The organism is Streptomyces sp. NPDC001108, assembly GCF_053598535.1.
Map to the genome: position 1 here is coordinate 1 of NZ_JBSFKL010000010.1, position 57,101 is coordinate 57,101.

Annotated in this window: 46 protein-coding genes, 1 tRNA gene and 1 pseudogene (1 of these 48 running past the window's edge); 19 read left to right on the plus strand and 29 right to left on the minus strand. The window is 72.8% G+C overall.

Annotated elements, in window-relative coordinates; genetic code table 11:
- Positions 1 to 110: 110 nt before the first annotated feature.
- A complete protein-coding gene (locus tag ACWC97_RS22120) occupies positions 111 to 326 on the minus strand; it encodes a hypothetical protein (RefSeq protein ID WP_352277069.1) in 216 nt (71 codons plus the stop codon).
- Between the two features lie 194 nt (positions 327 to 520).
- Between ACWC97_RS22120 and ACWC97_RS22125 the strand changes: the two genes are divergently transcribed.
- From ACWC97_RS22125 to ACWC97_RS22135, 3 genes are all read left to right on the plus strand, one after another.
- On the plus strand, positions 521 to 1,360 hold the full coding sequence (locus ACWC97_RS22125; protein ID WP_450651361.1) for a helix-turn-helix domain-containing protein: 840 nt from the start codon (positions 521 to 523) through the stop codon (positions 1,358 to 1,360).
- Entirely contained in the window at positions 1,357 to 1,572 is a 216-nt protein-coding gene (locus ACWC97_RS22130; RefSeq protein ID WP_450651076.1) for a DUF397 domain-containing protein, read from the plus strand. The genes ACWC97_RS22125 and ACWC97_RS22130 overlap by 4 nt, the downstream gene beginning before the upstream one ends.
- A 163-nt stretch (positions 1,573 to 1,735) precedes the next feature.
- Entirely contained in the window at positions 1,736 to 1,945 is a 210-nt protein-coding gene (locus tag ACWC97_RS22135) for a DUF397 domain-containing protein (RefSeq protein WP_385206654.1), read from the plus strand.
- Between the two features lie 26 nt (positions 1,946 to 1,971).
- On the opposite strand, the gene ACWC97_RS22140 is transcribed toward ACWC97_RS22135, so the two are convergent.
- Together ACWC97_RS22140 and ACWC97_RS22145 are read right to left on the minus strand one after the other, a co-directional pair.
- Positions 1,972 to 2,772, minus strand: a complete 801-nt coding sequence (locus tag ACWC97_RS22140; RefSeq protein ID WP_352276927.1) for a phosphotransferase — start codon at positions 2,770 to 2,772, stop codon at positions 1,972 to 1,974.
- Between the two features lie 229 nt (positions 2,773 to 3,001).
- A complete protein-coding gene (locus ACWC97_RS22145; RefSeq protein ID WP_450651079.1) occupies positions 3,002 to 4,261 on the minus strand; it encodes an MFS transporter in 1,260 nt (419 codons plus the stop codon).
- A gap of 88 nt (positions 4,262 to 4,349) precedes the next feature.
- Here ACWC97_RS22145 and ACWC97_RS22150 point away from each other — a divergent pair, with 88 nt between their 5' ends.
- On the plus strand, positions 4,350 to 5,330 hold the full coding sequence (locus tag ACWC97_RS22150) for a winged helix-turn-helix domain-containing protein (RefSeq protein ID WP_450651080.1): 981 nt from the start codon (positions 4,350 to 4,352) through the stop codon (positions 5,328 to 5,330).
- Between the two features lie 80 nt (positions 5,331 to 5,410).
- Here ACWC97_RS22150 and ACWC97_RS22155 read toward each other — a convergent pair whose 3' ends face one another.
- The 3 genes from ACWC97_RS22155 to ACWC97_RS22165 all read right to left on the minus strand — a co-directional run bounded on the left by ACWC97_RS22155 (position 5,411) and on the right by ACWC97_RS22165 (position 7,754).
- On the minus strand, positions 5,411 to 6,214 hold the full coding sequence (locus ACWC97_RS22155; protein WP_450651363.1) for a maleylpyruvate isomerase N-terminal domain-containing protein: 804 nt from the start codon (positions 6,212 to 6,214) through the stop codon (positions 5,411 to 5,413).
- 227 nt (positions 6,215 to 6,441) lie between these two features.
- Positions 6,442 to 7,221: a GntR family transcriptional regulator gene (locus ACWC97_RS22160; RefSeq protein WP_450651082.1), complete on the minus strand. Its 780-nt coding sequence runs from the start codon at positions 7,219 to 7,221 to the stop codon at positions 6,442 to 6,444.
- Positions 7,218 to 7,754: a GntR family transcriptional regulator gene (locus tag ACWC97_RS22165; protein WP_450651084.1), complete on the minus strand. Its 537-nt coding sequence runs from the start codon at positions 7,752 to 7,754 to the stop codon at positions 7,218 to 7,220. The genes ACWC97_RS22160 and ACWC97_RS22165 overlap by 4 nt, the downstream gene beginning before the upstream one ends.
- Before the next feature lie 155 nt (positions 7,755 to 7,909).
- On the opposite strand from ACWC97_RS22165, the pseudogene ACWC97_RS22170 reads away from it, so the two are divergent.
- A pseudogene (locus ACWC97_RS22170) lies at positions 7,910 to 8,310 on the plus strand (ATP-binding protein).
- An 85-nt stretch (positions 8,311 to 8,395) separates the two neighbouring features.
- Here the strand turns inward: ACWC97_RS22170 and mfd are convergent.
- Entirely contained in the window at positions 8,396 to 11,929 is a 3,534-nt protein-coding gene (gene mfd, locus ACWC97_RS22175) for a transcription-repair coupling factor (RefSeq protein ID WP_450651086.1), read from the minus strand.
- Between the two features lie 503 nt (positions 11,930 to 12,432).
- Between mfd and ACWC97_RS22180 the strand changes: the two genes are divergently transcribed.
- Positions 12,433 to 13,419, plus strand: a complete 987-nt coding sequence (locus ACWC97_RS22180) for a helix-turn-helix transcriptional regulator (RefSeq protein WP_450651088.1) — start codon at positions 12,433 to 12,435, stop codon at positions 13,417 to 13,419.
- A gap of 165 nt (positions 13,420 to 13,584) precedes the next feature.
- On the opposite strand, the gene ACWC97_RS22185 is transcribed toward ACWC97_RS22180, so the two are convergent.
- Positions 13,585 to 13,854, minus strand: coding sequence for a hypothetical protein (locus ACWC97_RS22185; protein ID WP_352276920.1), 270 nt, complete (start codon positions 13,852 to 13,854; stop codon positions 13,585 to 13,587).
- Positions 13,851 to 15,101 carry an amidohydrolase gene (locus ACWC97_RS22190; protein WP_450651091.1) on the minus strand — a complete coding sequence of 417 codons (1,251 nt, stop codon included), beginning with the start codon at positions 15,099 to 15,101 and terminating at the stop codon, positions 13,851 to 13,853. The genes ACWC97_RS22185 and ACWC97_RS22190 overlap by 4 nt, the downstream gene beginning before the upstream one ends.
- Positions 15,102 to 15,306: 205 nt before the next feature.
- On the opposite strand from ACWC97_RS22190, the gene ACWC97_RS22195 reads away from it, so the two are divergent.
- The gene (locus ACWC97_RS22195) at positions 15,307 to 15,483 is read left to right on the plus strand and encodes a thiazolylpeptide-type bacteriocin (protein ID WP_352276917.1); all 177 of its coding nucleotides are present in this window, start codon (positions 15,307 to 15,309) and stop codon (positions 15,481 to 15,483) included.
- Positions 15,484 to 15,623: 140 nt separating this feature from the next.
- Here the strand turns inward: ACWC97_RS22195 and ACWC97_RS22200 are convergent, their stop codons facing one another.
- The 13 genes from ACWC97_RS22200 to ACWC97_RS22260 all read right to left on the minus strand — a co-directional run bounded on the left by ACWC97_RS22200 (position 15,624) and on the right by ACWC97_RS22260 (position 36,200).
- Positions 15,624 to 17,633 carry a TOMM precursor leader peptide-binding protein gene (locus ACWC97_RS22200; RefSeq protein WP_450651093.1) on the minus strand — a complete coding sequence of 670 codons (2,010 nt, stop codon included), beginning with the start codon at positions 17,631 to 17,633 and terminating at the stop codon, positions 15,624 to 15,626.
- Complete coding sequence (locus ACWC97_RS22205) at positions 17,630 to 18,385, minus strand: ABC transporter permease (protein ID WP_352276914.1); 756 nt, start codon at positions 18,383 to 18,385, stop codon at positions 17,630 to 17,632. The genes ACWC97_RS22200 and ACWC97_RS22205 overlap by 4 nt, the downstream gene beginning before the upstream one ends.
- A 66-nt stretch (positions 18,386 to 18,451) precedes the next feature.
- Positions 18,452 to 19,417, minus strand: a complete 966-nt coding sequence (locus ACWC97_RS22210; protein ID WP_352276913.1) for an ABC transporter ATP-binding protein — start codon at positions 19,415 to 19,417, stop codon at positions 18,452 to 18,454.
- Positions 19,418 to 19,442: 25 nt separating this feature from the next.
- A complete protein-coding gene (locus tag ACWC97_RS22215; protein ID WP_352276912.1) occupies positions 19,443 to 20,582 on the minus strand; it encodes a M50 family metallopeptidase in 1,140 nt (379 codons plus the stop codon).
- Positions 20,579 to 21,652 (minus strand): lantibiotic dehydratase C-terminal domain-containing protein, encoded by a 1,074-nt coding sequence (locus ACWC97_RS22220; RefSeq protein ID WP_352276911.1) that lies wholly within the window; start codon positions 21,650 to 21,652, stop codon positions 20,579 to 20,581. Before ACWC97_RS22220 ends, ACWC97_RS22215 begins: the two co-directional genes overlap by 4 nt.
- Positions 21,649 to 24,390, minus strand: coding sequence for a lantibiotic dehydratase (locus ACWC97_RS22225; RefSeq protein ID WP_450651096.1), 2,742 nt, complete (start codon positions 24,388 to 24,390; stop codon positions 21,649 to 21,651). Before ACWC97_RS22225 ends, ACWC97_RS22220 begins: the two co-directional genes overlap by 4 nt.
- A gap of 48 nt (positions 24,391 to 24,438) precedes the next feature.
- Positions 24,439 to 26,019, minus strand: a complete 1,581-nt coding sequence (locus ACWC97_RS22230) for a SagB/ThcOx family dehydrogenase (RefSeq protein WP_450651098.1) — start codon at positions 26,017 to 26,019, stop codon at positions 24,439 to 24,441.
- 83 nt (positions 26,020 to 26,102) lie between these two features.
- A complete protein-coding gene (locus ACWC97_RS22235) occupies positions 26,103 to 28,094 on the minus strand; it encodes a TOMM precursor leader peptide-binding protein (protein WP_450651100.1) in 1,992 nt (663 codons plus the stop codon).
- Positions 28,084 to 30,420, minus strand: coding sequence for a TOMM precursor leader peptide-binding protein (locus tag ACWC97_RS22240; RefSeq protein WP_450651102.1), 2,337 nt, complete (start codon positions 30,418 to 30,420; stop codon positions 28,084 to 28,086). Before ACWC97_RS22240 ends, ACWC97_RS22235 begins: the two co-directional genes overlap by 11 nt.
- A 5-nt stretch (positions 30,421 to 30,425) precedes the next feature.
- A complete protein-coding gene (locus tag ACWC97_RS22245) occupies positions 30,426 to 32,315 on the minus strand; it encodes a BTAD domain-containing putative transcriptional regulator (RefSeq protein WP_450651104.1) in 1,890 nt (629 codons plus the stop codon).
- 11 nt (positions 32,316 to 32,326) lie between these two features.
- On the minus strand, positions 32,327 to 32,554 hold the full coding sequence (locus ACWC97_RS22250) for a hypothetical protein (protein ID WP_450651106.1): 228 nt from the start codon (positions 32,552 to 32,554) through the stop codon (positions 32,327 to 32,329).
- 272 nt (positions 32,555 to 32,826) lie between these two features.
- Positions 32,827 to 35,415, minus strand: coding sequence for an ABC transporter permease (locus ACWC97_RS22255; protein ID WP_450651108.1), 2,589 nt, complete (start codon positions 35,413 to 35,415; stop codon positions 32,827 to 32,829).
- Complete coding sequence (locus tag ACWC97_RS22260; RefSeq protein WP_352276899.1) at positions 35,412 to 36,200, minus strand: ABC transporter ATP-binding protein; 789 nt, start codon at positions 36,198 to 36,200, stop codon at positions 35,412 to 35,414. Before ACWC97_RS22260 ends, ACWC97_RS22255 begins: the two co-directional genes overlap by 4 nt.
- A gap of 519 nt (positions 36,201 to 36,719) precedes the next feature.
- On the opposite strand from ACWC97_RS22260, the gene ACWC97_RS22265 reads away from it, so the two are divergent.
- Positions 36,720 to 37,133, plus strand: coding sequence for a DUF485 domain-containing protein (locus ACWC97_RS22265; protein WP_352276898.1), 414 nt, complete (start codon positions 36,720 to 36,722; stop codon positions 37,131 to 37,133).
- Positions 37,130 to 38,755 carry a sodium/solute symporter gene (locus ACWC97_RS22270; RefSeq protein WP_385206711.1) on the plus strand — a complete coding sequence of 542 codons (1,626 nt, stop codon included), beginning with the start codon at positions 37,130 to 37,132 and terminating at the stop codon, positions 38,753 to 38,755. Before ACWC97_RS22265 ends, ACWC97_RS22270 begins: the two co-directional genes overlap by 4 nt.
- Positions 38,756 to 38,876: 121 nt before the next feature.
- On the opposite strand, the gene ACWC97_RS22275 is transcribed toward ACWC97_RS22270, so the two are convergent.
- Positions 38,877 to 39,392, minus strand: coding sequence for a GNAT family N-acetyltransferase (locus ACWC97_RS22275; RefSeq protein WP_385206713.1), 516 nt, complete (start codon positions 39,390 to 39,392; stop codon positions 38,877 to 38,879).
- Between the two features lie 201 nt (positions 39,393 to 39,593).
- Here ACWC97_RS22275 and ACWC97_RS22280 point away from each other — a divergent pair, with 201 nt between their 5' ends.
- Positions 39,594 to 40,142 (plus strand): GNAT family N-acetyltransferase, encoded by a 549-nt coding sequence (locus ACWC97_RS22280; protein ID WP_352276894.1) that lies wholly within the window; start codon positions 39,594 to 39,596, stop codon positions 40,140 to 40,142.
- Positions 40,143 to 40,204: 62 nt separating this feature from the next.
- On the opposite strand, the gene ACWC97_RS22285 is transcribed toward ACWC97_RS22280, so the two are convergent.
- The 4 genes from ACWC97_RS22285 to ACWC97_RS22300 form a co-directional block, all read right to left on the minus strand.
- The gene (locus tag ACWC97_RS22285; protein ID WP_450651110.1) at positions 40,205 to 41,221 is read right to left on the minus strand and encodes a MarR family transcriptional regulator; all 1,017 of its coding nucleotides are present in this window, start codon (positions 41,219 to 41,221) and stop codon (positions 40,205 to 40,207) included.
- A gap of 791 nt (positions 41,222 to 42,012) precedes the next feature.
- On the minus strand, positions 42,013 to 42,924 hold the full coding sequence (locus tag ACWC97_RS22290) for a cellulose-binding protein (RefSeq protein WP_450651112.1): 912 nt from the start codon (positions 42,922 to 42,924) through the stop codon (positions 42,013 to 42,015).
- 215 nt (positions 42,925 to 43,139) lie between these two features.
- On the minus strand, positions 43,140 to 45,722 hold the full coding sequence (locus ACWC97_RS22295; protein ID WP_450651114.1) for an SUKH-4 family immunity protein: 2,583 nt from the start codon (positions 45,720 to 45,722) through the stop codon (positions 43,140 to 43,142).
- Positions 45,723 to 45,727: 5 nt separating this feature from the next.
- Positions 45,728 to 46,705 (minus strand): SMI1/KNR4 family protein, encoded by a 978-nt coding sequence (locus ACWC97_RS22300; protein ID WP_352276889.1) that lies wholly within the window; start codon positions 46,703 to 46,705, stop codon positions 45,728 to 45,730.
- A 361-nt stretch (positions 46,706 to 47,066) separates the two neighbouring features.
- Here ACWC97_RS22300 and ACWC97_RS22305 point away from each other — a divergent pair, with 361 nt between their 5' ends.
- Entirely contained in the window at positions 47,067 to 47,591 is a 525-nt protein-coding gene (locus ACWC97_RS22305) for a YwqJ-related putative deaminase (RefSeq protein WP_450651116.1), read from the plus strand.
- A 10-nt stretch (positions 47,592 to 47,601) separates the two neighbouring features.
- Positions 47,602 to 48,135, plus strand: coding sequence for an SUKH-3 domain-containing protein (locus ACWC97_RS22310; RefSeq protein WP_450651118.1), 534 nt, complete (start codon positions 47,602 to 47,604; stop codon positions 48,133 to 48,135).
- 117 nt (positions 48,136 to 48,252) lie between these two features.
- Here ACWC97_RS22310 and ACWC97_RS22315 read toward each other — a convergent pair whose 3' ends face one another.
- Positions 48,253 to 49,569: a sensor histidine kinase gene (locus tag ACWC97_RS22315; protein ID WP_352276884.1), complete on the minus strand. Its 1,317-nt coding sequence runs from the start codon at positions 49,567 to 49,569 to the stop codon at positions 48,253 to 48,255.
- Positions 49,570 to 49,724: 155 nt separating this feature from the next.
- On the opposite strand from ACWC97_RS22315, the gene ACWC97_RS22320 reads away from it, so the two are divergent.
- The 7 genes from ACWC97_RS22320 to ACWC97_RS22350 all read left to right on the plus strand — a co-directional run bounded on the left by ACWC97_RS22320 (position 49,725) and on the right by ACWC97_RS22350 (position 55,457).
- The gene (locus tag ACWC97_RS22320) at positions 49,725 to 50,597 is read left to right on the plus strand and encodes a hypothetical protein (protein WP_450651120.1); all 873 of its coding nucleotides are present in this window, start codon (positions 49,725 to 49,727) and stop codon (positions 50,595 to 50,597) included.
- Positions 50,598 to 50,608: 11 nt separating this feature from the next.
- A tRNA-Gln gene (locus tag ACWC97_RS22325) sits at positions 50,609 to 50,679 on the plus strand.
- Positions 50,680 to 50,827: 148 nt separating this feature from the next.
- Entirely contained in the window at positions 50,828 to 52,276 is a 1,449-nt protein-coding gene (gene glmU / locus ACWC97_RS22330; RefSeq protein ID WP_352276882.1) for a bifunctional UDP-N-acetylglucosamine diphosphorylase/glucosamine-1-phosphate N-acetyltransferase GlmU, read from the plus strand.
- Positions 52,277 to 52,394: 118 nt separating this feature from the next.
- Entirely contained in the window at positions 52,395 to 53,369 is a 975-nt protein-coding gene (locus tag ACWC97_RS22335; RefSeq protein WP_352276880.1) for a ribose-phosphate diphosphokinase, read from the plus strand.
- A 179-nt stretch (positions 53,370 to 53,548) separates the two neighbouring features.
- The gene (locus tag ACWC97_RS22340) at positions 53,549 to 54,133 is read left to right on the plus strand and encodes a 50S ribosomal protein L25/general stress protein Ctc (protein WP_450651123.1); all 585 of its coding nucleotides are present in this window, start codon (positions 53,549 to 53,551) and stop codon (positions 54,131 to 54,133) included.
- A 127-nt stretch (positions 54,134 to 54,260) separates the two neighbouring features.
- Complete coding sequence (gene pth / locus ACWC97_RS22345; protein ID WP_352276876.1) at positions 54,261 to 54,854, plus strand: aminoacyl-tRNA hydrolase; 594 nt, start codon at positions 54,261 to 54,263, stop codon at positions 54,852 to 54,854.
- Positions 54,855 to 54,983: 129 nt separating this feature from the next.
- Complete coding sequence (locus tag ACWC97_RS22350) at positions 54,984 to 55,457, plus strand: hypothetical protein (RefSeq protein WP_450651125.1); 474 nt, start codon at positions 54,984 to 54,986, stop codon at positions 55,455 to 55,457.
- A gap of 37 nt (positions 55,458 to 55,494) precedes the next feature.
- On the opposite strand, the gene ppc is transcribed toward ACWC97_RS22350, so the two are convergent.
- Positions 55,495 to 57,101, minus strand: partial view of a phosphoenolpyruvate carboxylase gene (ppc, locus tag ACWC97_RS22355; protein ID WP_352276873.1) — the 3' portion only. It continues 1,123 nt past the right edge of the window; only the last 1,607 of its 2,730 coding nucleotides appear in the window; its start codon lies off the right edge, out of view; its stop codon occupies positions 55,495 to 55,497.

The following is a 57,101-nucleotide window of genomic DNA, read 5'->3' on the forward strand; positions in this document are numbered from 1 at the left end:
CGAGATCGTCTCGAACCTCCCCAGCACATACCGCGCCATCCGCCCGGTACCCCCGAAGAACTCCACCGCCAACACCTCACACCGGTAACCCGGCAGCCTCTTCGGCCTGTTCACACGCCACCCCTGCTGCTCCGCAGATTCCGCAACGCGTTCTCCACACTCAACCGCTCCGCCGGAGTCAACGCCCGCACCCACCCCGGCTCCGCCTCCCACTCCACCCCACCCCCCACCGGCCGCAACGACCAGTACGGCCCCACCACCCCACGAAACTCCCCCACCCGACCCCCACGCCCCTCATCCCGGAACAACGCCCCAGGGGACGGCACTTCGGGCTCACCCGAAGGCCCCTCCGAGCGCCCCTCCGAGCGCTCCTCCGAGCACCTCTCCGAGGGCCCCTGACCGTTCGGCACACCTGCGTCCTCGCGCACGTCAACTCCGCTCCGTAGTTGTCCCACTACCAAGTGGGGTCAGCGTGACCTAGAGTCGAAGTGTCAGCAACGTGGCCGAAAGGCAGGGCACGATGGTCAACGTCAAGGAACTCAACCCGGAGGCGAGCCCCGCAGCCGCCTACGGAGCACGTTTGCGCAGGCTGCGCGAGGAGCGCGGTTGGACCCAGGACCACCTCGGTTCGCTGGTCGGGTGCACAGGCAGGCATATCTCGGCGCTGGAAACTGGGAGGAAATCGCCTACTCTGCCGTTTTCTCGACGTGTTGATGTGGCATTAGATACGACGAACACCGCTGATTCTTTCGAGCGCGAATGGCGCGAGATGAAGCACGGCAGCCTGCTGGAGGGCTTCCCGGAGTACGTGGGATACGAGAGCCGGGCGTCGGAGATCAAGCTGTTCGAGTGCGGCATGATTCCCGGACCGCTCCAGACCCGTGCGTACGCGGAGGCCCTGGCCACCAGCGCGGTGGACCGGGGTGTGATCACGCGCGAGCAGGCCGACGAGCGGGTCGCGTTCCTCATGGAACGGCAGGCCGCTCTGGTCCGGCCCCTGCCCCCACTGATCGTCGCGGTGCTGGACGAGAGTTGCGTCCGGCGTCCCATCGGCGGCCCCGCCGTGATGGACGCACAGCTTCAGCATCTGATCGACTTCGCCGCGCAGCCCAACACCATGCTCCAGATCGCCCCGTACAGCGTCGGTGAGCATCGACCGCTCGACCGGCTGGTGAATCTGCTGACTCTGTCGGACCGGTCCGTCTTCGCCTATGTGGAGTCGCAGACGCAGGGGCATCTCGACCGTGAACTGTCGTCCGTACTGCCCCTGGTGAGGGCCTACCATCAGTCGCAGGCCGTATCACTGTCACAGACGGCTTCCGTGGACCTGATCCACCAGCTACGAAAGGGCACCCCGTGACGACCGAAGCCACAACCCCCCACTGGGTCAAATCCTCCTACAGCAACAACGGCGGTTCCTGCGTCGAGTGGGCGCCGGCCCAGGTGCCCACCACCGGCGTCGTCCCCGTACGCGACTCCAAGAATCCGCACGGACCCGTACTGCACACCTCCCCCACCGCCTTCGCCGCCTTCGTCGCAGGCGTCAGGAACGGGGAGTTCGGCGCCGTCTGACCCACGCGCGTCCCACACATCCGATCCGTCAAACCCCACCGCGCCACGCACGGTGGGGTTTCGCGTTCCGCACCCCCCGCCGGTTTGCCGCCCCGACCTGACGGGCACCTCGAACGCGGCACGGTTTCGCTACCAGACAAGGGCAGTTGACGAGAGGGTTCCCATGGCGATCGAGTCCCCCCGCTGGATCAAGTCCTCCTACAGCGACAACGGCGGAACCTGCGTCGAGTGGGCGCCGGCCCAGGTGCCCACCACCGGCGTCGTCCCCGTACGCGACTCCAAGAACCCGCACGGACCCGTACTGCACACCACCCCCACCGCCTTCGCCGCCTTCGTCGCAGGCGTCAGGAACGGGGAGTTCGGCACCGTCTGAACAACGGATTTTGCCCACGGGGCCGGTCAGTTCAGCAGGGCAGCAGTGAACGTCTCGCGCTGGCCCACCAGCCAGTTCTGCATGCGGTCCCAGCGTCCCCATCCGCCGCGCTCGGCCAGTGCCTGGAGATAGACAGGGTCGCCGTCGGCCACGCGGCGGGCGACGAAGGCTCGGCAGACCTCCGTGGCCTGCTCGATGACGGCAGGGAGGTCGGCCCGGTCCCGCGCCGAGAGGCCGTACCCGTCGGCGAGAATCCGGAGGCGCGCGGGCACGTCCAGTCCGGCCGGGTAGGGAGCGGGTGCCGGTCCTGGGTCCCGCATGGGCACCCAGTAGCGGGCGGTCATCGCGACGTCCCAGAGGGGGCGGCCCGGGGCCGCCAGGTCGAAGTCGATCAGGGCCGCGGCCCGGCCGTCACGGAAGACGACGTTCTCCGGGCACACGTCGTTGTGGCACAGCAGCGTTCCGCCCTCCGGATCGGCCAGGTCCCGGGGCCACGCGGTGCGGGTGTCGACCGCGACGCCCGCACCGGCCTCGTGCAGACGCCGCAGCAGGCTCCCCACCGACGCGAGGGCGGCGCTCGTCATCGCCCACTCCGGGAACGGTGGCAGGGGCACGTCGCCGGGGACGAAGGTCAGCCGCTCACGCCCCTCGTCGGTGCGGCCGACCGGGATGGGCGCCGCGTCGAAACCGCGCTCCCTCAGCGCGAGGAGCCAGGCGTGCAGGGCGGGCGCGTGGGGCGGCGCCGGACGCTCGACCAGCGCACCCCGGCGGAAGACCGCCCCCGCGTTCGCCATCCCGCCGACCAGTGCCTCGCCCTCAGCCGTCATGACGGTCACGCTACTGCGGGACTGGCCATCGAGGTCCTGTTGTTGGCCGATGCAACAGGCCGGCCAGGGGATGGATGGGATGGACGTGGGCCCGGAACAGCGGCTGTGGAGACCGGTGCTGCGGAATTCCTCGCCGAGTACCGGTGGCCCGCCCATGGACGTGTCCGGGCTCCGACCCGCCGCATCACAAGGAGACCGTCCGCTCGTCGAGCGGCTCATGGGGCGGATCTCATGGGGCGGAGACCGGGGAGGCGGCGGGCGGGTACCAGGTGAGAATCCAGCCTGCGGCGAACGCCGCCGCGCCTCCGGCCAGGGCGATCGCGCCGCCTGTTCCGATGCCCGCGGCCACCGCGCCGAAGCAGACCGGTCCGATGCCCTGCAGTGTCATGCTGCCGGAGCCGAGCAGGCCGAAGGCCTGGCCCTGGCCCCCCTGCGGCAGGGCTTCCAGGAACGGCCGTTGCAGGCCGAGACCGTAGGCGAATCCGAAGCCGCAGAGCAGCAGCAGGCAGGACGAGGCGCCCACCCCGGGTTCGGCGGCGAAGCCGACCAGCGGCAGTCCCATCAGCGCGGTCAGCGGGACCACCAGTCGCTCACGGGTGGGCGGCCGCAGCAGTCGCCCCACCAACAGGTCGCCGACCAGCATGCCGACCGGCAGGCAGCCCATCAGCACCGCGTACCACCCGGGCGCGAAGTGGCGTCCTCCCGCGTAGGCCACGATCAGGCCTTCCCCGCCCGCCACGAACGCGGGCGGCAGCCACTGGGCCAGCATCAGTCGTCGCACCGTGGGTTCGCGCAGCAGCAGGCCGGCGCCGTGCAGGCTCGCCCGGACGGTGCCGCCGTCGCCCCGGGCGCCGCCGGGTGTGCAGCCGGACTCCCCCCGTTCGAGCCGGGGCAGTCCGATGCGGACAGCGAGCGCGCAGCCGAGGTAGAGGGCGGCGCCGGCCGTGAGCGCCCGGCGCGGACCGAGTACCGCGACGACCGCGCCTCCCAGCGCCAGACCGAACAGTTGCGCGCCGGAGGCCGCGATGTTGTTCAGTGAACGCCCCAGTACATAGGCGTCGCCCTCCAGCGACTGCGCGACCAGCCGACTCGACGCGCCGTGGAACACCGGTGTGGCGAGGGCGACCAGCGCCACGACACCGAGGGCTGCCGCGACCGGCATCCGTACCAGGGCGAGCAGCAGGGCGGAGGCGCACGTCACGGCGTAGCCACCGGTGATGAGCGCACGGGCCGGCAGCCGGTCGGCCAGTGAGCCCAGCAGCAGCGAGCCGAACAGCTGCGGGACGAAGCCGATGCCGAAGGCCAGTGCGCTCAGCGGCGCGGAGCCGGTGGACGAGAAGACCAGGACCGAGAAGGTGGTGATCCGCAGCGCGTCCGCGGTGATCGCGACGGTGCGGGTCGAGAAGAGCAGCCGGAATCGCGGCTCGGCCAGCACCTCCCGGTAGGTGGCACGGTGGTTGCCCTGCGCGGGCTCGGCGGTCGGGTTCATGACGCGCAGCCTCGCCGGGCGCCCACACCCCCACCAATGATTCGTCGCTGGACGAATCGGAGCGGATGCCCCGCAGTAGCATGGCCGGATGCTGCGCTTCGAAGTCTCCGTCGAAGACCTGCTGCGCAGCCGCTTCGCGCTGTCGCCCGCGATGGACCTGTGTTTCCTGCTGCGTGCGCTCGCCGGCCGGGAAAGGCCACTGCCGCGCGCCTGGGCCGCCCGGCTCCTGCCGGAGTTCGAACGGCTTCGCCGCGAGAGCGAACTGGACGCCGTCCTGGCCCTGCACAGCCCACGGGGCGGACCGGACTTCATCGCTCCGCCCCCACGCGGCCTCAGCCAGACCTGGGCGGACGACCTGGCCGTGATCCGGGCCACCCCGTGGGAAGCGGCCCGCCAGGAATGCGCCACCGCCGCGACCGGCCCGTTGGCCCGTGATCCCCGGGTACGCGCGGTGCTGGACTCGCCGAACGCCGTCTCCAGGATCGCCGAGGCGATGGACCGGGCGTGGCACGCGCTGCTCGGCCCCGACTGGCCGCAACTGCGCGCTATCTGTGAGCGCGACATCGTGCACCGGGTGGGCGTGATCGGCGAACGCGGATGGGCCACGACCATCGAGAGCCTGCACCCGAGCATCACGTGGCAGGCCGACCACATCGAGATCGGCCATTTCCCACACGCGGGAACAGTCCGCCTCACCGGTGCCGGGCTCCTGCTGATCCCTTCGGTCTTCGTCAGGGACCTCGCCGCCCACACGGAGGACCCCTGGCCCCGGACCTTGATCTATCGCGCCCGCGGCACCGCCGCCCAGTGGGGCGAACAGGACACCGTCCCCCAGCCGGACGCGCTGACCGCCCTGGTCGGCCGGTCCCGGGCCCGACTGCTGCTGGCGCTGGACGCCCCGGCCAGTACCAGCCACCTCGCCCGGAGCCTCGCCATGACACCCGGCGCGGTGGGGGACCACCTCGCCATCCTGCGCAGCTCGGGACTGCTCGTCCGCGCCCGGTCCGGACGGCCCGTGCTCTACCGGCGCACCCCGCTCGGCGAGGCGCTGGTCGCCGGTTCGCTCTGAGGGGGCCCGGATCAGGCTTCGCGCAAAGGCCATGGGATCCGGGACCGGCCGCCCCGCTCCGGCGCAAGGACCCCGACGTCCTACTCGTCCGGTTCCCAGGCGCGGAGCTGCTCGAAGAGACGGCGGTCGCCGTCGAGCTCCAGGGAGTCGATCGGGATGCGGTCGTGCAGGATGAGGACCAGCTCGTTGGCCGTGCCCCGGACGGACGCGAAGGCGGCGGGCGCGTCCGGGTCCTGGCTCCGGTCGGCCGTGGTGGCCGGGACCGTGCCGGGCCGGGAAAGACGGGCGGACCGCGCGCCGTCGGCGGAGAGCGAGAGGCGCCAGGAGTGGCCCTCGGAGGCATGGAAGTCGATCGCTGCGGGCTGGTGCGGCCAGGCGCTCGCCGTCGCGACGCAGGTGGACAGGAACTCGTCGACACCGTCGAGCGCCGCCTCCTCCGGCAGCGGCTGCGCGGCGCCCACGGTGATCTGGGCGTCGTACGTGTGCACCGCCATCTGCTGGAGCTGGTGCCGGGCCACGGCGCCGGAGGTGTGCGGCGACTGCAACGTCTCCCACCACGACCAGCAACCGCGATCCGGACCGGCCTCCCGCAACGCGTCCAGCAGTTGCCCCGTGGACTCCGCCAACCAGGCCAGCAGGGCCTCGCGCTCCCGGGGTGCGGCCGGGGCGCCCTCCGCGGCGGACTTGGCCGGGGCGGGCCCCGCTGCGACGGTGACGGCCCAGTCGCGGCGCCCCTCACCGATGTGCCGCGCCAGATCGAACAGCGTCCACTCGGGGCAGGTCGGCACCTGTACGTCGAGGCTGGGCGCGGACGCGACCGCGGCGCGGAAGGCGGTCGACCGTTCTTCGATCAGTCGCAGCAGATCGGGGAAGTCAAGTGTCATGGTCACGGTGAGTCTCTATCACCGCGTGCCGATCACCGGACAGCGATTTTCACCGCCGGTGCTGCGGTCCCTTTGCACCTCGGATGTCCCGTCCCATTCGATGCGTGTCGACCGTCCGGGCCGACCGCCATGATCGAGCGCTTGGCGCCGACGGCTGTGCGGTGGGCCCCCGGCCGTGTCCACCGGGTCGAGCCGGAGCGGCCGCGCCCGTTCCCGCACCACCGCACTCATCCCGCAGCGAACTCGTACTGCAACTCGTACAAGTGCCCCGCCTTGACCATGACGGTCGCCTCGATGGGCCGATCCCCGTCGCTGAACACCACACGCAACGTACGCAGTACCGGCAGGCCACCGGGCAGCCGCAGGACCCGGTGCTGTTCCTGCGTCGGAATCCGCGCGGAGACCCGGTCCACGCCGAGGCGTGGTGGATACCCCAGTTCGGCAAGGAGGGTGGGAGTCCCGCCAGGGATCCTCCGGCGTTCCGCCATCGCTGTACCGCTCACGATCTCCATCGGGTAGTACGAGGAGACCAGTTCAGCCGGTTCGTCATCGATGGTGAGCAGTTGGTGTCGCAGGAGCGCGGTCCCGGACGCCTCAAGCCCGAGGGCCTCCGCCACGTCCGACGGCGGAACACGCTCGGCGACCTCCAGAAGGGTGACGCGTCCCCGAAGGCCGTTCCTCTCGTTCTCCGTCACCCAGCGGTACGGGGCACCCGCAGCCGCCGGGGCCAGGAACGTGGCCGGGCGGACCGTACGCTGCCGGTGCTCGCGGGCCGTCACTGCGGCCCCTGGCCTGCCCACCACCAACTGCTCATCCTTGAGCAGTTGCAGGGCCTTCTGGATCGTGGCATTCGAGGCGTCGAATCGTTCCTTGAGCTGTGCGGTGGAGGGCAGGACGGCGCCCGGAGCGAGGTCACCGCTCAGGATCCGGTCCCTGAGGTCGGCCGCGATCCGCTCGTGGAGCGAACGGCGGTCAGCGGCATCAGCTTCGGCTCTGGGCACAGTCATCCGATCCTGATCTCGTACCGCAACTTCTGACGTCGCGGCGGCATGGCCATCATGTCGACCTGGATGGGCCGATCCGCGTCATCCAGCGTGAGCCTGGTCAGTTGCAGTACCGGCTCCCCCGGCCCCAGCAGCAGCGTCTCCCGCTCATGGCCGGTCGCCGGTCTCGCGGTCACGTCCTCGCGGACGCGCACGCCGACGTGGCCCAGATCCGACAGGAGCCGGATCGCCCCGCCCCGGATCTTCGCCGTCCCGGCAAGGGCGGTGCCGTCCGCGATGGCTAGCGGATAGTACGTGTCCGTCAGCTCGCAGGGCTCTTCGTCCAGGTACATGATCCTCCGGCGCGCCACGACCGGTTCGCCGACCGGGACGCCCAACAGGTCGGCGACCTCCTGCGGGGCTGCGACCCGGCCCGCCCGGACGATGCGCTGGCTGCCCCGCCGGCCTTCCGCCGCCGCCTCCCCAGCCCACGCGTCTCCCCCGGAGGCCGCAGAGAGATACGCCAGCGACGTGCTGGTCCATCCGTCCGTTCCCATGTCCTTCTCCTCACGCCACCAACGCCCGTACCGACCCTCCGCACCGCACGGCAGGTATCTCGGTCCCCACTATCACAGAGTCACCTTGCCGCTTTTCGCGAATAGCAGTACAGTCATCGTCACATTACAGACCGTGAGCAAGGCGGTGAGCCACCATGCCCCTGTCGCAGCGACAGCGGTTTCCTCGCAGACGCGCCTCTGTCGGCGCTTCGCGCGAGTTCGTCACCGATGTCCTCTCCGAGTGGGATCTCCACTCCCTGATCGATGACATAGCGCTGTGCGTCTCGGAGCTCACCACCAACGCGTTGCTGCACGGTGTGCCGCCGGGACGCGAGTTCTGCGTCGACCTTCAGAGGAACGGGGACTCGGTACGGCTGGAAGTCCGCGACAGCGGCCCCGGACGGCCGACGATCCGACACATCGACCCGACGCCTGCTCGGGACGGGGATTGCACATCGTGAGCGAGCTCGCCGACAGCTTCGGGGTCGACGACCACGTCGTCGGCAAGACCGTGTGGCTCACCTTCAAAGCACCACCACCGCCTCGCACCCGATGAAGGGCCCTCGCGCCGCCGGGAGGCGTGGGGACAGGGGTGCCGAGTCCGGGGCCCGCCGGTCGTGCGGCGGCGGGCCCCGGGGCCGTTACGAACCCAGGATCGTGGTCAGGAACTCGCCGGTCCAGGCCAGGAGTTCGCGGCCGACGACCGGCTTCCCGCCCACCTTTCCGGTGGTGGGGCGGGGCACCAGGATCTGGTGGACGGCCGGCTTGATGACCGTACGCGGGTACAGGCGCTTCAGCCGGAGCTCCTGGGACTCGCGCAGCTCGACCGGGGCGAAGCGGATGTTCGGGCCCTGGAGGACGATCTCGCCGACGCCGCAGGCGCGGGCCAGCATGCGCAGACCGGCGACCAGGAGCAGGTTCTCGACCGGCTCGGGCAGCTTGCCGTAGCGGTCGGTCAGCTCCTCCCGTACGGCCCGGATGTCGTCCTCCGTGTTGGCGGAGGCGATGGCGCGGTACGCCTGGAGGCGCAGCCGCTCCCCGGGGGCGTAGTCGTGCGGGACGTGGGCGTCGACCGGAAGTTCGATCTTGACCTCCAGCGGCGGCTCCTCCTCCACACCGCCTTCGAGGGAGGCCCGGTAGTCGGCCACCGCCTCGCCCACCATCCGTACGTACAGGTCGAAGCCGACGCCCGCGATGTGTCCGGACTGCTCGCCGCCCAGAAGGTTTCCGGCGCCCCGGATCTCCAGGTCCTTCATCGCCACGTACATGCCCGCGCCCATCTCGGTGTGCTGGGCGATCGTGGCGAGGCGTTCGTGGGCGGTCTCGGTGAGCGGCTTCTCCGGCGGGTAGAGGAAGTAGGCGTAGCCGCGCTCGCGGCCCCGGCCGACCCGGCCGCGCAACTGGTGGAGCTGGGAGAGGCCGAAGTTGTCGCCGCGCTCCACGATCAGGGTGTTGGCGTTGGAGATGTCGATGCCGGACTCGACGATCGTCGTGGAGACCAGGACGTCGAACTTCTTCTCCCAGAAATCCACCACCACCTGTTCCAGGGCCTGTTCGGACATCTGCCCGTGTGCCGTGGCGATCCGGGCCTCGGGGACGATCTCGCGGAGCCGGGCGGCGGCCCGGTCGATCGACTCGACCCGGTTGTGGATGTAGAACGCCTGGCCCTCGCGGAGGAGTTCACGGCGGATGGCGGCGCCGATCTGCTTCTCCTCGTACGGGCCGACGAAGGTGAGGACGGGGTGGCGCTCCTCGGGGGGCGTGGTGATCGTCGACATCTCGCGGATGCCGGTCACGGCCATTTCGAGGGTACGGGGGATGGGGGTCGCGGACATGGTGAGGACGTCCACGTTGGCGCGGAGCTTCTTGAGCTGCTCCTTGTGCTCGACGCCGAAGCGCTGCTCCTCGTCGACGATGACCAGGCCGAGGTCCTTGAACCGGGTCTCGGAGGAGAAGAGGCGGTGGGTGCCGATGACCAGGTCGACGGAACCGTCCTTGAGCCCTTCCAGGGTGGCCTTGGACTCGGCCTCGGACTGGAAGCGGCTGAGCGCCCGGACGTTGACCGGGAACTGGGAGTAGCGCTCGGTGAAAGTGCCGTAGTGCTGCTGGACCAGAAGAGTCGTGGGGACGAGGACGGCGACCTGCTTGCCGTCCTGGACCGCCTTGAACGCCGCCCGGACCGCGATCTCCGTCTTGCCGTAGCCGACGTCGCCGCAGATCAGCCGGTCCATCGGGACGGACTTCTCCATGTCCTCCTTGACCTCGGCGATGGTGGAGAGCTGGTCGGGCGTCTCCGCGTACGGGAAGGCGTCCTCCAGTTCGCGCTGCCAGGGGGTGTCGGGGCCGAAGGTGTGGCCGGGGGCCGCCATCCGGGCCGAGTAGAGCTTGATCAGGTCGGCGGCGATCTCCTTGACGGCCTTCTTCGCGCGGGCCTTGGTCTTCGTCCAGTCGGCGCCGCCGAGCCGGTGCAGGGTGGGGGCCTCGCCGCCGACGTACTTGGTGACCTGTTCGAGCTGGTCGGTCGGGATGTAGAGGCGGTCGCCGGGCTGGCCGCGCTTGGCGGGGGCGTACTCGACGAGCAGGTACTCGCGGGTGGCGCCCTGGACGGTCCGCTGGACCATCTCGATGTAACGGCCGACGCCGTGCTGCTCGTGGACGATGTAGTCGCCGGGCTCCAGGGTCAGCGGGTCGATCGTCTTGCGGCGGCGGGCCGGCATCCGGCCCAGGTCCTTGGTGGCGGTGCGCTGGCCGGTGAGGTCGGTCTCGGTGAGGACGGCGAGCCGGAGCGCCGGGTCGACGAAGCCGTGGTCGATCGCGCCGCAGGAGACGTGGACGACGGACGGGGAGATCTCCGCGAGGTCCGGGTCGAGGCGGGCGGCGATGCCCTCGCCGCTGAGCACCTCTACGGTGCGGGAGGCGAGGCCCTGGCCCTCGGTGACGTAGACGGTGCGCCAGCCCGCGGCGATCCGCTCCCGGGTGTCGGCGAAGGCGCGCGCGGTGTCGCCCCGGTACGCCTCCGGGGCGTGCATGCCGAGCTGGAGCGTGTCCTCGTCGACCTCGGCGTCGTCGGCGGCGAACGGGGAGACCGACCACCACATCATGCCCAGCTCGCGGGCCCGGTCCCGGACGTCCGCGATGCCCCACAGCGAGGCGGCGCCCACGTCGATCGGGGCCTCGCCGCCGCCCGCCGTGGCCGCCCAGGACGCCTGGAGGAACTCCTGGCTGGTGGCGACCAGGTCGGCGGCCCGGGTGCGGACCCGCTCCGGGTCGCAGACCACCGCCATCGCGCCCTGCGGCAACACGTCGAGCAGCAGCTCCATGTCGTCGACGAGCACCGGGGCGAGGGACTCCATGCCCTCCACCGCGATCCCCTCGGCGATCTTGCCGAGCAGTTCGCCCAGCTCGGGGTGGGCCTCGGCGAGGGCGGCGGCGCGCTGCCGGACCTCGTCGGTGAGCAGCAGCTCGCGGCAGGGCGGCGCCCACAGCCCGTGCTCGGCGATCTCCAGCGAGCGCTGGTCGGCGATCTTGAAGTAGCGGATCTCCTCGACGTCGTCGCCCCAGAACTCCACCCGCAGCGGGTGCTCCTCGGTCGGCGGGAAGACGTCGAGGATGCCGCCGCGTACGGCGAACTCGCCGCGCTTCTCGACCAGTTCGACCCGGGAGTAGGCGGCCGCGGCGAGCGCCTCGACGGTCTTGCCGAGATCGGCGCTCTGCCCGATGGCCAGCGCCACGGGCTCCAGGTCGCCGAGCCCCTTGACCTGCGGCTGGAGCACGGAACGGATCGGCGCGACGACCACCGAGACCGGCCCGGTCTCCGGGTCGTCCGCGCGCGGGTGGGCCAGCCTGCGCAGCACGGCGAGGCGGCGGCCCACGGTGTCCGAGCGGGGCGAGAGCCGCTCGTGCGGCAGGGTCTCCCAGGACGGGAACTCGGCGATCGTGTCCGGCGGCAGCAGGGTCCGCAGCGCGGCCGCCAGGTCCTCGGCCTCCCGGCCGGTGGCGGTGACGGCGAGGACCGTGCGCCCGGTCTCACGGGCCAGCGCGGCGATGGCGAAGGGGCGGGCGGCGGGCGGGCCGACGAGGTCGACATGCATCCGGTGGCCGTCGCCGGCGGCCCTGACCGCTTCGTCGAGCGCCGGGTCACGTACGACGACATCGAGCAGACCGTGCAGGCTCATGAAGGGCTTCCGTCCGGTAACGAAGGGCAGGTCCCGGCAGCCGGCTGCTGCCAGGAACAGGGCAACGCGAAGGGCCCGACACGTGTACGGGGGCGGCTTCCGGTCCGGCACGATCCGGGGGGCCGCCTCCGGACGGGCCGGGGACCACCAGCCTACGACTCCGACGCGGTGCCCGCGTGCGGGCGCCCGGGGCGCGCGGTGGCCGAAACCTCCGCACGCGGCGGCACCGGCGACGCGCGCGGGTACGGGAGCGGGCACGGGAACGCGGACCGGGCGCGGCCGGGACGGAAACGGAACGTTACCGGCCGGGGCCGGACGGACCGTCCGTCGCACGGGGGCGGCCGCTCGTCGCAGGACACACACCGTTCATCTCCAGCCCGCACACAGTTGTGTCCTGGGTCCTCACAGAAAAGAACCCAGCGTCTACGCTTTGGCCGAAAGACTCCACAAGCAGGTGCGGGGGCAGGCGTACGGCAGCGGGGGCACACGTGGGCGACAACGAGATGTCCGTATTCGGAGTCTCGGCGGCCGAGGAAGCGGTGTACCGGCATTTCCTGCGCAACCCGGGCAGCACCGTCCAGGACGCGCAGCTGCTGCTCCACATCACCCCGAGGACCGCGCGCGACTGCGTCGGGCGGCTCCGGGAGCTGCGGCTGCTCCACCCCGAGGAATCCGGCCAGGAGGTCTTCCCGACCGATCCGGAGACCGCCGTCGCCCGGCTGATCGACCAGCGGGTGCACGCCCTGCACCAGGAGTTCCAACGTGTCACCCGGGCGCGGCACGTCATCGACGGTCTCCGTGCGGAGCAGCTGACCCGTAATCCGCCCCCGCTCGGGATCGAGCAGCTGGAGGGGCTGGCCCAGATACGCAACCGGATCGACGACCTCGCGTTCTTCGCGCGGGAGGAGATCCTCTCCGTGGAGCCGTACACCAAGCTGTCGGCGGAGAACATCGCCCGGTCCCGCCCGCTGGACCTGCGCTGTCTGCGGCGCGGGGTGAAGATCCGGAACGTGGTGGTGCGGGACGCGCTGCGGGACCGGGCGACCGCCGCCTACCTGCGGGAACTGGTCGAGCACGGGGCGATGATCCGGGTGACGGAGCAGAGCGCCGAGCGGCTGCTGGTCTACGACCGCAAGGCGGCGCTCGTCCCGCTGGACCCGCACGACACCTCGCGCGGGGCGCTGCTGGCCCACCGCAGCGGCCTGGTCAGCAACATCATCGCGCTCTTCGAGAAGATCTGGGACCAGGCGACGGACCTCGGCCGGGCGGACCACGCGGTGGTCCGGGAGGACCCGGAGGAGTGCCTGTCGGAGACCGAGCGCCGGGTGCTGGTGTCCATGTGCTCGGTGGGCAAGGACGAGGCGGGCGCGCGCGAGCTGGGGGTCTCGGTACGTACGTACCGGCGGCACGTCGCCGACCTGCTGCAGAAGCTCGACGCCGCGAGCCGCGCCCATGCCGCGCTGCTGGCCCGGGAACGCGGCTGGATCTGACCCACGGCTGAACCCGCGAAGCACGGCCGGAACGGGAACACGGCGCTGGAACAAGGCCGGGGCCGAAGCACTGCCGGGACCGAGCACAGCCGGGACGGAAGCACAGCCGGATGTGAAACACGGCCGAATCCGAACGGTCCGGGCGGCCCGGTCCGTCCGTCCGGCTCAGGGGCCCTCCGCCCAGCCGGTCAGGGCACGGTCGGCGAAGGCCCCGGCGACCCGGCGGCGGACCTCGCCCCGGTCGGCGGAACCGTCCAGGTCGATCCGGAGCTCGATCCGGTCGGGGCCGACCGCGCGGGGCGTGCAGAGCCAGTGGGCGGGCAGCAGGCTCAGCAGGCGTACGACGGTGGTCTCGCCGGTCGCGGCCGTGGCGTCGCGGCGGACGGCGACCAGGTCGACATGGCCGTCCGCGCCGCCCGGCCCCCTTCCGGTCATGCCCGGCCCCCTTCCGGCGGGGCCAGGAGCCGCCGGGCGGCCGTCGCCATGGCCGTGATCCCGGTGGGCAGGGCGGTGCGGGCGTCGGGCGCGAACTCCGGCGCGTGGTTCGACGGCACCGGCGGGCCGCCGTCCCTGGCCCGGCGCCACGGCCCCGCCCCGGTGGCCCCGAGCAGCCAGTAGACCGCCGGTACGCCCCCGGCGGCGTACCGGGCGAAGTCCTCGGTGGCGGTGATCGGTCCGGTGCCGGTGACCCGGTGCGGGCCGAACACCTCCTCGTGGGCGCGGCGCACTTCGGCGGTGGCGGCCGGGTCGGTCGGCAGGGCGGGCGAGCGGGCGGTGACGGTGATCGCCGGCTCCTCCGGGCAGCCGGCGGCCGCGCACTCGGCCCTGACGATGCGCTCCACGGCGGCCACCATCCGGTCGACGGCCGGTTCGGTCAGGGCCCGGACGCTGAGCGAGAGCTCCGCGGTGGCGGGGACGACGTTGCCGGGGCCGCCGGCCCGCAGGGCGCCCACGGTCAGCACGGGCCGCTCGGCCGGGGCGGTCTCCCGGGCGACCGAGGAGTGCAGCCGCAGCACCGTCGCCGCCGCGGTGAGGACCGGGTCGACGGTCAGGTGCGGCGTCCCGGCGTGGCCGCCCAGCCCGTGCACGGTGACGTCGACCGAGGCGCCGGCCGCCATCAGGGGCGTGCCCGGGTCCGCGACGTGGGCGAGGGTGCCCGCGGGGGCGGGCGAGGTGTGCTGGGCGAGGACGGCGTCCGGGGTGCCGAAGCGCTCGTAGAGGCCGTCGGCCAGCATGTCCCGCGCCCCGGTCAGGGTCTCCTCGGCGGGCTGGCCGACCGCCAGGACGGTGCCCCGCCAGGCGGACCGGGTCCGGGCCAGCGTGTCCACCGCACCGGCGAGCGCGGCGAGGTGGAGGTCGTGGCCGCAGGCGTGCATCACCCCGGGCACGGTGCTGGCGTAGACCAGGCCGGTGCGTTCGGTGACCGGGAGGGCGTCCAGCTCGGTGCGGAGCAGGACGGTCGGGCCGTCCCCGTTGCGCAGGACGCCGACGACGCCGTGGCCGCCGACCTCCCGGGTCACCGCGCAGCCGCTCGCCGCCAGCCGGGCGGCGAACAGGGCGGCGGTGCGCCGCTCGGCGCCGGGCAGCTCGGGGTGGGCGTGGACGTCGAGATACAGCTCCAGGGCCGGACGCAGGACCTCCCGTTCCACCGTGGACGTGGCGGACGTGACCGTCTCCCGCATGTCATCTCACCTCGTTCCGCCGGGTGGGCCGCATCAGCGTGCGCCGTCCCGGCTTCAGTAGTACGGCGTTTCACTGACAGGGGGTGTCAGCGGTCTGACAGCGAAACCGCTGCCGATCCGACAGCGCCCGCAGCTGGAATGGGCCGGACGCAGGGGAACGGTGCCGGATCGGCCGGTCCGTCCCCGGGAACCAAGGGAGAACACCATGGCCCCCAAGACCGAGCTCGCCGCCCTCGCCGACGAGATCCTGGAGCTGGAGTCGGAGACCTTCGAGATCTCGGACTACTCGGACGCCGCCGAGGTCGTGCTCGCCGGTTCCACGTCCTGCTCCTCGACCTCCACCTGCTCCAGCACCACCAGCACCACCTCCTGCTGCGCCTGACCGGTTCAGCGGTCGTACGGTCCGGCGGGACCGGGGCCCTTCCCGTGCCAGGGGCGCGGGGAGGGCCCGTTTGCCGTTCACCGGGGTCGCGGGGGTCCTCCGAGTTACGGAAGTCCCCCGGGTCCCGGGAGTCACCGGGTTCACGGGAAGGGGTGCGGCACCCGTTTGATCCCGGACTCCGGCAGGTCGTCGGCGCGGCGGCCGGCGGCCCGGAGCGCGGTGCGCAGCCGGGGCATCAGCAGGGCGCGCTGCCGGTTCCAGCCGAAGTCGAGCGGCAGCAGGCCGGGGACGACGGTGGCGACCGTGTGCAGGCCCATGCGGCGCTGCTCGGGGGTGGTCTGGTCGACGGCGACGACATCGTGCCCGGCGGCGGCGAGCCGGTCGCGCAGCAGGTTCAGATCGTCCAGCAGGTCCCCGGTGCGGGGGCGGCGGGGCTGCCAGTCGGCGAACGTGTCCGCCAGTGGACGCATGTCGACGGGTTCCAGGTACTCCCGGGCGTGGACGGCCATCTCCGGCAGCCCGTAGAGCTGGGCGTGGTCCTTGAGCTGCCGCACCCGGCCGAAGTCGCTAGCCATGGCGGTGAGTTCGGCGTGGCGTTCGGCGACCTGGTAGGGCAGGTGCGGGATGTAGGTGAGCACCTCGGAGAGGGCGGACTCGACGGTGGCCTCCGGGTCGAATCCGGCGGCGGCGGCGAACGACAGGGTGCCGTGCCCGCCGTCCCGGCGTACCGCGAGGGCGGTGACGACGGGGACGTCCAGGTCCATCCGGGTGTCGAAGGCGTGGACGTCGTAGCCGTGCAGTCCGGCCCGGTCGATCATGGAGCGGACGGCCGGGGAGCGGCAGGTGGTGAGGTCGATCGCGGTGAGCGGGGTCCGGCCGTGCCAGGCCAGCAGGAAGGCGTCCCGTTCGACGAGCTCCAGCAGCCCGTAGAGGATCGCCTCCTCCACACTGCCGCCCGTGGCACAGCCGTTGGAGCATTCGAAGACGAAGTTGTCGGCCTCGACGCCGGCGCTGTAGTGGGCGAGCCGGGCGGGGACGAGGACGGGCCGGTCGTCGCGCAGGGAGTGGCCCCACACCCAGGGGATGGGGCGGTCGGGGTCGAACGGGGAGACCATCGGGTCGTTCGCGTAGGTCTCGGGTGCGTAGAGGCCGCAGGCGGCGGGGTCCACGGCGTGGTCGGCGAGGCGGTGGTAGCTGTCGACGACGGGGGTGGTGCCGCGTCGGCGGGTGGTGCCCGCGTACCGCTCCAGGCCCTCCAGGTGGGCGAGGAGGCGGCTGGTGTCGTAGCTGTTGGCCTGGCCGCTGAAGGTGACGTCGTTGAGCCCGGCGTAGCCGCGGACGAAGTGGGTTCCGGCGGCGGGGGCGGTGGTGGTGGAGGTGGGGTTGATCCAGAGGTCCGAACCGAGGGTGCCGCAGACCGGGTTGACGAGCGCGGCGGTGGGCAGCGGGTACGAGGACAGGGGGCGCAGCCGGTAGCCGTCGGGGTCGGGTTTGGGGGCCGGGCCGAGGTGCATGCGGGCGGCCTCGGCGGTGTCGGGGACCGGGCGCACGCAGGAGGGGCAGAGGGGTTCGGGCAGGATCGGGAAGGTCGCGGTGGCGAGGGTGGCCAGGTCGATCCGGCTGACCCGGGGCAGGGCGCGGTCGGCGGGGGTGGTGTCGGACGCGGTGGCTCCGGCCGGGGCGGGGGCGGGGTCGCCGAGGACCGCCCGGTAGAGGGACCAGACGGCGTCGGCGGCGTAGGCGGTGAGGACGGGCCAGTGGGTGGCGCCGTTCGGGGAACCGCCCAGCTCCAGGGCCTCGCGCTCGGAGCGGCTGCGCAGCCGCTGCCAGCGCATGGCGAGGCACTGGCCGCAGGCGGTGGCGCCGGGCCCGCCGCCCCAGGGCCCGATCAGCACGGCGCGGGAGGTGAGCTGGACGTTGGCGGCCGGGCGGAGCTCCGCGTACGGGTCGGGGGCACCGTGGCCGAGGGTGTCGGCGGCGCCGAGCGGGACGACGAGCGGGGCGGGCAGGGCGGCCGCGTCGGGCGCTTCGCGGTGGCGGCGGGCGAGTTCGGCGTGGAGGGCGGTGCGGGCCTCCTCCAGCGGGGTCTCGCCCCGGACCGGCGGCACGGGTACGGCGGGGGCCGCCGGTGCGGCGGGGGCCGTCGTCATGACTTGTCGCTCCAGCGGAAGGTCTTCAGCGCGATGGCGCCCAGCACGACGGCGAACCCGGCGAGGACCACGCAGGCCAGCCCGATGTCGCCGTTGGTGCCGTTGCCGGTGAGGGAGCCGGAGATCCCGTCGTTGAGGTAGCGCAGCGGCAGCACCCGGGAGAGGTTCTGCATCCAGCCCGGCATGGCGTCCAGCGGGAAGAACGAGCCGGACAGGAACGCCATCGGGATCATCAGGCAGTTGGCGACGGCGGCGACGGCCTCCGGCGTCTTGGCGTAGCTGCCGACGATGACGCCGAGGGCGAGGAACGCGGTGATGCCGAGGACCAGGACGGGCAGCGCGAGCGGCCAGCGCCCGTCCACCTCCAGGCCGAAGGCGGGCAGCATGGCGACGGCCACGAAGAGCACGGACTGGACGGCGCCGATGGCGAGGGCCAGCACGTACCGGGAGGCGAGGACGGCGGAGACCGGGGTCGGGGTCATCCGGATGAGGCGCAGGATGTCGTCGCGCCGCCACTGCATGAGGACGAAGCCGACCCCGAACACGGCGGCGTTGCCGACGCCCCAGGACAGGACGCCGGGGGCGATGTAGTTGATGTAGGGGCGGCCGCTCTCCTCGACGGTCTGGCCGTGGAAGATCAGGCCGAAGACGACGAGGAAGATGAGCGGGAAGGCGAAGGTGAAGAAGAGCGTGGTCTTGTCGCGCGTGTAGGCCCGGTATCCGGCCTGGCTCAGCGCCGCGTATGCGCTCATCGGGGTTCTCCGTATCACTTGCTGAGGTCTGTACGTGGGGGGGCGGACGGGCCGGGGCGGGAGGGGTCAGGAAGCGTCCGGGGCGGCGGCGGTCAGCGCCAGGTAGACGTCCTCCAGGTCGGCGGTGCGGGTCTGCACGCCCCGGAGCCCGGCCAGGGCATCGATCGCGGCGAGGACCTTGCCGGATTCGAGGGTCTCCAGCACGAGGGCGCCGGGCTCCTCGGTGACGGCGTCGACGCCGTCGATGGCCCGCGCCTGCTCGGCGGTGAGCCGGTCGTCGGGGACGACGAGGCGGGTGGTGGGCGCGGCGGCGGCGATGAGGTGGGCGGGGCTGTCCAGGGCGACGACGGACCCCTCGACCATGATCGCGACGCGGTCGCAGAGCGCCTCGGCCTCGTCGAGGTGGTGGGTGGTGTAGATGATGGTGCGGCCCTCGCCCTTGAGGTCGCGCAGCACCTGCCAGAGCGCGCGCCTGGCCTGCGGGTCGAGGGCGGCGGTGGGCTCGTCCAGGAAGATCAGTTCGGGTTCGTGGACGAGGGCGGAGGCGATGGCCAGGCGCTGGCGCTGGCCGCCGGAGAGATCGTCCACCCGGACGTCGCCCTGTTCGGTGAGGCCCACGGAGGCGAGCGCCCGCTCGGCCGCCGCCCGGTCCGTCCGGTAGAGCGCGGCCATGGTGCGCAGGTGCTCGCGGGCGGTGAGGCGGACGAAGAAGGCCGACGTCTGGGTCTGCACGCCGAGCCGGGGCAGCAGCTTCGGATCGCGCGGCCAGGGGCTGGAGCCGAGGACGGTGACGGCGCCGGAGTCGGCCCTGCGCTGCCCCTCCATGATCTCGACGAGGGTGGTCTTGCCGGCCCCGTTGGGGCCGAGCAGCCCGAAGAACTCGCCGCGCCGCACGGTGAACGACACCCCGTCGACGGCGTGCCGCTGACCGTACGTCTTGCGTACGGCGTCGAGGACGACGGCGGCGTCGGACCGGTCGTCGTCCGGGGCCGTCCGGTCGCCCGGGGAGGGGGAGGGGGCGGTGGGGGTCATGGACTTCTCCTTGCGGGGGGCTGAATCAGGTGGTGAGCAGATGGCGGGCGGCGGCCACGACGACGGCGGCCACGACGGCGAGCGCCAGCACCGCCGCCAGCCCGTAGGCGCGGTAGGCGGCCCTGGCCGGGCGCGGGTAGTCGCCCGCCGCCGGGTCGCGGCGGGCGGCCAGCCGCAGGTACGCGAGGGTCGAGGCGGCCAGTTCGGTGGCCCCGCAGAGCTGGCTCGCGATCCGGTACCCGTCCAGCGGCGGGAGCGGGACGAGCATGGCCAGCGCCTGCACACTGCCCAGGAGCAGCAGCGCGCCGAGCGCGTCGTGCGTGGCGGTGTCCAGGGGGGCGAACAGCCACAGCGCGCAGAACGGGAGCAGGAACAGCAGGTTCATCACCGCACCGGCCACCGCTGTCTGGATGCGTTGCCAACGGGTGCCGAGATACAGGTAGTTGTCGACGGTGCAGTACATGATGATCACGGGCAGCCGCCAGCGCAGTCCGATTTCGGCCACGGTGCCGCCGTGGTGCCGGGCGACCACCCCGTGGGCGAGTTCGTGCAGCGCGGTGCTGAACCAGAGGAGCGTGGCCGCGCCCACCAGAAGGACCGGATTGGTGAACAACTCCTTTGTCACATCGAGGAGTTCGCCCACCCGTACGGCCACCAGCATCTCCATCGCCAGCACCAGGGCCAGCAGCGGCAGCAGGAAGCCGGGAACGAGCAGGAAGCCGACCACCCGGTGCAGCCGGTCGGTGGTGGCGTCGGCGTCGGCGACCAGGCGGATGCTGCCCTTCAGCAGTCCGCGCTCGGCCCGCTCCGGCCCCGCGGGGACGTCCACGGCGGTGGACGCGGGCGCGGGCGCGGGTGCTCCGGCGAGCAGGCCGCGCGTCCCGAGCATCCGCAGGATCTGCTGCCAGCGGGCGCCGTCCAGCCTGCGCCCGTACTCCTTCGCGTACTCCTCGCCGATCTCCGCGAGGCTGCGGCTGCCGTCCATCCGGGCGATCAGGAAGTGTTCCTTGGGGCCGACCTTGAAGGAGCCCCCGGCGGCGGTGTCCTTGATCAGGTGGACGGTGGCCGGGCCCTGGAGGAGGGCGTCGCTCAGCAGGACCTGGGGCCCGAGCGCGGGCCGGTACTCGGCGAGGCCCGGTGCGGCGCCGGGCGGGGTGGGGCTCATCCCGACTCCCGCAGCGCCCGGCCGAGGACGTGCGAGAGGTACGCCTCGTCCCGGATCGTCACATGCAGCCGGTTGTTGGTCATGTGCATGTACGGGGAGAGGAGCAGGGGCAGCGAGACCGCCGGGTCGGTGACGCGCTCGTCGCGCTCACCGTCCCAGGAGCGGAACACCAGGTCGCCGTTGCGGCTCAGCTCGACGGCCCGTTCGCGCAGTTCGGCGCAGTGCTCGGCCCACCCGGCGAGGAATCCGGGCAGCCGGGCGGCCTCCCCGTCGGCCTCCCCGCCGGCCTCCCCCGCCGTGGCGGCGCGGACGCGGGCGAAGCGGGCGGCCAGTCCGGGTGCCATGGCGGCGTAGTTGCGGTCGTACTCGTCGCTGCCGATGAAGCCGGTGCCGGGGAACGCCTTGTGCCAGAACTCGTAGTAGCTGTCGAGGTAGTCGGCGAGTTCGGTGCGGTCGGGGAGGAAGGCCGCGGACATCACCATCATGAGCTGCGCGGAGGTGCCGAGCAGCACGGTCCGCAGGTGCAGGTTCTTCGTCCGGAACGCGTCGATGACCAGGTCGCTGGAGTGCCGGAAGTGCCATTCGGCCAGCTCGATCCCGGCCGGGCCGCCGTACTTGCCGTACTCCGGCTCGTACGGTTCGGCGCTGCGCGAGTTGTTGGGGCGCAGCCGCATCCGGCCCTGGTCGTCGGTGTAGTGGCCGCGTTCGGCGCCGGGGAACTCGATGTCGAACAGGGTGTTGTAGAAGTCGTTGAGGAAGCCGGAGTCCACCTCGTACAGGGCGGGGCGCTCGGTGAGGAAGGTGTCGATCGCCGCTTCGGTGCGGCGCCGTACCTCGGCCTCGGCGGCGGGGCTCGCGGGCTTGATCCGCAGCCGTACGTGCGGCCCCTCCAGCCAGTAGTTGATGAAGAAGTAGCCGTCGATCAGGCCGTCCGCGTCCAGCTCCTCGATCAGCGGGCGGACGCACTGGGTCAGCATGGGGCGGGGGTTGGCGGCGTAGAAGATGTGGGTGGCCTGCCAGGACCCGGCGGTGGTGGCGATGGCCTCGGGTACGGGTGGTGCCGTGCTCATGACGGGTCGGTCCTTTCCACGGAAACGGCGGGGGCGGCGGTCTCGACCGCGAGTTCGGCGACGTGGTGGCCCCGGCCGGAGACGGTGTGCAGGCCGTTCTCGTCGGGGAGCATCTCCCGGAACACGACGCGCGCCTCGGCCGTCCTGATCAGGGCCTCGAACGCGGCCAGCGAGAGGGTGCTGTCGAAGTCGAGGTACGAGGGCTTGGCGCCGGTCGCGCCGCGCGCCCCGCTGTCGGAGACGGTCGCGAAGACCCGGTCCGGCAGCCCGTGGGCCCTGCGGAACGCCTGCCAGCCCAGGAACCAGTCGTCGTCCGCCCGCCCCGGCCCGCGCAGCGGCAGCACGGCGGCGGGCGCGCTCCAGCTGCGCCGGGCCAGCACCACACTGCCGTGCCGGACCCGGGGCCGCGTGGTGACTCCGTGGACGGCCACGCCCTCGGGGACGCCGCCCCACACGTTCAGCGGGGACATCGAGGTCGGCGAGAGCAGCAGCAGGGTGCGGGGCAGTTCGGGCAGCGCGAGCGGGACGAGGTAGCCGAGGTAGACCGGTACGACCTCCTTGCCGAGCCGGGTGGAGCGCAGCACCAGCCGGTCCGCTTCGCGGTCGTGGACGAGGTGGAGGTCGTCCAGGTGGATGCGGTTCTCCTCGGGGAGGGTGCCGCGCTCGCCGGGGCAGACGATCTCGTAGTCGGTGAGCCGGCCGTGCAGGTTGAGGTTGCTGGTGACGGGGCCGCCGGTGACCTCCGCGAGGACGGCGCCGTCGGGCAGCAGGTCGGCGGTGGCGGCGTGGAGCTGCTCGGCGAGGCCGTCGAAGAGGTGGGTGAACCGGCTGAACGGGAAGGACACCCCGCCGTAGGAGCGGTTGAGCACCACGAGCGGATCGCCGGGCCGGTCGGCGATCTGCACATGGTGGGCGAGCGGAGTGAACTCACTTTGCAAGGAGTCGAGTTCGGCGGCGACCTCGTCCAGCAGCTCACCGTCCACCCGGATCTCGCCGCCCCGGTCGGGGTCGGCCTCCCAGGCGGCCCACAGGGCCCGCATCCGCTCGACGAAGGTCTGCCGGGCGGTGTCGAGGGCCTTGAGCTGGGGCAGTCCCAGCCAGTTCTCCTCGGGGACGTAGTCGCCCTCCGCGTCGAAGGTGGTGCGCTTGGCGGTGAACGACATGTACTGGTCGAAGAAGTCCTCGTGGAAGTCGTGGACCAGCTTCAGCAGGTCGTCGCAGCGGCCGCCCTGCCCGTACCGGGCGAGGAAGAAGCCCTTGAACGTGACGCGCTGCGGCAGGGTCAGGTCGAAGGCGGGCAGGACGCGCTCCACCGCCCCGAGGGGGGCCGCGGCGAGCCGGTCCCAGGCGGCGGCGGAGAGCTCGGTGCGGCGGCCGGCCGCCACGTCCTCGTAGAGCAGGGTCTGCGGGATACGGGCGGCCGCGCCCAGCTCCTCCTCCTGGAGGGTGCGCAGCGCCTCCCTCAACTCACCCATCAGTACGCGGCGTTCGGCCGGGGAGGCGTCGGCGAACCGCTCGATCCCGGCGGCCGGGCCGACCAGGTGCCCGGCGAGCCGGTCGGCCCAGGGGCGGCCGAGGCCGCGCAGCGAGTCCTGGAGGGCGCCGAGCGGGTCGGTGTCGTGGACCTCGGTCCGCAGGCACGGCACCTGCACCATCCCGATGTCCAGCAGTGCCTGGAGGTACTGGGCGCACTCCTGCGGGTCGGCGCCCCGGTCGGCGGCGAGCCAGTCGGCCAGCTCCCCGTACCGGAGGGTGTCGTGCTCCTCGAAGAGGCCGAGGAGGCGTTCCAGGGTGCCGCTGCGGCGCAGGAAGAACAGCCGGTCCTTCACCGCGTCGAAGGTGACGGCGGTGGACTCGTCGCCCTGGGTGACCCAGCGGCGCACGTAGCGGACCCGGTCGTCGTCGCGGCCCCAGCCCGAGGCGGGGGCGACCGGGAGATCGGCCCGGCGGACCGGATCGGCGACCACGGCTTCGGTGAGCCGGCCGATCGCGGCGACGTTCAGCCGGATCCGCCCGTCCCAGACGTCCTCGACCCGGGCCCGCAGATCCTCCTGGCCACCGTCGGAGAACGTGCCGAGGGCGACCCCGGTGAAGGTGGAGAACGGGCTGGTCTTGCAGGCCGTGCGGTACAGGTACGAGAGCAGCGAGCGTTCGATCTTGCGCTGCTTCTTGTCCGGCGCGGCGGCGGCGTCGGAGCGGATGTACGTGTCGAGCTGGGCGTCCAGGGCCGGGGAGGCGAGCAGCAGCGCCCGGCGCAACCGCTCCTCCCCCGCGAGCGCGCGCAGCCGGGCGCGGGCCTCGGCGGTCTCCCCGGCGAGAAGTGCGGCGCCCCGGGCCCGTCGCTCCTCCAGGCGGTGGCGCCCGTCGAGCCAGGCGGCCAGTGCGTCGGCGGCCTCCGCACCGGCCGCCGTGCCGAGTCCGCGCATCAGCCCGCGGGCCCGGTCGGTGGCCCCGGGGCGGGGCAGGCGGTTGTTGAAGATGTCGCGGCGCAGGGCGAGCAGGGTGCGGCGCAGCGTCTCGTCCTCGCTGCCGCCGACCAGGTCGTGGATCAGGTCGGCGAGCCGTTCGCCGTCCGCGCGCACCCGGTCGGTGGCGTGCAGGACGTCGTCGGCCCAGCGGCGGCTGTCCGGGCAGCGCAGGCCCCGCACACTGTCGAGCGGCAGCCCGGCGACCCGCAGCATGAAGCGAGGGCGGGTGGTGGCCGCGGGGGCGGCGGGGGCCGGGTGGTCCGGCGTCATGACGGGGTCTCCCCTTCTCGTTCCGGTGGTGTCGTCGTACGCACGGGCTCAGGCGATCTCGTACCGGAAGTCGGCCGGGGCGGGCCGCTCGTTGCCGATCATCATGATCAGCAGCGGGGCCTCGCCGGTGCCGTCGAGGCCGAGTTCCTCGATGTACGAGATGTTGTCGAAGCCGAGCGCGACACCGCAGCCGACGCCGAGCGCGGAGGCGGTGGTGTACGTGGTCTGGGCGATCGCCCCGACGGTGGCGTTGACCAGGCGGTAGCCCCGGTCCCCGACGGCGTCGAGGACGGCGTCGGTGCGGACCGTCGGCACCAGTACGGCGGCGGCCTGCTCCAGGTTGTAGTTGGACAGGAAGTAGTTCTTCTGGAGGAAGGCGCCCGGCGCCCCCGCCTTCACCAGGCGCAGCACATGGGCCTCGGGGTCGTACTCGTACGCCCCCGGTTCGATCCCTTCGACGTGTCCGACGAAGGCGTAGAGCTTCGCGAGCCGCTGCCCGCCGGTGTCCCCGCCGATCACGGACCCGGCCACCGAGGCCGCCAGGCAGGACGCCAACTGCCCTGCCGACATGGGGCGTTGGGCGTCGAATCGGCCGAAGCTGCTGCGCCGCTCGCGGAGTGCGGTGCGGACGTCGACGGCGAGCGGCGGGCAGGGCGGCAGCGCGGTCACCGGCCGGTCCGGCACGGGCGGGTGCGCGGCGGCCGGGGCGAGGGCGGCGGGGTCGGGGCGGTCGGCGGCCCCGGCGGCGGTGACGGCCTGCATCCGGCGGAGCGCGTCGAAGGCGAGGACGGTACGGGAGCGTTCCCGGTCGCGGTGGCGGACGGCCACCGGGGCGGCCGGGGCGGGGGTACGGGCGGGGCCGGCGCCGGTCCACCGGAGCGGGACGACGGCGAAGACGCCCTCCTCGGCCGTGTCGACGCCGAGGAGCCGCCCGAGCCGCTCCTCGTCGAACCAGAGCGCGGGCTCGACGGACAGCCCGCGCGCCCCGGCCCACATCCGCCAGGTCTGGAGGCAGGCGCCGAGGTCCATGGTCACGGCGTGGAAGGAGAAGTTGTTGTACTTGAAGGCGTTCTGCCAGTACTTGATGGACAGGACGAGGTACTGGTCGGTGTCCGGGCCCGGCGCCCCGTCGCCGAGCGCCGCCCGCACCTCGCCGGTCACGTCGCCGGTCAGCAGCCTGCGCATGGCGTGGTGCCGGACGGAGTAGTAGTGCACCCCGGGCGGTACGGGGGCGCCCGGCCCGGAGACCCAGTGCACGGCGACGGGGTAGAGGCCGCCGCCGGAGGCGGTGCCCCGGGACCAGTTGGCGAGCGGGTAGAACGGCAGGGCGTTCAGGTCGGTGTTGGCCTGGACGCCGAGGCGGCGGCCGGTCAGCCCGTAGGAGTCGCGGAGCATCCCGGACAGCAGCGGGAGGTCGAAGGCGCCTTCCCCGTGGGCGTGCCGGGCCAGCCCCCGGTCCAGGTCGGCGTCGGCCGGGTAGCCGCAGTCGGGGAGCGGGAGGCTGTCGGTGCCGGGGTAGAACTTCGTCTTGCGGGGCCCGTCCGACCAGTTGGGCACGAAGTCGGCGGGGTCCATCGGGATGCGGCCGCGGTGCAGGATCGCGGTGGCGTATTCATGGGCGTACCCCATGGCGGGCTCCTCGGTCACGGGAAGGGGTGCGGGGGTGCCGGACGTCCGGCTGTCGGGGGGCACGGGCGTGCGGCCGGCGGCGGTCACGGGAAGGGGTGCGGGGCGGGGTTGAGGTCGGCGTCGGTCAGGTCGTCCTCGCGCAGTCCGGCGGCGCGCAGCGCGGTGCGCAGCCGGTCCATGCCGAGGGCGCGCTGCCGGCTCCAGCCGAAGTCGATCGGCAGCAGCCCCGGCACCAGGACGCTGACCGTGGTCAGGCCCAGCCCGCGCTGTTCGGGCATGGTCTGGTCGACGACGATCACGTCGAACCCGGCGGCGGTGACGGCGTCCACGCACCGGTTCAGGTCGGTGCGCAGGTCGTCGGAGACCGGGAGCACCGCCCGGTTCCCGCGTCCGGCCGCGGGGCCGTCCCCGTACAGCTCGTCGAAGGAGAGCCGGGGCGGGCGGGGCGCGCCCGGGGCGCCGAGGAGGAAGTCGGCGTGGTGGCCCATCTCGGGGAGCCCGTAGACCAGCGGGTGGTCGTGGAGCGCCTCGACGCGGTCGAAGTCGGCGGCCATGGCGCGCAGCCGGTCGCGTTCGCGTGCGGTGCGGTGCGGCAGGTTGACCGCGTCGGTGGCGATCTCGCACAGGGCCCCGGCGAGCGCCGCCTCCGGGTCGAGCCCGGCCCCGGCGCCGAAGCACATCAGGCCGTCACCGCCGTCGCGGCGGACCGCGACCCCGGTGACGACCGGGACGGGGAAGGTGATCCGGGTGTCGAAGAAGCGGGCCTCGTAGCCGTACATCTCCAGCCGGTCGATCATCTGCCGGGTGGCGGGGCGGCGGCTGGTGGCGGCGTCGATCTCCGGCAGCGCGGCCCGCCCGTACCAGGCGAGCAGGAAGGCGTCGCGCTCGACGACCTCCATCAGCCCGAAGTAGACGGCCTCCTCCAGGCAGCCGCCGGAGGCGCAGCCGTTGGAGCTCTCCTGGACGAACCGGTTCTCCAGCCCGGGGGCGTGGTAGTACGCCAGGATCTCCGGCACCAGGACCGCCCGCCCGTCGCGCAGCGACCAGCCCTGCACCCAGGGGATGCGCCGGTCCGGGGCGAAGGGGACGACGCGGGGGTTGGCGCGGTGGAAGGCGTCCGCGTACAGCCCGCAGGTGCGGGGGTCGAGGGCGTGCTCGCCCCGGGCCCGCAGGGCGTCCAGCGAGTCGGTCGTCCCGGCCCGCCTGGCCCGCGACCGCATGCCCGCGTACCGCTCCAGCCCCTCCAGCACCCCGATCCGCATGGACTCGGCGTACGTGTCGGCGTGTCCGCCCCAGAAGGTCTCGCGCAGGTACTCCCCCGAGCGCATGGAGAAGCAGCCGATCGTGGCGGAGGTGGAGGTGGAGGAGACGTCCTGGACGACGGACGGGCCGAGCGAGCCGCACACCGGGTTGGCGTAGGGCTCGACCGGCAGGTCGTACGCCTCGATGTCCCGGACCCGGAAGCCGCCGGGGCGGCGCTTGGGCGCGGGGCGCAGCACGAGTGCGGCCGCCTCGGGGGTGTCCGCCTCGACGATGCCGCAGCGCGGGCATTCCGGGTCGGGCACCAACGGGTAGTGCCGGACCGTCAGTTCCGCCAGGTCGACCAGGTGGACCGCCGGGCGGCCGCCGGTGCGCGGGCCCTCCCCGGCCAGCCGGGCCGCGACCAGCCCGGCCAGCGCGTGCACGGCGAACGGGGCGGGGTACGGGGACTCCCCGGCCGCCCGGGTGCCGGAGCCCAGCTCCAGCGCCTCGCGCAGGGCGACGGAGCGGACCGCCTGCCAGCGCCGCTCCAGGCACCGGGCGCAACCCGGCGCCCCGTCGTCCGGCGCGAACGGGCCGACGACCGCGTGCCGCCCGTAGAACCGCACGGGCACGGCGCCCGCCTTCCCACCGTCCCCGCCGTACGTGTCCGCAGCCTCCGACACGTCGGCGAAGGCGTCGCGCACCCCGAGCGGGGCCACGTCCAGCGGGGGCGGGGTGCCGTACCGGGCCAGCGCCTCCCGGAGCGCCGCCGCTAGGGCCCGCGCGGTCGCGGACAGTACGGGGGCCTCCCGGACCGGGGCGTCAACGGGCATCGGTGCCGCCCGCCTTCCCGGCGGCGCCGCCCGCGTACGGCACGGCGCCGTCGACGGTGAGCAGCACCCGGGCCGTGCTGATGCCGCCCGCCGCGAGGTCGGCCGGGGTGGTCGGCAGGTACAGGGCGTCCCGGCCGGCTGCCCGCAGCGCGTCCAGCACCGCGTCGAAGGTGGTGTCGGGCCCGTCCACCGCGACCGGTGCCCCGGTCACCGCGACGCTGCCCGCCGCCAGGTCCCCGACCAGCGGGTCGCCGGTGTCCACCGCGCCGACCGGGTCCTCGGCGGCCAGCTGCGCCTGCCCGAGCAGGTCCCGCAGCGCCGCGCAGGCCGCCGCCCGGCGCGAGAGCCCCGCACCGACCGCCCAGCGGCCCCGGGCGCCCCCGCCGTCCGCCTCGCGGGCCAGCACCACGTGGGCGGTGGTGCGGGCCGGTTCACCGAGATCCAGGAGGTCCACCGGGAGGTCCAGGTTGGCGGCGGACTTCAGCAGGAAGACCAGCTCGGGGTCGTCGCCGTCGGCCGCGACCGGGCGTACCTCGGTGGCGCCGCGCACCGCCCGCAGCAGGGCGTCGTGGGCCAGCGCGGACATCAGCCCGGTGCCCGCCGCCTCCCGCGCGTCGGCCCCGGCGCCCGATCCGGCGACCGTCGCGAGGTGCAGCCGCCCCCGGTTGTCCGGGCCGAACGGCCGCACGGCCGCGGCGGGCACCCGGGCCGCTTCCCCGCCGGTCAGCGAGGCGACGGTGGTCCAGGCGTCCGGGACCGCCCCGGTGCCGCCGCCGGTGGTCAGCGCGTCCGGCCCGAGGACCCGGCCCGCACCGCCTTCGCAGGAGGACCCGGCGGGCGGCACCACGTGCTCGACGTAGGCGCCGGCCGCCGCGTACAGGGCCCGCATCCGCGCCCCCGCCAGGTGGTGGACGTCGAAGGCGGCGATCCGGCGGCGCCGTCCCGCACCGAGGGCCACCTCGATCCGGCTGAGCTTCAACGGGGTCTGGGTGAGGGCCTCGTCGTCCCAGCTCCGGAAGATCCCGGTGTGCGGGCGGACCATGGACGCGCTGATCCGGTTCAGCTCCTCGACCAGCTCCTCCGCGTCGCGGGCGGTCTCCACGGTCGCGGTCACCGGCAGGGCCGGCCCGTCCGGGAGCGCCCCGGCGGGCTCCGGCGCGGCCGCCTCCGCGCAGCGCGCGCAGCGGGGGTGCGGGGCGACCGGTTCGGCCATGACGTCCAGCGAGGCGAGATCCTGGATCAGGACCTGGCGGTCGGTCTCGGCGGGCAGCACGCCCGTGGTGAGGCGGAAGATCTCGTACCCCAGCAGGTTGCCCACCATCGCGGCGACCGGCCCGTCCACCGTGTCCGTGGCGGCGGGCACCGCCCCGGCCGCCGCGCCCCACAGCTCTGCCGCCGCGCCCGCGTCCACGTTGCCGCCCAGGCGCAGCACCGCGCAGGACCAGCAGCCGGTGGAGGCGGCGGTGGCCAGCGGGCCGACCACCAGGCGCTCGGCGAAGAGCCAGGCGGGGATGAGGGTGCGGCCCTCGGGCACCCCGGCGGCCAGCAGCCGGTGGGTGCGCGGACCGGCACCGGCACCGGTCACCACGACGACGTCGTACCCGTCCAACGCGGCCCAGTCGGCGCCGGTGCCGTCCCCGTCCCCGGCTCCAGTGGTGATGCGGGCGGCGTGGGCGGCCGCCTGCTCCGCCTCGGCGGTGACGTCGTCGAACGCGGCGGTCGTACCGATCCGTACGCAGCCGTTGCGCAGCAGGCTCAGCGCGCACCAGCGGGCGATCTCGTCGTCGCCGAGCACGGCGACCCGGGTGGCACGGAAGCGGGCGAACCGTTCCGGTGCCCGGTCGGTGTAGTGGTCGATGTAGGCGATCTGGGCGGCGAACCGCTCGGCCACGTCGTCGTCGACCGGGGCCGGTCCGCCGGCCGCCTCGGGCACGTCGCGGGCGAAGTCCCGGGCGTAGAGCGTGCGGACGAGTTCCGCGGCCATCGCGCGCTGGGCGGGGCCGAAGCCGGAGCAGAGGTCGGCGAGCCGGTGGTGGCCGGTCAGATGGGGCACGACGAGGGAGGCGAAGCGGTAGGCGGTGCGCCCGGCCAGGTGGAAACCGCCGTCGGCGTTGTGGAAGAGGACCCCGCCGGGGGTCTCGGTGAACAGCACGTCGCGGCGGATCCGCGGCCGGGTCCCGGCCAATGTGTCGAAGACCGATGCGGGGGAGGCGGGTTCGGGCCCGGCGGTCGCGGACGCCGGTGCGGTCGCGGGCGCCGGTGCGGCGGGGTCGGCCGTCGGCGCGGCGTCGGGGGCGCGCTCGGTGGTGGCGGCGGTCTCGGCCATGGGGGTCACACCTTCTCTGTGCGGCGGATGCGGTCCTGGTCGGTTCTCCGCGCGTGGGCGCGGAGCAGTTCGTGGATGCGGTACGGGCCTGGCGGGCCGTCCTCCAGCAGCCCGGCGTCGGCGAGCCGTTCCAGCACCGCTTCCGGGGTGCCGGGGACGTCGTCGGCGGTGAAGGCGGGCCCGGTGCCGGTCGCGGCCCGGTGGAACGCCTCGGAGAGCCTCGGGTCGAGCCGGGCCAGCGCCCCGTCGAGGACGGCGGGGACGGACAGGCTCGGGGAGTCGGGGAGGACGAGCCGGGCCAGCGGGTCGTCGCCGAACCAGTCGACGGCGTCACCGAGCGACAGCGCGGGCCGGGTGAGCAGCCGGGCCGTCAGGATGCGCAGGGCCAGCGGAAGGTGTCCGCACAGCCCGGAGAGTCGGCGGGCCGCCTCCGCTTCCGCCTCGACGCGTTCGGCGCCGAGGACGGAGACCAGCAGGGCGTACGCCTCGGGCTCGGTGAACACCGAGAGCCGGTGCACCCAGCCGCCGTGCGTGGCGACCAGCCCGGCCAGCCCCATCCGGCTGGTGACGACCACCGCGCCCCGGGCCTGGGCGAGCGCGGGCAGCAGCGGGCGTACCTGGTCGGCGTCCACGACGTCGTCGAGCACCAGCAGGACCCGCGCCCCGCCCGCCTCGTCCGAACCGCCCGTACCTCCCGCGCCTCCCGTGCCGAGGGCCGCGTGGGCCTCGGCCGCCAGGTCGGCGGCGGGGCGGGCCTCGCCGTCCGGGCGGGTCGCCGTGACCACCGCCCGCCCGCCGGGGAAGGCGTCCCGCACCAGGTGGGCGACGTGGTGGGCGAGGGCCGACTTGCCGACGCCGGGCGCCCCGGACACCAGGATGATGGGCGGCTGCCGGTCCCCACTCGCCCCGGTGTCGGCGGCGTACGCGGTGAGCCGGGCGGCCATCGCGGCGGTCTCGGCCTCCCGCCCGGTGAAGTCCGGCACCGGCCGGGGCACGGCGGCCCAGGGCACCGGGAAGGCCGCCGGGCCCGCGGAAGCCGCAGGGGTCACGGCCGTACCGTCGCGCACCACGGACACCTCGCGCACCGGCACCGGTCCCCGCTCCCCCGCCGCGATCACCGTCCCCTCCAGCACGCCCACCGCCGCCCCGGGGCCGAGGTCCTCGCCGCGCAGGATGGCGAGTTCGAGCTGCTGGAGGGCGGGCGAGGGGTCCACCCCCAGCTCGTCCAGGAGGAATTCCTTGACCCGCCGGTACTCGGCGAGCGCCTGGGTCTGCCGCCCGGTCCGGTACAACGCCTCGATCAACTGCTCGTGGAGCCGCTCGTGCCCCGGGTATACGCGCGTAGCGGTCCACAGTTCGACGAGCGCCTCACCGTGCCGGCCGAGCCCCAGCAGCAGGTCGCAGACCCGTTCCACACTGCGCAGCCGCTCCTCGGCCAGTCGCGGCACCTCGTCCCGGTGCAGGACGTCGGAGCGTACGTTGGCGAGCAGCGCGCCCTGCCACAGCGACAGCGCGTCCTTCAGTTGAAGGAGTTCGGCCTCCGGGTCGTGGGTGAGCAGGACGGCGCGGCGCACCTGTTCCCGGAAGCCGAGCAGGTCGAGGGTGTGCGGTTCGGCGGTGATCCGGTAGCCGCCGGGGACCGCCTCGATGACCGTCTCCGTCACGCCGTGCTTGGTGAAGAGCCGACGCAGCCGGAGTACGCAGGTCTGGAGCGCGGCCTTGGCGGTGACCGGCTGTTCCTCGCCCCAGACGGCGCGCTGGAGGTAGTCGGCGGAGACGACGGAGTTGGCGCGCAGGAGGAGCGCCGCCAGCAGGATGGTCGGCTTGGACGGCTGGAGCACCACGGATTCGGGGCCGTCGGCGAGGGTCAGTGGCCCGAGCAGCTGGAACCGCATCGGCCGCGGTCCTAGTCCCAGCCGTTGACCAGCTTGCACACCGGGACCGGTACGGAGACCGGCAGCCCGGCGAGGGCGGCCTCCACGCTCTCGCAGGCCCGCGCGGTGCCCTGCGCGGCCTCCGGCCGGCCCGTCGCGTCCCCGGGGGCGGCGGAGGCGGTGGCGGCGCCGAACAGGAGCCCGGCGAGGGCGATCCCGGTGACGGCCGCGGTGCGGGCGAGGGCCGCGGTACGGGTCACGCGGGCGGGCCGACATGAAAACGGAGAACTGAACACGTGTGTCCCCTTCGGCGGTGTCGTCCTGCCGGGGGTGTCCCGGCAGGACGACGATGCCAGCGGCAAGGGCGCGGCAGCAGGGGCCTCGGTGTCAGCATGCTGCACCGGTCGCGGCAGCTTCGTGCAACGCGGTGGCCGAACTCCGTTGCTCCACAGGGGCGCACGCGATCCGGCCCCGGAGTGTTTGGAGGAACACCCCGGGGCCGGATGCGGCCAGTCTACGCGGATCGTACGGCTCAGCCGTCGGCGGCGATCGCGTTCAGGACGTTCATCCGCCCCGCCCGGAACGCCGGGACCAGTGCGGCGAACAGGCCGACGAAGGCGGAGGCGACGAAGACCGTGAGGATCGTCGGCCACGGGATCTCCAGGATGTCCAGCCCCTCCAGGGCCAGCAGCCGCTGGGCGGCGGTGCCCCAGCCCATGCCGAGCCCGAGACCGAGCAGGGCGCCGAAGACCGCGATGACCACGGACTCCAGGCGGATCATCCGGCGCAGTTGGCGGCGGGAGAGGCCGATGGCGCGCATCAGGCCGATCTCGCGGGTCCGTTCGACCACCGACAGGGCCAGGGTGTTCACCACACCGAGCACGGCGACGATGATCGCGAGCGCCAGCAGCCCGTAGACGATGTTCAGCAACTGGCCGATCTGGTCCTTCAGCTCCTGCTTGTAGTCGGCCTGGTTGCGGACCACGTACTGGGGGTACTTGGCGAGGGCGGTCTTGAGCGCGGCGTACGTCTCCTTCTCCTTGCCGTCCACGGCCTTGGCGAAGAGCATCACGTCCTGCGGCATGGCGTCGGCGGGGAGGTACCGTTCGGCGGTCCGGATGTCGGTGTACATCGCGCCCTTGTCGATGTTCACGTCGTCCGAGGTGATCGCGCCGATCCGCAGCTTGGTGGTCTTCCCGTCCCGGAACGCGACGGTGAGCCGGTCGCCGACCTTGAGGTGGTGCTTCGCGGCGTAGCCCTCGCCGACCGACATGGCGCCGGGGGCGTAGGCGTCGGCGAGTTCACCGGAGACGGTCTCGCGGCGCAGGTCGTCCTTGTACGTGGGGTCGACGGCGGAGAGGCCCTGCTTCTCGGTGGTGCCGTCGGGGGCGGTCACCCGGGCCTCGACGCCGCGGTAGCGGGTGATGTGTTCGAGGTCGGGTACGGCGGTGACGGCCTTCGCCGCCTGGTCCACGATCGGGGAGCCGTCCCCGGCGGACTGGACGATGAAGTCGGCGCCCACGGAGCGGTCCAGTTCGTCGGTGGCCGAGGCGACCATGGAGGAGCCGACCACGGAGAGGCAGGCGACCAGCGCGAGGCCGACCATCAGGGCGGCACCGGTCGCCCCGGTACGGCGCGGGTTGCGCAGGGCGTTGCGTTCGGCGAGCCGGCCCACGGGGCCGAACACCCGCAGCAGCACGGCGCTGAGCACCCGGACCACGAACGCGGCGAGCAGCGGGCCGATCACGATGAAGCCGACCAGGGTGAGCAGGACGCCCACCCCGAGCGGGAGCGAGCCGCGGCCCGCGTCGTCGGCCCGTGCCGCGGCGACCAGCGCGGCGCCGCCGCCCAGCGTGAGGGCCAGCCCGAGCGCGGCCCGGACGCGGCCGGTGCGGCCGTCCGACGGCGTACCGGAGTCGCGGAGCGCGGCCATGGGCGAGACCTTGCCCGCCCGGCGGGCCGGGAAGTACGCGGCGACGACGGTGACGACGACGCCCAGCACCAGGCCGGTCACCGGGGTCGTCCAGGCGACGGTGAGGTCCTCGGTGGACAGTTCCATGCCCACCGCGCCCATCAGCTTCATCAGGCCGACGGCGAGGCCGATGCCCGCGCCGACCCCGAGGAGCGAGCCGACGGTGCCCAGGAGCAGCGCCTCGACCAGCACGGACCGGTTGACCTGCTTGCGGCTGGAACCGATGGCCCGCATCAGGCCGATCTCGCGGGTGCGCTGGGCGACCAGCATGGAGAAGGTGTTGACGATCAGGAAGATGCCGACGAGCAGGGCGATCCCGGCGAAGCCGAGCATGGCGTACTTCAGCACGTCGAGGAAGGAGCCCATGGAGTCCTTGTTGGCCTCCGCCGCCTCCTTCTGCGTCCGGAGCTCGTACGCGCCCTGGTCGCCGACCGCCGTGGCGACGTCCTTCTTCAGCCGCTCGTGGGGGACGCCGGTGTCGGCGGTGACGTTGACCAGGCTGAAGACGTCGTCCCGGCCGAGCAGCATGCGCTGCGCGGTGGCGGTGTCGAAGTAGACGACGGCGGCACCGGGGTTGGTGATCCTGAAGGTGGCGATGGCGCTGATCCGTGCCCGGATGTCGCCGTGGGGGGTGATGGTGCGCAGTTCGTCGCCGAGCTTCAGGTGGTGCTTGTCGGCGGTGTCGGCGTCGACCATGACCTCGGTCGGGCCGCGCGGTGCGTGGCCGGAGGAGATCTCCATCGAGCGCAGGTCGTTGCGGGTCCAGTTGCCGGCGATGGTCGGGGCGCCGGTGGTCGAGCCCATGTTCTTGTCGTGGCTGTCGACGACGGTGACGGACATGCTGGTGACCGCGCCCTCGGCGCTCTTCGCGCCGGTGGCCTTCGCGGCCCGTTCGACGACGGAGGCGGGGACGGTGGCGGGCTTGCCGCCGCGCGGCCCCATCATGTCCTCGTCCTCGGCGGTGCGGGGGCCGACGGTGACGTCGGCGGAGGTCGCGGCGAAGAGCTTGTCGAAGGTGGTGCTCATGGTGTCGGTGAAGACGAGCGTGCCGCACACGAACGCCACCGACAGCAGGACCGCGACGGCGGAGAGCGCCATGCGTCCCTTGTGGGCGAGGAAGTTCCGCCGCGAGGTCTTCCAGACGGTCATGAGGTCCGCCCGCGCGCGTCGAAGTCCTTCATCCGGTCGAGGACCTGGTCGGCGGTCGGGTCGCGCATCTCGTCGACGATCCGCCCGTCGGCCAGGTAGAGGACCCGGTCCGCGTAGGAGGCGGCCACCGGGTCGTGGGTGACCATGACGATGGTCTGGCCCAGTTCGTCGACCGAGCGGCGCAGGAAGCCCAGCACCTCGGCCCCGGCCCGCGAGTCCAGGTTCCCGGTCGGCTCGTCCCCGAAGATGATCTCCGGCCGGGCGGCCAGGGCCCGGGCCACCGCGACGCGCTGCTGCTGGCCGCCGGAGAGTTCGGTGGGCCGGTGCTTCAGCCGTCCGGTGAGCCCGACGGTGTCCACGACCTGCTGGAGCCAGGCGGCGTCGGGGCGGCGGCCGGCGATGTCCATCGGCAGGGTGATGTTCTCCAGCGCGTTGAGCGTGGGCAGCAGGTTGAACGCCTGGAAGATGAAGCCGATCCGGTCGCGGCGGAGCTGGGTGAGCTTCTTGTCCTTCAGGCCGGTGATCTCGGTCTCGTCGAGGAAGATCTGGCCCGCGCTGACGGTGTCCAGACCGGCCAGGCAGTGCATCAGGGTCGACTTCCCGGAGCCGGACGGGCCCATGATCGCCGTGAACTCTCCCCGAGCGATGTCCACATCGACATGATCGAGCGCGACGACCCGGGTCTCCCCCGCCCCGTAGGCCTTCACGACCTGCCGCGCCCGCGCGGCAACGGCCGTGCGTCCCGCGACACCCCCACGGCTGGGAACGGTTACCGCCGTTGTCACGATATTTCTCCTCTGTCGGCCGATGCCGGGAACGGCTCGGTACGCGTACGGAATCAGGTGCCGGAAACAGCCCGACACCTGCGCGTCCGGCCCATCCCCCGGGCGGGGTCTCCCCCGCCCGTCCCCCCGGGCCCGCCATGTCCGCGGCGGGCTCCAGCCGCTCGTCGCGGCGTAAGAACACCGTAAGGAATCAGCCGTCCCGGCCACGTCCTCCGCCGGGAGGAACGGCCCCTGCCCAGAACTGAGGAGCCACCCCTAAGGGTCTCGGCCCCTGGGTGGAGCCCTTGTAGGGGACTCCCCCCAGGGGTGCACCGACCGCCCCGCAGGGGTCCCCCGTCCCGCCCCGGGGCCACCTTCCGTTCACCACCGGATGCCCAACTGAGCCAATACCAGAGGTAATTCGCGTCACACACTCCCCAACCGCCGTACTGGCGAGTAAGGTTCACGCTTCCGACCGCACCGCACTCCTGCCTTGCCGTCCCCGACCAGGACCCGAGCCACGCAAGGAGCAGCACCCCGATGTCGCACGGAAACCCGTCCCCGTCCCCCCAGCGCGCCGACTACCTGCTGCCCTGGCAGAGCACCGCTCCGGCCCCGCCCGATCCCCTGGCCGACCCGTCCACCGCTCCGGCGCCCGCTGCCCCCGTCCCGGGCCGCCACAGCGACCTGCGCCGGCTGCGGACCGCGTACCGGGCGCTGCGGCGGACCGCGACGCTGACCGCGCTCGGCTATTTCGTGGCCTTCCTGCTGCTGTCGGCGTTCGCCAAGGACGCGATGGCCACCCCGCTGTTCGGCGGCCTCAATGCCGGTATGGCGCTGGCCGTCCTCCAGCTCCCGGTGACGGTCCTCGCCCTGGTGGTGTACGAACGGACCGCCCGGCGCACGGTCGACCCGCTCGCCGCCCGTATCCGCAGAGCGGGAGCCGCACGGTGAACGGATTCGACAACTCCGCGCAGTCGATGTCCCTGGTGGCCTTCCTGGCGGTCGGCACCGTGGCGCTGCTGCTCTGCGTGATGACGGGCCCGGACCGGGACGACCTCGGCGAGTTCTACACCGGTTCCCGCTCGCTGGGCCCGGTACGGAGCGGGCTCGCCCTCGCGGGCGACTACCTGTCCGCCGCCACGGTGCTCGGCACCACCGGCATCATCGCGCTCACCGGGTACGACGGGACGATCCTCGCCCTGAGCATCACGCTCTCGCTGGTCCTGCTGATGTTCCTGCTCGCCGAGCCGCTCCGGAACACCGGCGGGTTCACCATGGGCGACGTGCTGGCGCGCCGCTCCCCCGGCCGCGCGGTCCGGGTCACCGCCTGCGCGGCCACGATCGCCGCGCTCGTCCCCATGATGGTCGTCCAACTGGCCAGCAGCGGCGATCTGCTCGCGTTCATCCTGGGTTTCGACACCTCGGGCTTCCGGACCGGCGCCATCATCGGCCTCGGCATCCTGATGATCGCCTACGCGGCGATCGGCGGGATGAAGGGCACGTCGCTGATCCAGATCGTGAAGATCGTCGTCCTTCTCGTGGCCGCCTTCAGCATCGCCGTCCTCATCATGAACCGGTTCGACTGGAGCACCGATTCGCTGCTCTCGGCCGCCCGGCAGAGCAGTGGGGCGGGGGCCGCGTTCCTGAGTTCGGGGCTCCAGTTCGAGGGCAGCGGGCTCGACATGGTCAGCTCCGAACTGACCGTGGTCCTCGGCGCCGCCTGCCTCCCGCACGTCACCATGCGGATGTCGAGCGCCCGCTCCACGCAGGCCGTCCGCCGTTCGATGTCCTGGGCGGTCGGTACGGTCGCCACGATCTGCCTGCTGCTGGTGGTCATCGGTTTCGGCGCGGCGGCACTCGTCGGCCACGAGGGGATCACCGCCGCCGGGGCCTCCGGGAACAGCGCGATCCTCCAGATCAGCGGGGAGGTCGCGAACGGTACGCGGATGGGGGCGCTGATCATCACGACGATGACGACGGCGATCTTCCTGACGCTGCTCGCCTCGGTCGCCGGGATGATCCTGGCCTGCGCCAACTCCCTGGCCCACGACCTGTTCGGGCACGGGCTGCGCGGCACCCGCCGACCGGGCCGGGGACCGATGACGGGCCGTACCGAGATGCGTACGGCGCAGATCTCGGCGATCGTCGTGGGCATCATCGCCATCGCCCTCGCCGTGGTGGCCCGGCACTGGAACGTGCAGGCCCTGGCCACGCTCTCGTTCTGCGTCGGCGCGTCGGCGCTGGCCCCGGCGCTGGTGTACAGCATGTTCTGGCGGCGCTTCACCCGTACCGGGCTGATCTGCACCCTGGTCGTCGGCACCGTCACGGTGCTGGTGCTGATCACCGGTACGAATCTGGTGTCCGGCTCGCCCACGTCGGTCTTCCCCGACCACGACTTCAACTGGTTCCCGTACACCACCACCGGGCTCGTCTCCATCCCGGCGGGCTTCCTCGCGGGCTTCCTGGGCACGGTGCTCCCCCGCAACACGGCCCCCGCCGCCCGCCGCGTCTACCAGGGCGAGGAGCCCCGCATCCTGGCCGGCGCCCCACCGATCCCCGCCGACCCGCACTGACCGCACCGGCCCGCACGGAACGGGACTGGCACCGCCTGCCGAGCACGGAACTGGGCCCCGGTCCGCTCGATGAGCCCGCGGCAGGTCCTCCGCCGTGACGGGCCGACGAACGCGTCGGTGATCAGCGGCCCCACGCGGCGGGCGAGTCGAACGAGATCCAGACGTCGGGCGGCAGTCCGGGCCGGCCGGGGACCGCTCTGCGCTCCTCCGTCCACGCGTCGCCGGCGATCTCCGTCGCGACACGGCGCCAGAACCGCACCGCGGCGGTGTTGGCGTCCTGGAACGCGATCTCCCACGGACCGGGGTGCCGGGCCACGATCTCCTGTACGGCGCGCAGCCCGGTCCCCGCCCGTCGCGCCCCGCGCACCACGAAGAAGCTGTTCAGCACACGTGTCGCGGCGGTCAGGTTCCGGACGAAGGCGAACCCGGCCGGGCTGCCGTCACCGCTGGTGAAGAGGTAGGGCGCCCAGTCGGGGTCGTCGGAGAAGGCCGTGTGGAGCCGTTCGCCGCGGAAGGTTCCGTCGGCGTTGGGCAGCACACCGTCGAACTCCGAGAGGTCATGGCGGAACATCAGCCACAGCCGCTCCACCACGGCGCGGTCGGCGCTGTTGGCGAGGCGGACGGATACGTCGGGCACGGGACTCTCCTCAAGTCGGAGGCCCTCGACCGCGGCCTCCGTGTACGGGTACAGGTACGGGTACGGAAAAAGCCTCCCCGGCGGATGTCTTCATCCGGGCCAGGGAGGCTCGTAGTCGGCGGAGACTTTAACAGACCCCCTCGGATACGTCCGCGTTCCGCACGAGTACCGTCCGGCGGGGCCTTCGGTAGATTCCCGCGCATGACCGAACCGAAATCCGTTGTCTGGCCACCCGCTCCGATCAGGACCGAACGGCTCGTGCTGCGGGCTCCCGAGCCCCGGGACCGTGCGATGTTCGTCGAACTGTTCAGCTCGCCGGAGGTGGGCACGTACATCGGCGGACACCGGCCCCGGGACGAGTGCGAGCGCGCGTTGCCCGAGGAGCCCGAGAGGCGGCCCGGCCTCTTCGTGGTCGAGCTCGACGGAACGATGATCGGCACCGTCGAACTCAACCGACGCACCACGGAACACCGGGACGAGCCCGAACCGGGGTCGGGAAAGGCCGAACTCGGCTACCTGTTCCTCCCGGAGGCATGGGGGCAGGGGTACGCCGGCGAGGCGTGCGCGGCGGTGCTCGGCTGGTTCGCCGAAGCGCTTCCCGGCGAGACGGTGGCGCTGCGCACCCAGACCGCCAACGCCCGCTCGATGCGCCTCGCGGCAAAGCTGGGCTTCACCGAGGCGCAGCGGTACGAGGCATGGGGCGCCGAACAGTGGCTCGGCACGGTGTCCCCGGTCGCACCACCTGCTTGACCGGGGTTCCACCCCTGCCTCACTTCTTTACGTGACACTTGGGGGCCAACTGTCACATTTCCTCAGGGGGTGGGGTCGGGCTCGCGGCAGGGACGGCAGAGTCCGTCGCGGAAGGCTTCGGGCCTTCCCGGTACGCCGCACTCGGTGCACTCCGGCATCACCCGACGCACCGGGGCCTCCGCCGGTACGGGCGGAACGGGCGTCGCGGGCAGGAGAGGCGGAAGCTTGTCCTGGAGACGGCGGCGCACCAGCCCGAAGGGAGACCCGACCGCATCGGGAAGCCCTGCCGTCAGGGCCCGGGTCAGGTAGTCGGCATCCACACCCCGCGCGAACCACTCGGCCACCAGCCCCTCCAACCCCGCACAGTCCGCCCCCGACAACGCCAGACGGGAGTCCACCCGCCCCAACCGCGCCAACGCCGCGAACGCGGGCGAGGGAACGCCACCCTGCGACTGCGGGCAGGACATCGGCAGAGGTCCGGGCTGGAGTCGAGGCTGGGGTTCCGGGCGGGACCAGGACTGAGCCTGAATCTGCGGCTGCGGCTGAACCGGGGCCACCGGCTCCGCCGCACGCGGCTGCGGGACCTGCGCGGCAGGTACGGGTACGGAAGCGGAAGCAGGCGTCGAAGGGGCGGCGGCGGGGGCCTGAGGGTTGGGCTGTTGGGTGGCTCGGTGGTTCTCGGCGGCGAGGAAGGCGGTCCACCACTCGTTGTCGTGGGCGACCCGCGACCAGAACGTACGCGTGACCCAACGAACCTGACCGTCCTCGACACTCACGCACCGACCCCGACGAAGATGCCCGGCCACACTCAGCGCCCGTAACGCACTGCCCACCGCCATCTGCCCGTACAACGGCAGAGACTTCGCAAGCGACTTGATGTCCATCGCCGCACCCTCCGCCAACGCCTCCACATAACCCGCGATGTGCCGCTCACGCACCGGCAACGACGCGAAGTCGGCCTCGCACGGCGGGCGTTCCTCCGGAACGGAACGCTTCCCGTAACCCGGCCTCGCCTTCGGCGGGGCAACGCGCGGAGCTGCGGGCGCACAAGGGTCGGAGATAAGCTCGGAAACAGCCACGGGATCGTCTTTCTAATCGGGTGCGATCTTGCGGTCAGACCCCGGGCAGTGCTCCAACACTGTGCCGGGGTCGTTTCGTTCGCACCGTAAACGGGCGCGACTCTGCGCCGCAACTCGATCACAATTAGTCATACTTGCTGGCCGTGACGGGTCCGGGAGGGCGGGTGGGGTTTCCCAACCCACCCAAGAAACCAACCACTTGGAACACACCGCTCGAATCCCGAAGTCCGGATCCCGGCCCCCGAATCCCGAAGCTCAAGCCCCGGGCCCGCGCCCGTTTCCGCGCCCACGAAAGAGTGAACCGGCCCCCTCCCGAAGCTCGGGACTCGGGATTCGGGAAGCACTAGCTCCGCCGACAGCTCGGCGTCCTTCCGCAGGGCACGCCCGTTCCGGTGGGGGCGCGCCGTCGCGTCGCCGTTCGCCGGATCAGCTTCCACATCCGGAGGCGCCATCGCGGTTTCCAGCTCCACCCGGCCCCGTTCACGGCGCCGCCGCAGCTCCCGCAGAACGCGCCGCCCCAGATTCGCCGTCTCGCCCACAGTGGCACTCTCCGCACGGGTCAACACCCCCACGCCATACGCACCCACGGCCGCCGTCGGATACGCGGCCCTGCCTGCTCCGCCGACTCCGCGACCCCTCGGGGAGGCGCACCGGAGTCGGCCGGTCCAGCGTAGGAAGGCCGCGGCCGTCCCGTAACCCGGAGCGCCGAATCCGCCCGGCCCCGTTTTGGGGGCGGGCCGGGGCAGGACACGGCGCGGCGGGGGAGGACGCGAAGTGCGTTCGGGCCGGGGTCAGTTGTGGAGTTCGTCCGCCGGGGCGGTGACGCGGCCGGTGAGGGCGGCGAGGGAGTTGCGTACGTGGGCCATGTGCGCGTGGAGCTGCTCGCGGCTCTCGTCGTGCTCGCGCACGACGCGCTCCGTCTCCCGGACCACCCGTTCCTCGCGGACCCTGGCCTCGGCGATCAGTTCGGCGGCGCGCGCCTCGGCGTCCTCCTGGCCGTGCCGGGCGGCCTCTTCGGTCTCCGCGAGGGCGCGCCGGGCCTCCGCCAGCCGGGCCTCGGCCCGCTCGGTGAGGTCGTCGTGGCGGGCCGTCTGCTCGGCCTCGGCGTCGGCGAGTTCACGTTCGGCCGTCTTCAGGCGCTCCGTGTGCTCCTGTTCCTGGTGGGCCAGGACGCTCGCGGTGCGGCTGACGGTCTCCGCCATCATGGCGCGCGCCTTCTCCCGCACCTCGGCGGCCTCCTCGCGGGCTTCGGCCACCGCCGCGTCGGCCGTCTCCCGCGCGGTGGTCAGCGTGGCCTCCGCGTACGCGACGGCCTCGGCCCGTATCGCCTCGGCGGCCTTCCCGGCCACGGCACGGACCTCGCGGCCCGCCGCCTCCGCCGCGTCCCGCAGCTCCTGCGCCCGGTCCCGGGCAGCGCTCCGTACGCTCGCCGCCTCGCCCTCCGCGAGGGCCAGGATCTGCTGGGCCCGCTCGCCCAGCGACTCGTAGGTCTGCGGAGCGAGCGTGGCGACGACCTCCGCCAGCCGGACCGACTCCGCCGACATCTCGGCCACCAGGGCGGTCAGCCGGTCCACCTCGGCCAGGGCCTCGTCCCGTTCCGCCGAGAGCGCGGACACCGCCCGGTCCACCTGCTCCGGTCGGTAGCCGCGTCCCCGTACACCGATACCGACGAAGCCGTGCGCGGACACCGGTACAGAACTCATGCGTGAAGCCTCTTTCCGACTCTGCGACCATCAGCGACACGTCAAGGATGCGGCAGATCGGACCATAAGTCGGAATCGATCATCTGCTTTACAGACAGAAGCGACAGGCATCACAGCCCCACGCACACCACAGAGCACGGCGCCCGGCCCCCTTCCGGGGACCGGGCGCCGTACGCGGATGGCTCAGAGCCCCACGAGGCCCGCAGGGCCTGCGATCAGAGCAGTCCGTCCCACATCTGTTCGAGCAGCACGGACCACCAGCTCTCCGGCGACGCCAGCGCCGCCGCGTCCAGCGCCATCAACTGGGCCTGGAAGTCGACCGTCCAGCGACCCGCCTGCTCCGGGGTGAGCCCGAACCGCAACCGCCACATCCGGCCGAGCAACGCCATCGAGCGCTGGAACTCCGGCAGCCCGGTGTTCACGAACTGCGGCGGCACCGACTGCCCGCCCGGACCCGCCTCGACGGGCACCGCGACGATGTTCGCGGTCCCGTACTGGACACAGATCGCCCGGCCGAAATCGGACCCCATCACCAGGTACGAGCCCGCGTCGGGCGCGGCCTGCACCTGACGCTGCTGGGCCAGCTCGCCCAGCGTCGGCACCACCGGCTGGCCCGGCTGCGCCCAGAAGAACGGCCCGAAATCGGCGGGCAGCCCCGCCCACACCAGCGCCCGGGCCACCGTCTCGGGCACCCCCTGACGGGACACCGCGCGCTGGTCGAAACGGAGGATGCCCTGCGGCCCGAAGCTCTGCAGCAGCTCCTCCGCGACGACCTCCGGCGGCACCACGGGCGCGGCCGGCATCTGCGGGAGCGGTGCGCGGACCGGCGCCGGGCGGGCCGGACCGTCCGCCACCTGGTGCAGCTCGCCCTGGTGGGTGAGGAGGTGCTGCATGCCCTGCTGGCGGCTGGCGTGGTCGGTGCCGTACGGGGCGACGCTGGTGATCCGCACCTGCGGCCACGTCTCACGGATCATGCGCGCGCAGTAGCCGCCGGGCAGCTCGCAGGACTCCAGCTCGGTGTGGAGCTCGATGACCTGCTGCGGCGGCACGTTCATCGCCCGCAGCTCGTGCAGCATCTGCCACTCGGGGTGCGGGGTGCCGGGCGCCGAGCGGCGGATCAGCTGCTGCTCGCTGCCGTCGGGCGCGCGGTAGCGCAGCACGGCCTGGTAGCCGGGGCCGACGGTCGGCTGGCCGGACGGGGGCTGCTGCGGGTACCCGTACGCGGGCGGCGGCGGGGTGTGCGGACCCTGCGGCGGCACATGGCCGGGGGCACCGGGCGGACCGGGCGGACCGGGCGGACCGGGGGGCTGTACGCCACCGGGGCCACCCATGCTCGGGTTGGCCAGCATCGTCGCGGCCTGATGGACCCCGCCACCGGGCGGCGGCGTCGCACCGGGCGGGCCCGGGGGCCGCACACCACCGGGGCCACCCATGCTCGGGTCCGCCAGCATCGTCGCCGCGTGGTGCACCCCGCCACCGGGCGGCGGGGGCGGCGTCGCACCGGGCGGAGGCGGCGGCGTTCCACCGGGCGGACCGGGCGGGCCCGGGGGCTGCACCCCACCGGGGCCACCCATGCTCGGGTTGGCCAGCATCGTCGCGGCATGGTGCGCCCCGCCACCGGGCGGCGGAGGCGGCACGGCACCGGGCGGGCCGGGCGGCGGCGTCGAACCGGGCGGCGGCGGCACCGAGGCACCCGGCGCACCGGGCGGACCCGGCGGCGGCACCGGCGCACCCGGCGCACCGATCTGCGGGGCGAGCTGGGTCGGCAGATACCCGCCCGCCGGGGCACCGGGCGCACCCGGCCCCGAGGGCGGCGGCACCGGCGCACCCGGAACACCGGGCGCCCCAGGGACCCCCGGCGCGCCCGGAGGCGGCGGAGGTACGGCGCCACCACGCGGACCGGGCGGAGCCACGGCGGCCTTGCCGGTGGTCGCGTCCGCGATGCCCCCGGCCCCGGGCGCACCCGGAACCCCCGGCGCACCCGGACCTCCCTGACCGCCCGGCGCACCGGGACCACCCGGCCCGCCCGGCCTCTCCGGCGACGGCAGACCCGGCACCAGCGCGGTCCGGGGAAGCTGACTGCCCCCCGACATCAGGGCGGTCGGAGCATCGGCCGGCACCACCGGCGGCGGCGTGTTCTCGTCATCGGCCCCGGAGAGCGGCGGCGCGAAGACCGTCGCGGGCAGCGGCACCTCCGCGTCGTCGGAGTCCGCACCCGTATTGGTGTCCGTACCGGCCCACGGGGTCGACCCGTCCGGCACACCCGCCGGAACCGGGGGCGGCGCCGCCGGAGCCGCTGCCGGGGCCACCGGCGGGGGCGGACCCGCCGGAACACCGTCGTTGGCGGTCGGCTCGTACGCCGGCTGCCCACCCTGCGAACCCGGCCCGCCACCCGCCGGCGCACCCTCAGCACGACGGTCCGGGATGCCCAGCTTGTCCGCCGCCCCCTGGAGCCACTCCGGGGGGCTCAACAGGAACGACGTCTGATTCAGATCGATCCGCTGCGGCGGCTCCGGAGCGGCCGCCGCCGCCTCGGCCCGCGCCCCGTACTCCTCCTCGTACCGCCGGATCACCTCGCCCACCGGCAGCCCCGGCCACAGCGTCGCCTCACCACTGTCCCGGGCGATCACCAACCGCTGGTTGCCACCGTCCGAGACGGGACCCTCCGCCCGGTCCTCGCCCCACACCACGAAGCCCAGCTCGAACTCCCGCACCCGCACCTCACGGTGCTGGTACGCCGGAACGTCCCCGTTGATCCACTCGTCCGCGCGCTCCTGCGCCTGCGCAAAAGTCACCATCGCGCTCACCCCTCCACCGGGACGGCCCGCGCGAAGCCGCCGTCCACCATCAGGTTCGCCACGGTCTCCAGCTCCGGCGGATTGCCCGCCAGCCGCTGGAGGAAGGCGTCGAAATCCGCACCGCACGGCAGCAGCAGCCGGCCCACCCGGTCCTGCACCGACCAGCCGTCCCGGTCCCGGGCGTCGTCATAGGCGCAGAACCACACCGAACCCACGCCGTCACCCCGCACCTTCACCGCGACGATGCCGCCCTGGACGAAACCGACGCCCAGGAAGTCCTTCGTGAGGTGGTCGCGCAGACACTTGTTGACGTACACCAGGTCGTTCACCCCGGCCTGCTCGCGCACCGTGAAGAACGGCTGGTCCACCAGGAGCCCCAGCTCCGCGTCGAGCGCCGCGCCCACCGGCGCCGCACCGCCCGCCGCCTTCAGGAACGAGCGGTACGCCCCCGGCAACCGGTAACCGAGGTCCTCCTCCACCCCCAGGACCTGCGACTCGCTCACCGCCACGGCGCCCTTCGGCAGCCGGAAGTGCGCGGGCCGGGTCTCCTGCAACGGGCGGGTACCCCGCTTGTCGTGGTCGACGGCCGTACCGGCCAGCCCCGCATGGTGCCGCAGCAGCGCCTTCACCTCGACCGGAACCAGCTCCATCCGCCGGCCACCGGGCACGTGGTGCCAGGTCCAGCCGTGCGGGGTGGCGACCGCCGGAATCGTGTCCCAGAGCTCATGGCCGCTCGCCGCGAGCGCCGCGTTCGCCGAGACGTAGTCGGTGAGCCGCAGCTCGTCGACCCCGAAGCCCTGCGGCGGTTCGGCGACCTCGGCGGCGGCACGCGCGTACGGCGTGAAGACCGGGCTGCCGTTCCCGTCCATACGCACACCGCCGGGGTGGCGGGACGCCCGGACCGGGTCCGGGAAATGCACGAGCTGCCCGGCGTAGGCCGCGTTCGGTGGCGCGGCTTGCTGACCGAGCCGACCTGTCGTCATGGCGGTTGCCCCCTGCTGCGTCTGGCTGGTGAGGGACCGGCCCGCCCGAGAGCGGCGGTCCCGGCACAGCCTATGCGGTGACGCAAGGGCCGGTCCCGCCCATGTGACCTGTCCTACCCGCCCCTCCCCACAACCGTCACCGACCGTCACAACGGCGTGACGGACGAGCGACGCGCCCGGCACCGGCCCCCGTCCGAAACCACCCCGGCACGCGCCACGAAGCCGCTCCCCGCGCGACACGAAGGCACGTTTCACCCGCCCCAGCTTCCACACCAGCCCGGACATTTGGCAGGCTGTCACCGCAACTCGGGGGCGTGCACATCGCGCAGCTACCGCTGCCGGCACGGGAGGGAAAGCACCAATGCACACAGCACAAACAGTCACATCCGGAGATCCGCGCCTCAGCTGGAGCAGCGCCGACGGCAGCCGGACACCCCGGCTGATCCACCGCCGCGACGGCATCCTGCCCGCGGTCGCGGCAGCGCTCTCCGTACGCGGCGAAACACTGACCTGCACCGCGGGCAAGGGCGACCAGCCCCCCGTACTCCACCCGCTCGTCCAGGACTTCCTGGACACCCTCCCCAGCGGCCGGCGCGAACGGTTCACCGGCCGCTGCCCCGAAGCGATACTCCTCTCCCGGCAGCTCACCGCCGCCGAGTCCACCCGCTCCAAGCGCGCCCAGCGCAAGCCGCTGACCAACGGCGAAGCCCGGCGCGCCCTCAAGCACTCCCGGCTCACCGCGCGGCGCATCCGCGAGGACGGCGACCCCCTGCACGGCAGCTACGCGCCCCCGTGCCGCTCCTGCACGGCCATGCTCGCCCACTTCGGCGTGCGCCCCGTCGACCTGACGACGCCCACGGCCGCGACCACCGCCGAGAAGGGCTGACCGCACGCCGATGCACGACCGAACCGACCTGCCCGCACAGACGGGCCCCGCCGGACGCGACCGGAACACCACCACCCGCTTCCCCGTCGCCGTCGACGCCGCCCTGCGCGCCGCCGGCTGGGAACCGGGCCGCTGGGACATCCGCCGGGCCGAGGAATGGGCCGACACGCTCAGCTCGCACGTCTCCCCCGCCGGCCACCGGCACGCGGTCTTCCCGGCCGCCGTGGAGGCCTGGGCCGAATTCGGCGGGCTGCACATCACCGCCTCCGCCCCCGGCCGCCAGATCGCCCCCGCCCCCGTACGCATGGACCCGCTGAGCGGACTCCACCTGGCCCGGACCCTCGGCGACCTCGGCCGGGCCCTGGAGACCGAGGTCAGCCCCCTGGGCGAGGAGGGCGACGGGCAGGCCGTGCTGGCCATCGACACCGAGGGCCGCGTCTACAGCATCGACCACACCGGCGACTGGTACCTCGGCCCGGACATCGACCAGGCCCTGGCCACCCTCGTCTCGGGCATCCAGCCGGCCCGCCTCGTCTCCGGCTGACCCGGACCGGGCCCCGCGCCCACCACGGACCACCCCGCACCGGCGGCCCGCTCCCGAACCCGAGCCGGGACCGGGCCGCCGTACCCGTACCCGTGCGGGAGGGGAGCCCGGAACGGATCAGACCGCCGTCTCCCCCACCGGCAGCACCGCCGACACCCGGAAACCCCCCGCCTCCGTCGGCCCCGACACGAACACTCCGCCCAGACCCAGCACCCGCTCCCGCATACCGACCAGCCCGTTCCCCCCGCTCGGCAGCCCCGCGTCCGCCGTCGCCGCGTCCGACGGACCGTTCTCCACCTGCATCGCGACCTCCGCACCCCGATGCGCCAACCGCACCCAGGTCCGCGCCCCCGCCGCATGCTTGTGCACGTTGGTCAACGCCTCCTGCACCACCCGGTACGCCGTCTGCTCGACCTCCGGCGGATACCCCCGCGCCTCCCCGTCCACCGACAGCTCCACCGTCATCCCCGCCGCCCGGGACTCCCCCACCAGCGTCTCCACCTCACGCAACCGGGGCCCGTCCTCCGCGGCGGCGGCCGCCGCCGCGGCAACCGCCTGCCCCACCGACGCCAACGGCACCCCGGCCGGACGCGACGACACCGGCTCCCCCGCCCGCAGCACCCCGAGCATCTCGCGCAACTCCGTCAACGCCTGCCGCCCCATGTCCCCCACCAGCGCCGCATTCCGCACCGCCTTCGCGGGATCCTTCGGCGCGACCGCCTGGAGCGCCGCCGCGTGCACCACCATCAGACTCACCCGGTGGGCGACCACGTCGTGCATCTCCCGGGCGATCCGGTGCCGCTCCTCCGTACGCGCCCACTCCGCCCGCTCCTCGGCCCGGTCCGCGAGCAGCGACAGCTCCCGCTCCAACGAGTCCGCCCGCTCCCGCAGGCTCTCCATCAGCCGCCGCCGCGCCCCTATGTAGAGGCCGAGCAGCACGGGCGGCGCGGTCAGCCCGAGCGACATGAACAACGAGATCAGCGGTACGTACCAGTCACCGGGCCCGAAGTCCGCCTGCTCCGCCACGTTCTGCCGCAGCCGCACGTACGACACGATGAACGAACCCGCGAAGGACATCCCGCTCAGCACCGCCGTGATCCGGCGCGGCACCTCCGACGCGGCCAGGCTGTACAGACCCACCAGCCCCATCAGGAACGCCATCCCGGCCGGCGCCGTCGCGATCGACACCAGCACCACCGCGATCGGCCACCGCCGCCGCAGCACCAGCACCGACCCCACCAGCAGCCCGAACAGCACCCCCACCGGCACCGGCAACCCGGCGTCCCCGGCGAAATCCACGCCCTCCAGCGCACACTCCAGCGCCGAGAGAACCCCGAGCCCCACGTCCAGGGCGACACTGCGCCGCCGCTCCCACCACCAGTAGCCGCGGGTGGTCGGTCCCGCCGCCTCCTGGTCTGCCCCCGTTGCGGTCATGGCATCCACCCTACGGGCGGCCGCCGCCCGATCCCGGAGAACCCGGACAGCACAGACGGCCACCGCCGGAAGCCGAAACGGCCACTTATCGCTTGAAATGGCGAATCGATCAGCCTTTCGCACCGGACGCCCGCATTCCGGACGACGCTCACCGCATGACGAAGATCACGAGCACCTGTGCCGACTTCGAGAATCTGCGCGAACAGGCGATCACCCTGCGCCGGGAGGGCCTCAGCCTGCGCCAGATCCGCGACCGCCTGCGCATCCACAACAACGACCTCCTGAACCGCCTCGTCCGCGGCGAGCCCGCCCCGGAGTGGACGAAACGCCCGCGCGCCCGGGACGACCTCCGCGAGAAGGCCCGGGAGCTCCGCCTCCAGGGCATGACGTACGACCGGATCCAGTTGGAGCTGGGCTGCTCGAAGAGCTCGATCTCGCTGTGGGTACGGGATCTGCCGAAGCCGGAGCGCAGGCGGTCCCGGGAGGAGGCGTCGGCCATCGCCAGGCGCGGCTGGGAAACGACCCTCCGGCGACGCGAGGAGGAGCGCGGGGAGACGAAGAGGAGGGCGGCGGCCGAGATCGGCCCGCTGAGCCCGCGCGAACTCTTCCTGCTGGGGGTGGGCCTGTACTGGGCGGAGGGCTCCAAGGCCAAGCCGCACCGGCCGCAGGAGCGGGTCACCTTCACCAACAGCGACCCGGGCATGATCGAACTGTTCCTCGCCTGGCTCCGGCTGCTGGGGGTGGCCGACGCGCACCTCCGCTTCCACGTGCACATCCACGAGACCGCCGACATCGCGTCGGCGGAGCGGTTCTGGGCCGCCCTGACGGGGGCCGATGCCTCCGCGTTCGGCAAGACCTCCGTCAAGAAGCACTCGCCGAGGACCAATCGGAAGAACGTCGGGGAGAACTACCGGGGTTGCCTGGTGGTGCGCGTTTTGAAGAGCGCCGACCTGTACCGTCGCATTGAGGGCTGGTGGTACGGCATAGTAGAGGCCGGAAAGCGATCCGATCAAGGAATTCGGACATAAGGGTCGCTCTATCCCGGGTCGTCTAATGGCAGGACAAATGGTTTTGGTCCATTGAATGAGGGTTCGATTCCTTCCCCGGGAGCAGCGCGGAGCGCCGTGAGGCATCACGGAGAGCGCCGCACAGCGCCGTGACGGGCCCCGACCAGCAGGTCGGGGCCCGTACCCATGCCCGGCCAACAGCCCCCCGGTATCCTTCGGGTGTCCACCACCCGAAGCCGAAGGGCATTTCCGTGAGCTCCGAACGCCCGGCAGCCGTCGTCGTCCTCGCAGCGGGTGAGGGCACCCGCATGAAGTCGAAGACCCCCAAGGTCCTCCACGAGATTTCCGGGCGCTCGCTCGTCGGACATGTCGTCACCGCCTCCCGCGAGCTGGACCCCGAGCACCTCGTCGTGGTCGTCGGCCACGCGGGCGAGCAGGTCACCGCGCATCTCGCCACCGTCGACGAGCGGCTGCGCACCGCCCACCAGCCCGAGCAGAAGGGCACCGGCAACGCCGTGCGCGTCGGGCTCGACGCGCTGGGCGGCTCCGTCGAGGGGACCGTGATCGTCGTCTGCGGCGACACCCCGCTGCTCTCCGGCGGGACGCTCCGCGCGCTCGCCGCCACCCACGCGGCCGACGGCAACGCCGTCACCGTGCTGACCGCCGAGGTCCCCGACTCCACCGGCTACGGCCGCATCGTCCGCGACCCGGCCGACGGCGCGGTCACCGCGATCGTCGAGCACAAGGACGCCACCGACGCCCAGCGCGCGATCCGGGAGATCAACTCCGGGGTCTTCGCCTTCGACGGCCGGCTCCTGGCCGACGCCCTCGGCAGGCTCGGCACGGACAACAGCCAGGGCGAGGAGTACCTCACCGACGTCCTGTCGATCCTGCGCGAGGCCGGTCACCGGGTGGGCGCCTCCGTCACCGGGGACCACCGCGAGATCCTCGGCATCAACAACCGGGTCCAGCTCGCCGAGGCCCGGCGGCTGCTCAACCAGCGGCTGCTGGAGCGGGCCATGACGGCCGGGGTGACGGTCGTGGACCCGGCGTCCACGCTGATCGACGTCACCGTGACGTACGAGCGCGACGCGGTCGTGCACCCGGGCACGCAGCTGCTCGGCGCCACCCACCTGGGCGAGGACGCCGAGGTCGGCCCCCACTCCCGGCTGAAGGACACCGTGGTCGGCGAGGGCGCCCGGGTGGACAACACGGTGGCGGACGGGGCGGAGATCGGCGCGGGCGCGTCGGTCGGCCCGTACGCCTATCTGCGGCCGGGTTCCCGGCTCGGTGTGAAGTCGAAGGTCGGCACGTACGTGGAGCTGAAGAAGGCCACGCTCGGCGAGGGGGCCAAGGTCCCGCACCTGAGCTACGTCGGCGACGCCACGATCGGCGACCACACCAACATCGGTGCCGCGAGCGTCTTCGTGAACTACGACGGCGAGGCCAAGCACCACACCACGATCGGCTCCCACTGCCGGACCGGAGCGGACAATATGTTTGTGGCTCCTGTCACGGTCGGGGACGGCGTTTACACCGCCGCCGGATCGGTCATCACCAAGGACGTACCGCCCGGTTCGCTGGCCGTCGCACGCGGCCAGCAAAGGAATATCGAGGGTTGGGTGGCCCGCAAGCGACCGGGGAGCGGCGCCGCGCAGGCGGCCCAGGCCGCCGCTTCGGAGCGCACGAGCGAAAGCTGACCGGAAACAGGTACGTCATGCACGGCGTACCGTGATAGATGCTCACCCCATTTCGGCTGGCTCGTCGCACATCGGGACACATGCGCGGGGCCAGGAACACGTCTGAGGAGACTGTGCTGTGACCGGGATCAAGACGACCGGCGAGAAGAAACTGATGCTCTTCTCCGGCCGCGCCCACCCCGAGCTGGCCGAGGAGGTCGCGCACCAACTGGGTGTCGGTCTCGTGCCGACCAAGGCTTTCGATTTCGCCAACGGTGAGATCTACGTCCGCTTCCAGGAGTCGGCCCGCGGCGCCGACTGCTTCCTGATCCAGAGCCACACGGCTCCGATCAACAAGTGGGTCATGGAGCAGCTGATCATGCTGGACGCGCTGAAGCGCGCCTCGGCCCGCTCCATCACGGTGATCGTCCCGTTCTACGGGTACGCCCGCCAGGACAAGAAGCACCGCGGCCGTGAGCCGATCTCGGCCCGTCTGGTCGCCGACCTGATGAAGACGGCGGGTGCGGACCGCATCCTCACCGTGGACCTGCACACGGACCAGATCCAGGGCTTCTTCGACGGCCCGGTGGACCACCTGTTCGCGCTGCCGATCCTGGCCGACTACGTCGGTGCCAAGGTGGACCGCTCGAAGCTGACGATCGTCTCCCCGGACGCGGGCCGGGTGCGGGTCGCCGACCGCTGGTGCGACCGGCTGGACGCCCCGCTGGCCATCGTGCACAAGCGCCGGGACAAGGACGTCGCCAACCAGGTGACCGTCCACGAGGTCGTCGGCAATGTGAAGGGCCGGGTCTGTGTCCTGGTCGACGACATGATCGACACCGGTGGCACGATCTGCGCCGCCGCGGACGCCCTGTTCGCGCACGGTGCCGAGGACGTCATAGTGACCGCCACCCATGGTGTGCTCTCGGGTCCGGCGGCGGACCGGCTGAAGAATTCCAAGGTGAGCGAGTTCGTCTTCACGGACACGCTGCCGACCCCGGGCGAGCTGGAGCTCGACAAGATCACGGTGCTGTCGATCGCGCCGACGATCGCGCGTGCGGTGCGCGAGGTCTTCGAGGACGGCTCGGTGACCAGCCTCTTCGAGGAGCAGTAGAAGCAGTCGTTCGAAGATCGACTTTGGGGCGGCCTCCTTCGCCGGGTAGACTCAGTGAGTTGCTCGGCGAGGGAGGCCGTACTCATGGGTACGGCGGTCCGTTATCGACGCGCTCTTCGTAGCAGGCCAGTCGTGGCCGGGTGACCTTCCGTTTTCGTCATCCCACGAGGAGTGCAGTCATGGCCGAGGTCAAGCTCGACGCCCAGGTTCGTACCGAGTTCGGCAAGGGTGCCGCCCGTCGCACCCGCCGCGCCAACCTGGTTCCCGGCGTCATCTACGGCCACGGTGCCGAGCCGGTCCACATCACCCTGCCGGGCCACGCCCTGATGATGGCGCTGAAGACCGCCAACGTGCTGATCGCCCTGGACGTCGAGGGCAAGAACGCCCTGGTCATCCCGAAGGCCGTGCAGCGCAACCCGCTGAAGGGCGACATCGAGCACGTCGACCTGCTCACCGTGAAGCGCGGCGAGAAGGTCAGCGTCGAGGTCGCGGTGCAGGTCGAGGGCGACCTGGCCCCGGGCGGCAACCTGCTGGAGTACGTCCAGAACACCCTGCTGGTCGAGGCAGAGGCCACCCACATCCCCGAGTCCGTGACCGTTTCGGTCGCCGGCCTGGACGCGGGTGCGTCGATCCACGCCAAGGACATCACGCTGCCCAAGGGTGTCTCGCTCGCCGGTGACGAGGACGCCGTGGTGCTCCAGGTCCTGGCCGCGCAGGCCGAGGAGCCGGCCGCCGAGGGTGCCGAAGAGGGCGCCGAGGCCTGAGCCTCGCCTCTCCTGGTTCACTGACGGGGTGGCGGTTTCCTGTTCGGGGACCCGCCGCCCCGTTTCCCTGTCTGCGGTGCGGCGCCCGCCGCACCCCGTTCGTCGTACGCGAGGAGACCGAGCAGAGATGTCCGACGCCACCGCACCCTGGCTCATCGTGGGCCTCGGCAACCCCGGTCCCGAGTACGCGGCGAACCGGCACAACGTGGGCTTCATGGTGGCCGATCTGCTGGCCGAGCGGATCGGCGGGAAGTTCAAGCGGGCGCAGAAGGCGCAGGCGCAGGTCGTGGAGGGCCGGATGGGTCCGCCCGGTCCGCTGAGCCGGCGGGTGGTGCTGGTGAAGCCGATGTCGTACATGAACCTGTCGGGTGGGCCGGTCACGGCGTTGCGGGACTTCTACAAGGTGCCGGTGGACCGTGTCGTGGCGGTCCATGACGAGCTGGACATCGATTACGGGACGCTGCGGCTCAAGCTGGGTGGTGGCGACAACGGGCACAACGGGCTGAAGTCGATCACCAAGTCGTTGGGGGCGGAGTACCACCGGGTGCGGTTCGGGATCGGCCGTCCGCCGGGGCGGATGCAGGTCGCGGACTTCGTGCTGAAGGATTTCTCGTCCACCGAGCGCAAGGAGCTGGCGTATCTGGTGGACCGGGCGGCGGACTCGGTGGAGTGTCTGCTGGCCGAGGGGCTGGAGCGGGCGCAGAGCGCGTACAACGCGTAGGCGGGCAGGCTGCGGAGAACTGCGCAGGCGTGTGGGGCCGCGCGTACAACTCTGACATTCCTTCCGGTAACCGGCTTTTCGTGGGCGTGAGTTGACCGGTGGTGCCGGCCTGTCGAAGGATCGCTCACCATGAAGCGCAGCTCCTCCTCCCACCGCGCCCTGGTCCACGCCCGCAATGCCGTCATGGGCTGTGCGGTTCTGCTGTTGCTGGTGGCGGGTGTGCTGTCGTCCTGGGACAAGGCCCATCACATCGTTCTGGCCAAGGGCCGTGAGCACGGCACGATGGCGGTGACCGGGTGCGGTGCCGATGTGTGTACGGGGCCGTTCACGCCGTCGGACGGTGGGGTGGCGCGGTCCCGGGTGACGATCGAACGGTCGGTCGCGGCGCGGCGCGGGGACCGGTTCCCGGTGGTGGTGCGGCCCGGTACGGACGATGTGGTGCGGACCGGGGCGCCGGGGTTTCTGCATGCCTGGGTGCCGCTGGGTGGGGCGTTGGTGTTGTCGGGGCTGGTGATCGGTGGTGGTCTGCGACTGTCCCGGGTCGGCTGGTGCACCGGGATCGCGGGTGCGGCCCTGCTCGTGGCGACGTTCTTCGCGCTGTGAGCGGGCCGCACCCGGTCCGGTCGGGTTGCCTGTGGGGTCAGCCGGTGTTGCGCAGGCCGGCGGCGACGCCGTTGACGGTGAGCAGGAGGGCCCTGGCGAGCAGCGGGTCCGGTTCCTCGCCCCGGGCGGCGGCTTCCCGCTGGCGGGCCAGCAGGGAGACCTGGAGGTAGGAGATCGGGTCGAGGTAGGCGTCGCGGATGGCGAAGGTCTGCTGGAGGGCGGGGCTGGTGCCGAGGAGTTCGGTGGAGCCGGTGACCCGGAGGACCTCCTGGACGGTGAGCGCGTGCTCGGCCTCGATCGCGGCGAAGACGTGCTTCAGTTCGTCGGGGACGAGGGTGTCGACGTAGTGGCGGGCGATGCGCAGGTCGGTCTTGGCGAGGGTCATCTCGACGTTGGAGATGAAGTTCCGGAAGAAGTGCCAGTGCTCGTGCATCTCGTCCAGGACGGTGTCGAGTCCGGCTTCGCGCAGGGCCTTGAGGCCGGAGCCGACGCCGTACCAGCCGGGGACGATCTGGCGGGACTGGGTCCAGCCGAAGACCCACGGGATGGCGCGGAGTCCGTCGAGCGAGACGCCGGAGCCGGGGCGGCGGGAGGGCCGCGAGCCCAGGTGGAGGTCGGCGAGCTGGTCGACCGGGGTGGAGGCGAGGAAGTACGTCGGCAGGTCGGGGTCCTCGACGAGCTTGCGGTAGGCCGCGTGGGCCGCGTCGGAGACGGTGTCCATGGCCGCGTCCCAGCGGGCGAGGGCCTCGTCGGACTGGCGGGGTGCGGTGTGCAGGGCGGACGCCTGGAGGGTGGCGGCGACGGTCAGTTCCAGGTTCTCCCGGGCGAGGGCCGGGATGAGGTACTTGTCGGAGATGACCTCGCCCTGTTCGGTGACCTTGATCTCGCCCTCCAGGGTGCCCCAGGGCTGGGCGAGGATCGCGTCGTGGGAGGGGCCGCCGCCTCGGCCGACGGTGCCGCCGCGGCCGTGGAAGAGACGGAGGCGTACGCCGTAGCGGTGGGCGACGTCGCGCAGGCGGCGCTGGGCGCGGTGGATCTCCCACTGGGAGGTGGTGATGCCGCCGAACTTCGAGGAGTCGGAGTAGCCGAGCATGACCTCCTGGACGTCGCCGCGGAGTGAGACGAGGCGGCGGTAGGAGGGGTCGGCGAGCATCTCGTCGAGGATGACGTCGGCGGCGCGCAGTTCGTCGGTGGTCTCCAGGAGCGGCACGATGCCGATCCTGGCCCAGCCGGCGTGCAGGTCGATCAGTCCGGCCTCGCGGGCGAGGACGGCGGCGGCGAAGACGTCGTCGGCGCCCTGGCACATCGAGATGATGTAGGACTCGATGACTTCGGGGCCGAAGCGTTCGAAGGCTTCCTTGACGGTGTGGAAGACGCCGAGGGTCTTCTCGCCGGCGGCGTCGAGCGGGGCCGGGGTGGGGGCGAGGGGGCGGCGGGAGCGGAGTTCCTTGGCGAGGAGCTTCTGCCGGTAGTCGCGGGGCATGTCGGCGTAGCGCCAGGATTCCTCGCCGAGCCGGTCGAAGAGCTGGCCGAGGGCGTGGTGGTGGGCGTCGGCGTGTTCGCGTACGTCCATGGTGGCGAGCTGGAGGCCGAAGGCGGCGAGGGTGCGGATGGTGCGGTCCATGCGGCCGTCGGCGAAGAGTC

Coding starts and splice junctions, on each gene's coding strand:
- ACWC97_RS22125 (WP_450651361.1), top strand. CDS start 521: ATGGTCAACGTCAAGGAACTCAACCCGGAGGCGAGCCCCGCAGCCGCC.
- ACWC97_RS22135 (WP_385206654.1), top strand. CDS start 1,736: ATGGCGATCGAGTCCCCCCGCTGGATCAAGTCCTCCTACAGCGACAAC.
- ACWC97_RS22140 (WP_352276927.1), bottom strand. CDS start 2,772: ATGACGGCTGAGGGCGAGGCACTGGTCGGCGGGATGGCGAACGCGGGG.
- ACWC97_RS22145 (WP_450651079.1), bottom strand. CDS start 4,261: ATGAACCCGACCGCCGAGCCCGCGCAGGGCAACCACCGTGCCACCTAC.
- ACWC97_RS22150 (WP_450651080.1), top strand. CDS start 4,350: ATGCTGCGCTTCGAAGTCTCCGTCGAAGACCTGCTGCGCAGCCGCTTC.
- ACWC97_RS22155 (WP_450651363.1), bottom strand. CDS start 6,214: ATGACACTTGACTTCCCCGATCTGCTGCGACTGATCGAAGAACGGTCG.
- ACWC97_RS22160 (WP_450651082.1), bottom strand. CDS start 7,221: ATGACTGTGCCCAGAGCCGAAGCTGATGCCGCTGACCGCCGTTCGCTC.
- ACWC97_RS22165 (WP_450651084.1), bottom strand. CDS start 7,754: ATGGGAACGGACGGATGGACCAGCACGTCGCTGGCGTATCTCTCTGCG.
- mfd (WP_450651086.1), bottom strand. CDS start 11,929: ATGAGCCTGCACGGTCTGCTCGATGTCGTCGTACGTGACCCGGCGCTC.
- ACWC97_RS22180 (WP_450651088.1), top strand. CDS start 12,433: ATGTCCGTATTCGGAGTCTCGGCGGCCGAGGAAGCGGTGTACCGGCAT.
- ACWC97_RS22185 (WP_352276920.1), bottom strand. CDS start 13,854: ATGACCGGAAGGGGGCCGGGCGGCGCGGACGGCCATGTCGACCTGGTC.
- ACWC97_RS22190 (WP_450651091.1), bottom strand. CDS start 15,101: ATGCGGGAGACGGTCACGTCCGCCACGTCCACGGTGGAACGGGAGGTC.
- ACWC97_RS22195 (WP_352276917.1), top strand. CDS start 15,307: ATGGCCCCCAAGACCGAGCTCGCCGCCCTCGCCGACGAGATCCTGGAG.
- ACWC97_RS22200 (WP_450651093.1), bottom strand. CDS start 17,633: ATGACGACGGCCCCCGCCGCACCGGCGGCCCCCGCCGTACCCGTGCCG.
- ACWC97_RS22205 (WP_352276914.1), bottom strand. CDS start 18,385: ATGAGCGCATACGCGGCGCTGAGCCAGGCCGGATACCGGGCCTACACG.
- ACWC97_RS22210 (WP_352276913.1), bottom strand. CDS start 19,417: ATGACCCCCACCGCCCCCTCCCCCTCCCCGGGCGACCGGACGGCCCCG.
- ACWC97_RS22215 (WP_352276912.1), bottom strand. CDS start 20,582: ATGAGCCCCACCCCGCCCGGCGCCGCACCGGGCCTCGCCGAGTACCGG.
- ACWC97_RS22220 (WP_352276911.1), bottom strand. CDS start 21,652: ATGAGCACGGCACCACCCGTACCCGAGGCCATCGCCACCACCGCCGGG.
- ACWC97_RS22225 (WP_450651096.1), bottom strand. CDS start 24,390: ATGACGCCGGACCACCCGGCCCCCGCCGCCCCCGCGGCCACCACCCGC.
- ACWC97_RS22230 (WP_450651098.1), bottom strand. CDS start 26,019: ATGGGGTACGCCCATGAATACGCCACCGCGATCCTGCACCGCGGCCGC.
- ACWC97_RS22235 (WP_450651100.1), bottom strand. CDS start 28,094: ATGCCCGTTGACGCCCCGGTCCGGGAGGCCCCCGTACTGTCCGCGACC.
- ACWC97_RS22240 (WP_450651102.1), bottom strand. CDS start 30,420: ATGGCCGAGACCGCCGCCACCACCGAGCGCGCCCCCGACGCCGCGCCG.
- ACWC97_RS22245 (WP_450651104.1), bottom strand. CDS start 32,315: ATGCGGTTCCAGCTGCTCGGGCCACTGACCCTCGCCGACGGCCCCGAA.
- ACWC97_RS22255 (WP_450651108.1), bottom strand. CDS start 35,415: ATGACCGTCTGGAAGACCTCGCGGCGGAACTTCCTCGCCCACAAGGGA.
- ACWC97_RS22265 (WP_352276898.1), top strand. CDS start 36,720: ATGTCGCACGGAAACCCGTCCCCGTCCCCCCAGCGCGCCGACTACCTG.
- ACWC97_RS22280 (WP_352276894.1), top strand. CDS start 39,594: ATGACCGAACCGAAATCCGTTGTCTGGCCACCCGCTCCGATCAGGACC.
- ACWC97_RS22290 (WP_450651112.1), bottom strand. CDS start 42,924: ATGAGTTCTGTACCGGTGTCCGCGCACGGCTTCGTCGGTATCGGTGTA.
- ACWC97_RS22295 (WP_450651114.1), bottom strand. CDS start 45,722: ATGGTGACTTTTGCGCAGGCGCAGGAGCGCGCGGACGAGTGGATCAAC.
- ACWC97_RS22300 (WP_352276889.1), bottom strand. CDS start 46,705: ATGACGACAGGTCGGCTCGGTCAGCAAGCCGCGCCACCGAACGCGGCC.
- ACWC97_RS22305 (WP_450651116.1), top strand. CDS start 47,067: ATGCACACAGCACAAACAGTCACATCCGGAGATCCGCGCCTCAGCTGG.
- ACWC97_RS22310 (WP_450651118.1), top strand. CDS start 47,602: ATGCACGACCGAACCGACCTGCCCGCACAGACGGGCCCCGCCGGACGC.
- ACWC97_RS22315 (WP_352276884.1), bottom strand. CDS start 49,569: ATGACCGCAACGGGGGCAGACCAGGAGGCGGCGGGACCGACCACCCGC.
- ACWC97_RS22320 (WP_450651120.1), top strand. CDS start 49,725: ATGACGAAGATCACGAGCACCTGTGCCGACTTCGAGAATCTGCGCGAA.
- ACWC97_RS22340 (WP_450651123.1), top strand. CDS start 53,549: ATGGCCGAGGTCAAGCTCGACGCCCAGGTTCGTACCGAGTTCGGCAAG.
- pth (WP_352276876.1), top strand. CDS start 54,261: ATGTCCGACGCCACCGCACCCTGGCTCATCGTGGGCCTCGGCAACCCC.
- ACWC97_RS22350 (WP_450651125.1), top strand. CDS start 54,984: ATGAAGCGCAGCTCCTCCTCCCACCGCGCCCTGGTCCACGCCCGCAAT.